Below are 57,671 nucleotides of genomic sequence, written 5' to 3'. Positions count from 1 at the left end.
CATGTACTACAGGAGACGGGAATGATTCCTGATGGATGGCATCCGGGAAGAACTGTGTCTCAAAGCAGGCTCCCTGCCGTCTTCCATACACGGCGCCTTCCTTCCCTTTTTCATCTTCCACGAAATTGGCCGTGTAGAACTGCATCCCCGGCAGATCCGTATACACTTCCATCCCAATCCCGCTCCGGGAAGAACACATACCGGCCACGCGCCGCAGGCCGCTGCCATTCAATACCCAGTTATGGTCATAGCCTCCGCCAAAATTCAGAGCCTCATAATCTTCCCCGATCCGGGCACCGATCAGCTGCCCGGTCCTGAAATCCATAGGCGTCCCTTCCACCGATACGATCTCTCCGGTAGGGATAGACTGCCGGTCCGCCCGGGTATATGCATCTGCATCAATCCATACTTTCTGCTCCAGCACATTTCCTGCTCCGTGTCCGTCAAGATTAAAGTAGCTGTGATTGGTAAAATTAAGGATGGTGTCCTGATCCGGCATGCCATGATAATGGATCCTAAGTACATCGTCATCCGTCAGCTCATATGTAACCCTGATATCCACTGTTCCTGGAAATCCCTGGTCTCCGTCCGGGCTGTGCAGAAGGAAGGTGATGCTTTGCGCCTCTTCTTTCTCCACCTTCCACAGTCTCTGGTTTGTGAAATCCCGTCCGCCATGCAGCGTATTGACACCATTGTCATTTTTCTCCAGCAGGAAGGTCTTTCCACGCAGTGTAAAACTTCCTCCTCTGATCCGGTTGGCGCATCGTCCCACCGTAGCGCCAAAAAAGCAGGTGCCCTTTTCATATCCCGACACGTCCCCGTATCCAAGCACCACATCCCGCATCCTGCCGTCCCGGTCCGGCACCATCATCCGCACAAGCGCCGCCCCATAGTCTGTCACCTGGGCTTTCAGCCCCTGCCTGTTTTCCAGTGAATAAAGCCAGGCGCTTTCTCCTTTTTTCGTCACTCCAAATGCTTCTCTTCTCATCCTGTCCCCTCTTTTCTTTTATTTTCGTATCGGTATTTTGATCGTTACCGTTGTCCCGCTCTCTTCTTTGCTGACAATATTGATGCCATAGTCCATACCATAGATCATTTTAATCCGGTCATCCACATTATTCACACCGATCCCGGTGAAATGCTCTCCCTTGATCTTCTCCTTCTGCTTAAGCGACATCAGCGTTTCTGCATTCATCCCCACGCCGTTATCCTCAATATCAAACCGGAGATACCTCTCCTCCAGCCGTGCAAAAATCTGGATGCAGCCGGTACGTCCCTCCGGAAATCCATGGAAAAATGCATTTTCTACAAAAGGCTGGAGGATCAGTTTGGGAAGCCTTAACTCCATACACTGCACCGGAATATAATATTCCACCTTTACATGATCTCCGTACCGCACCTGATTGATCTTTACATAATTTTCCAGATTCCGGATTTCCTGCTCAACCGTGATAAATTCATCTGTATTGCTGATCGTATTTCTGAGCAGCGAAATAAATGCATCGATCACCTCTGTCGTCTTCTTCGTATCCTGCTGCCAGGCCAGCCATTTTATACTGGCCAGAGTATTATACATATAGTGCGGATTGATCTGCATCTGAAGCGCATGGATCTCTGCGGTGCGTTTCTCTTTCTCTATGGAGACAATCTGTTCAATATACTGATTGATATCACGGATCATCGTGTTATAAGTGCTGGTAAGCTGACGGGCATCTGATAAGAGCGCACACTGCCGGAATCCATTATCGTCATATGTTTCTGCCCGTCTTCCTCCATGCTTTTCATGATACGGGCCACCGCTTCTGACTTTTTCCACGTTTTCCGCCTTGTCGATACTGGAAAAATAAGCTCTCTTCATGGTTCCGATATCCACCTGGCACTTTTCCATCTCGATCAGATAATTGTAGAAAAGATTTTTCGTCAAATTTTTCAGCCGGTACACATCCGCTTTCGCTTCGCACAAAAGAAACGTATATTCCCGGAACATCTCCAGCGCCCTGCCATACTGCCGCCGCATCAGTGCACTGCTGTAGTCTTCAAACGCGAACCGGGTCTCCTCGGCCGTTATCTTTACCTGGCTGCTAAGAAGCATCGCCGTTCCCGGGTAATAAAATTTCATTCCAAGATTCGGACGTATTTCTTTCTGATAACTTTTCCGTATTCCCTGAATCCCGGAAAAGCTGTCTCCTATCACAAAGAATACCCGGTCAAAGATGCTGTTCATTTTATCCGCAAACCCCTGCATATCCCTCAGAACACGCTCTTCATCCCTGACGCGGAAATTGAATACCATGCAGAGGATCTCTTCTTCAATGAGCACTGACAGCATTTCATATTCTGTCTGTCTTTCGAAATATTCCTCCGCCATATCGCTAAACTTCACGATGCGGGGCTTTTGCCCTTCCTGCAAAGCACGCAGATCAATTCCCGCGACCCGGTACAAACTATGTGGAAAAGTATTAACAAACAACACCTCATCCAGTCTATCCCGGTATCCCATCAGAAAGCGTTCCAGCATCACTCGGGGCGACAGCTCCTTCTCCTTGCGCAGTGTAAGCCCGGGGATGTTCCTTGCCGCCTTCTGCAGGGTTTTCAGAAGGATCTCCGGATTGAGTGTGGGCTTCAGTATATAATCTGACGCTCCGTTCAGCAGTGTAGATTTTACATATTCAAATTTGTCATAGCTACTGAGAATGATCAGCTGGATTCCCGGATATTTCTGCTTCAGGATCTGGGAAAATTCAATCCCGTCCAGCACCGGCATGACAATATCCGCAAGCACGATATCCGGCTCCAGCTTTTCAATCAAATCAAGGCCCTCTTGACCGTTGGTGGCCTCACCAACGATCTGAAAGCCTTCTTTTTCCCATTCCAGCATATGCTTCATGCCCTGACGCATGATGAATTCATCATCAATGATCAGAACCTTACAATAATCTTCCATATTACACCTTTTGAATGGTAAATTTTATATTCCGGTCAATATCCGAAGAAAGTCTGTATTCCTCATGCACTGGAGCTCCCCAGCTGTCATCTCCTCCAACTCCCATCTGGCTCTCAAGGATCCGTACCCAGCTGTAGTGAGCTTTCGGCAGTTCTTCCCGGTGCGTGGCCGCCTCCAGCTCGTAAGCACTGCAGGGAAGAACACTGTTTTCAAAAGGAACACCTTCTGTTTCAAAGCGAAGTCCTTGACCGTCCGCGTCTGTTACTTCTACCCAGCGTACATCCATACGGTTTCCGCACTCCTGCGGGAACAGATAAGCAGATAAGTTATCGGCAGCCTGATAGCTGTACACACCAAGCCTTGCCCCTTCCCTGCGGTCCAGATAGTTTTCCTCAGGTCCCCGTCCGTAATACCTTACTCTATCATACCTTGCTTTCAGTTTCATGTCCATACCGAAAGCAGGCATTTCCGGCAGCCCGTCTGTTCCCTTATACAAAGCATGTACGTGGATCTTTCCGTCGCCTGTCACCCGATAGGAAACATAGGCTTTGGTCTGCGGAACCGTTGGAAGCAGATATTCAAACGTAACGCACACCTGGTCTTTTTGCTCCTGTACATCCACATCAGTCAGTTTATAAAACAATCCTGCAGTCATCCACTGAGCAGCGTCAAAGCCGGTCTTTGCTCCTCTGTCATTGTCCGTAAGCGCTCTCCAGAATGTGAGCTTCGGTGTCCTCGTAATGTATTCCACGCCATCATAGCAAAGAGATGCGATCCCGCCCTCCGCCTTAGAGAACATGGCTGTAAATCCTCTTCCTCTGACCCCGATGTTTACATCCCCCCGGATGATCTCCAGCGGGCAGGTCTTTTCTTCTGCCTTGTCTGCTGTCTTCTTCACGTACTGCCCAAAAGATATCTCATGGCCGGCCTTTGCCCACAGAGTGTCATCCTTAAGCCGCAGAGATACTTCATAGATGAATTCACCAGTACCTGGAAGTTCCGGATAGGTCAGGTTCACATAAGCCTCGCTTTCCGGCGCCACATCCGTCTCTGTCTCCGCTTCGTAAAGACACCGGTCCTCCTTTAACAGACGATATGCCAGCACATATCTTCCGGTAGAGACAAACAGGCTGTCATTTATAATCTTTACACCCTTTTCATCCGGCTCCAGCTTGATATCCGCATATAAAGCCTTCACCTCCTGAGCTTTTGGAGATGCCTTCCTGTCCGCATAGACAATGCCGTTTCCGCAGAACTCATAATCTGTGGCTCTTTCATCGTGATCGCCGCCGTAAGTCAGTACCCGCTCTCCCAGCTCATTGACCCGGTACAGAGACTGATCAATATAATCCCAGATAAATCCTCCCTGATAAAGAGGATACTTTTTCTCCAGATCCGTATACAGCTTCATACCGCCTGTGGAATTCCCCATAGAATGCATGTATTCACAGCTGATATATGGCTTTTTCGGATCATTCTCAAGATACTCTTCGATCTCCGCCGGCTTTGCATACATCCGGCTTTCCATGTCACTGATATGGTCGTATTTCCGGTTCCAGAATACCCCTTCATAGTGCACCAGCCGGGAGTCATCCTTCTCGTGAAAATATTCGGACATCGCTTCTATATCTGTTCCCGCATAGGATTCGTTTCCGCAGGACCAGATCAGAACAGACGGGTGGTTCTTATCCCGTTCAAACATAGATGACGCACGGTCCAGGACCGCAGCCTTCCATTCCGGACGATCCCCAGGTACATTCCAGGACGGCTCCACTTCTCCTAATTTCTGCCAGGATCCATGGCTTTCCAGATTGGTCTCGTCGATGAGATAGATTCCGTACTCGTCACAAAGCTCATACCAAAGGGTCTGATTCGGATAATGAGAGGTGCGGACTGCATTTATATTATGCTGCTTCATAAACCGGATATCCCACAGCATATCCTCTCTGGTGATGGCCCGGCCTCTTACCGGATCAAACTCATGCCGGTTCACACCCTTAAACAGAATTCGCTTCCCGTTCAGACACATGATCCTGTCTTTCATCTCAAACCGGCGAAAGCCCACCTTCTGCGGGATAAATTCCAGAATCTGTCCTTCTTCGTTCTTTACATACAGATACAGGCGGTAAAGCCTTGGCTCCTCTGCACTCCACGGCAGAACAGCAAGTCCGGAAGCTTTAAAAAAGACCTCTTCCTTCCCCTCTGCATTTCCGTTCCAGATTTCTTTCTCATCCCCGTCCCGAAGACTTGCCTCAATCGTTACATCGTCTATATCTCCAATAAGCTCTGCCCGGATCTCAAGCGTCCCCTCCTGATAGGAATCCGTAAGACCTGCTTTCACGAAGATATCCCGCACGTGCACTCTGGGAATACTGTAGAGAAATACATCCCGGAAGATTCCGGAAAACCGGAAAAAATCCTGATCCTCCAGCCAGCTTGCACTGCTCCTTTTATATACCTCTACCGCCAGTTTATTTTCTCCCTCCCGCAAAGTCTCTGTCAGCTCAAATTCTGCCGGCGTAAAGCTATCCTCGCTGTAACCGATGAATGTTCCGTTCAGCCACACATAAAAGGCAGTTTCTACCCCCTGGAAAGAGATGAAAGTCCTTTTTCCTTTCATCTGTTCTTCCAGAGTAAAATACTTCACATAACTCCCCACCGGATTATTGCGTTTTGAGACCATGGGCGGACGTAAGAATTCTTCCCCGTCCCAGGGATACATGGTGTTAATATACTGGTTTCGTCCATACCCCTGAGTCTCCAAATGACCCGGCACCTGTATCGTATCAAATCCGCTGCAGTCATAGCTGTCCTCATAAAATCTTTCTACACGCATAGACGGATTTTTTGCATAGGAGAACAGCCAGGAGCCGTTCAGACACTGTCTGAGCGGCCTCTCCTCTGTCTCCTTTTCAAAATAGGTGTGGTCCGAATGTGCCGGGATCCGGTTTACGGCAAAAACCTCCGGATCCTCAAGCCACGAAAGCTTCGCTTCTTTTGCTGTCATATATCTGTTACTCCTCTCTTCCTTTCAAAGCTATCCCTTTACAGAGCCTGTCATTCCTGCCACAAACTGTTTCTGCATCAGGAAGAAGATCAATGCTGTCGGGATTGTCGCGATCACAACCGCCACCATCATCATACCATAATCTGGCGTATAAGAGGAACCCATTGCGGAAAGAATCAGCGGCAGAGTTCTCTTTTCCGGCGACTGCAGTGCGGTCAACGGCCACAGATAATTATTCCAGCTCGTCATGAACGTGGTCACGATGGCCGCCGCATAGCAGGACTTCATGGTCGGCATAAAGATTTTGACTTCATTCGATGAACTTTTTTGGATGTATACACTTTACCACAGCAGACCTTCGAAGCATTAGGACAAAGTTTCTGTGATTTTTCACTTTTTTTAAATATTTTTTACATTCCCTTTTTTCATTTGTACTTTTTTAAGATTTTAGTAAATTTTTACTGTCCTGTCAAAAAAAGCCAGACGCATCTGCGCCTGGCTTTTCATTCTCTAATCAACTATTCATCTACACTATAGTTTGGTGCCTCTTTCGTGATATGAATATCATGCGGATGACTCTCTCTGAGTGCAGCCGCAGAAATCTTGATAAACTGACCCTTCTGCTTCAGATCCTCAATTGTCGGAGCGCCGCAGTAGCCCATACCGGACCGGAGGCCTCCCATCAGCTGGAATACTGTATCTTCCACGGATCCCTTATATGCCACACGGCCTTCCACTCCCTCCGGCACCAGTTTTTTGGCGTCGCTCTGGAAATAGCGGTCTTTGCTTCCGTTTTCCATAGCCGCGATAGAGCCCATGCCGCGGTAAACTTTATATTTTCTTCCCTGGTACAGTTCAAAGGTTCCCGGGCTTTCGTCACATCCGGCAAAAATACTTCCCATCATGCACACGTTTGCACCTGCTGCAATGGCTTTTGTCATATCTCCGGAATACTTAATACCGCCATCCGCAATGATCGGGATTCCGTATTTGTCTGCAACTTCATAGCAATCCATAACTGCAGAAATCTGAGGAACACCGATACCCGCGATAATACGGGTCGTACAGATGGATCCCGGTCCGATTCCCACCTTCACCGCATCTACGCCGGCCTTGATAAGGGCCTCTGTTCCTTCTCCTGTAGCAACATTTCCTGCGATCACCTGCAGATCCGGGAATTTGGATTTTACCATGTCCACTGTCCGCATAACATTAGCGGAATGTCCATGAGCAGAGTCCATAACCACTACATCTACCTTGGCGTTTACCAGTTCCTGGGTACGCTCCAGACAGTTCGCGGTGATACCGATTGCGGCTCCGCAGAGCAGGCGTCCCTGTCCATCCTTTGCTGACAGAGGATATTTGATCTGTTTTTCAATATCCTTGATCGTGATCAGACCTTTCAGGTTAAAGTCCTTATCTACGATCGGCAGCTTTTCTTTTCTTGCTTTTGCAAGGATTTTCTTTGCTTCTTCTAATGTAATGCCTTCCGGAGCTGTAATAAGTCCCTCGGAGGTCATGGATTCTTTAATCTTTTTAGAAAAATCTTCCTCGAACTTCAAATCACGGTTGGTAATGATACCGACCAATTTCCTTCCTTCTGTGATCGGCACACCTGAGATCCTGAATTTTGCCATCAGATTATTGGCATCCTCCAGTGTATTTTCCGGAGACAGGAAAAACGGATCTGTGATTACCCCATTTTCCGATCGCTTTACCTTGTCTACTTCTTCTGCCTGTTCTTCAATGGACATATTCTTGTGAATAATACCGATTCCTCCCTGACGCGCCATAGCAATCGCCATCCGGTGCTCAGTGACTGTATCCATTCCGGCACTCATCATCGGTATATTCAGCTTCACCTTCTTGGTCAGATACGTAGACAGATCCACCTGATTGGGGATCACTTCTGAATAAGCCGGTACTAAAAGAACATCATCAAATGTAATTCCTTCTCCGATAATCTTTCCCATGATTTTTCATCCTCTCTTTCACCATTGCAAAATTGTAATATTTAACAGCTATCATATCGAATCCTGACATGATTTGTCAACTATTTTCTGATGACTTTTCTGGGTGCCAGCACAAAAAAGCCTTCAATAATCGTTTCATTTGGCTCAAATACCACTTTTTTCAGTTCCCCGTGATCCGCTACGACTAATGTGTACAACTTAGCCTGTCCGGTTCCGGAAGAAAAGTCCAGCGTCTTTGCGTTCTGATACTGACGAAGCTCCGGAGCATCTGACGGCGCCAGAAGTTCCATCTCTGAAACATTCATCGAGAACATTCTCTTACGCTTTGCACGGCTCATGATCTTGTCCACGTCAAGATCTCCGTTGACAAACAGATATTCATACTCCACATTCAGCCTGCGGAACATGAATACATCCAGCACAACAGCCAGTATCGGCAGAATGATCCCTAACGGAAACATAAGCACGATAAACACGGCGATGACCGTCAGTACGATCAGCCCCGCTCTGATCGCCATCTCCTTTGCCCCAGACTGTTTTTTTACAAGCTGTTCTGTATAGAAGTCACTCATTTATTTATTCCTCCAAAAAATATATACTGATTGGTATCATTGTAACACATTTCTACACAAAAAGAAAACTCCCCCTAAGGGGAGTTTTCAAAATTTTCACTTTTATCTGTGAGAACCAGACTATGGCTCACAGTGTGAACTGTATTTATCCGGGAATTACATCATTCCCATTCCGCCGCCTGCCGGTGCTGCAGCCGGTACTTCTTCCTTAATATTTGCCACAACAGACTCTGTAGTCAGAAGTGTAGCTGCTACGCTGGTCGCGTTCTGAAGTGCGCTTCTTGTTACCTTTGCAGGATCCAGGATACCGCTCTCTACCATATCTACATACTGCTCTGTCAGTGCGTCGAATCCAATGCCAGGCTCAGACTCGGATACTTTATTAATGATAACAGATCCTTCCAGTCCTGCGTTGGCAGCGATGCGGTACAGCGGAGCTTCCAGCGCTTTCAGGACTACATTTCCGCCTGTCTTTTCATCGCCTTCCATCTCTGCTACCTTCTTAGCCACTTCTTTTGCAGCGTGGATGTAAGCAGATCCGCCTCCTGCGATGATACCTTCTTCAACAGCTGCTCTGGTAGCTGCCAGGGCATCTTCCATACGAAGTTTTGCTTCTTTCATTTCTGTCTCAGTAGCCGCACCTACACGGATCACTGCTACGCCGCCGGCCAGTTTTGCCAGTCTCTCCTGAAGTTTTTCTCTGTCGAAATCAGAAGTGGTCTCTTCAATCTGATTCTTGATCTGAGCCACACGGTCTGCAATAGCTTTCTTGTCGCCAAGTCCGTCTACGATAACAGTGTTTTCTTTCTGTACTTTAACGGATTTTGCACGACCCAGCTGTTCCATTGTTGTATCCTTAAGATCCAGTCCCAGCTCTTCGGAGATCACTTCTCCGCCTGTCAGGATTGCGATATCTTTGAGCATCTCTTTTCTTCTGTCGCCATATCCAGGTGCTTTTACTGCTACTACATTGAAGGTTCCACGCAGTTTGTTTACAATCAGGGTAGTCAGCGCCTCGCCTTCGATATCCTCTGCGATGATCAGAAGTCTTGCTCCGGACTGTACGATCTGCTCCAGCAGCGGAAGGATATCCTGGATGTTGGAGATCTTCTTATCTGTGATCAGGATGTATGGATCTTCCAGGTTTGCTTCCATTTTATCCATATCAGTTGCCATGTATGCAGACACATATCCGCGGTCAAACTGCATACCTTCTACCAGGTCAAGTTCTGTCTTCATGGTCTTGGACTCTTCAATGGTGATAACACCGTCGTTGGAAACTTTTTCCATAGCGTCTGCTACCATCTCGCCTACTTCCTCGTCACTGGCAGAAATTGCTGCAACCTTGGCGATCTGATCTTTGCCGTTTACTTTGCTGGACATCTTAGCGATTGCTTCTACTGCTGTATCTGTCGCTTTCTTCATACCTTTACGAAGGATGATCGGATTTGCGCCTGCTGCCAGGTTCTTCATTCCTTCGTGCACCATAGCCTGTGCCAGTACGGTAGCTGTGGTAGTTCCGTCTCCGGCCACGTCATTTGTCTTGGAAGCAACTTCCTTGATCAGCTGTGCTCCCATGTTCTCAAAAGCATCTTCCAGCTCGATCTCTTTTGCGATCGTTACACCGTCGTTAGTGATCAGCGGTGCTCCAAAGGATTTATCCAGGACAACATTGCGTCCCTTTGGTCCAAGTGTAACTCTTACTGTATCTGCCAGCTGATTAACTCCTGCTTCCAGTGCGCTTCTGGCCTCGGCGCCATATTTAATTTCTTTTGCCATGATCTTACTGCCTCCTAATAAACTAAAATGGTTGATTATTCTACGATTGCCAGGATATCATCCTGCTTTACAATAATGTACTCTTCGTCATCGATCTCAACGGTGGTTCCCGCATATTTGGAGTAAATGACCGTCTGTCCGGCAGACACGTTCATCACTACTTCTTTTCCGTCTACTGTTCCGCCAGGCCCTACAGCAATTACTTCCGCCTGCTGCGGTTTCTCTTTTGACTGTCCGGGGATCACGATCCCGGATTTGGTCGTTTCTTCTGCGATTAACTGTTTCAATACAACTCTGTCGCCTAATGGTACTAGTTTCATAGAATATGCCTCCTTAGATTTAAATCTATTTGTTAGCACTCACTAAAAGAGAGTGCTGAAAAACTCTAGGTATAAAATAGCACTCTCTTTCGGATTTGTCAACACACTTTTATTTAGTTTACAAGATTTTTATAAAATCCATTCTGAATCCGGAATTTGATCACATTCCCTGATTTATTCCAGTAACGCTCCAGCAGCATTCCGGTACAGGCAAGGGTCCCTTTTCCGGTATCAATCTGACATTCATAGATTCCATCCAGAGAAAACGATGAAAGTTTGTTTTCCGTTAATAAGTATATGCATTCCTCCTCCGGACGATACTTTATTACACTGCACGGATGAGAAACCTCATCCAGATATCCGTCTTTTAAAATGACCCGCACCATACGGAGCCTGGCAGAACACTCTTCGTACATAAAGTCCCTCTCCTATTTCTGCATGCGCTCAGCCTTAATATGCTCCAGCTCTGTAAATACATAATCATTGACTACCTTGATGTAAGTTCCTTTCATACCGGAAGAACGGGATTCGATGACACCGGCGCTCTCAAACTTACGGAGCGCATTTACGATCACAGACCTGGTAATTCCCACACGGTCTGCAATCTTGCTGGCTACCAGGATTCCCTCTGTTCCATCCAGCTCATCAAAAATGTGGATGATCGCTTCCAGTTCGGAATATGACAGCGTGCTGATGGCAGACTGGACAATATGCTCTTTCCTGCTTTCTTCCGCATTTTCCTCGTTGACAGACCTTAACATCTCAAGCCCTACCACCGTGGTTCCGTATTCACTCAGGATAATATCATCAATTTCATAAATCTGGTCAATCTTATAGATGAACAGCGTTCCCAGCCGTTCGCCGGCGATATCGATCGGTGTGATGATCGCCTGATACCCCTTCACCACATCAGCGGAGAAGCCTAAGGTCTCCAGATTAACATTTTCCTTCGTAGAAAGGATACTTAAGAGCCTTTCATTCAGCATCCCGTCAATATGCGTTCCTACCTTCTGTTCAATAAGCTCTTCGATCAGCGGCACGCCCTCGCATTTGCTGCAGCCCAGCACCTTCCCCTTCTTACTGATCACAACCACGTTGGAATTCAAAATTTCTGTCAGTACCGCACAAATGTCGTTAAATACGACCTTGCTGGAATTGTTATTGTGCAGTAATTTGTTGATTTTCCTTGTTTTATCTAATAATTGTACACTCATGGCAATCCTCCATCCTTTGAAAGTAATATTATCATACATTATATAAACATTCAACAAATTTTCTAAATATTCTTTACATTTCTCTTATCTTCCACATAACCACAGGTCTCATCACTGCACAGAAGCTTATTTCCCTTCTCTACCATATAGCTTCCGCAGCGCGGACATTTCTTTACCGATGGTTTCTGCCATGACATAAATTCACAGTTCGGGTTATCCTCACAGCCATAATATTTTCTGCCTTTTTTTGTCTTGCGGATCACTACATCTTTACCGCAGACAGGGCAGGGCACACCGATCTTTTCCAGATATGGCTTGGTATTCCGGCACTCCGGAAATCCGGGACAGGCCAGAAATCTTCCGTGAGGGCCATATTTGATCACCATATTCCGACCGCACTGCTCACAGATCACGTCGGTCACTTCATCTTCGATCTTTACCTTTTCCTGCTCTTCTTCCGCTTTCTTCACAGCAGCATCCAGATCCGGATAGAAGTTCTCGATAATAGTTTTCCATCTTACCTTCCCTTCTGCAACACCATCCAGCAGTCCTTCCATATTTGCCGTAAAATTCACATCCACGATGCTGGGGAATGATTGCTTCATGATGTTATTGACTACCTCGCCAATCTCTGTCATATAAAGATTTTTATTTTCCTTCGCCACATATCTTCTGGAAATGATCGTGGTGATCGTCGGCGCATAGGTACTGGGACGTCCGATCCCAAGCTCCTCTAAGGTTTTGACCAGAGCGGCCTCCGTATAGTGAGCCGGCGGCTGTGTAAAGTGCTGTTTCGTCTCAAAGCTTTCTTTGGAAAGTTTTGCATTCTCATCCAGCCCTTTTACCAGCACGTTATTTTCTTCCTTCTCTTCATCGGCTTCTGTATATACACACCGGAATCCTTCAAACGCTATCCTGGATGCGGCTACTGTAAACCGATATTCCCCTGCCGCGATCCTCACGGAGGTAGTCTCATATTTAGCCGGCTGCATCCTGCTTGCCACAAAACGTTTCCATACCAGCTGGTAGAGACGGAACTGGTCTCTGGTCAGGGAATCCTTCATAGCCGCCGGTGTTCTCGTAACATCTGTAGGCCGGATTGCCTCATGAGCATCCTGTACTCCCCTGCCGTCCCTGGCACTGGAAATATCTCTGGAGGCCACATATTCCGGGCCGTAAGTACCGCCGATATATTCCCTCACAGTCTGATCCGCCTCTGCCGATACTCTTGTAGAGTCCGTACGCAGATAGGTGATCAGACCTACTGTTCCATTTCCTTTGATATCAATTCCCTCGTATAGCTGCTGGGCAATCCTCATAGTCTTTGAGGTAGCAAAATTCAGAGCTTTGGATGCCTCCTGCTGCAGAGTACTGGTTGTAAAAGGTACCGGAGCCTTCTTGACCCTTTCGCCTTTGCGGATCTCGTCTACTGTATACTCCGCCCCCTCCAGTTCTTTTAATATCTGCTCCATCTCTTCCCTGGATCCGATGGTCAGTTTTTTATTTCCTTTTCCATAGAATTTGGCTCTGAGGAGCTTTTTCTCCCCTTCCACCTTCAGGTTTGCATCCAGCGTCCAGTATTCCTCCGGAATAAAGGCATTGATCTCTTCTTCCCGGTCGGCAATAATGCGCAGTGCGACTGACTGCACACGCCCCGCGCTTAATCCCCGTTTTACCTTTGCCCACAAAAGCGGGCTGATCCGGTAGCCTACAATCCGATCCAGAACTCTTCTTGCCTGCTGAGCGTCTACCAGATCAGAATCAATCTCTCTTGCATTTTTTAACGACGCCTTGACCGCGCTTTTCGTAATTTCATTAAAACTGATCCGATATGTTTTCTTTTTATCCAGCTTCAGCGCCTGGCTTAAATGCCAGGAAATCGCTTCTCCTTCCCGGTCCGGGTCGGTTGCCAGATATACTTTGTCCGCCTTTTTGACTTCCTTTCTCAATGCCGCCAAAATCTCACCCTTCCCTCGAATCGTGATATACTTTGGCTCAAAGTCATGCTCTACATCGATGCCAAGCTGGCTTTTGGGCAGGTCGCGCACATGGCCGTTGGATGCCATTACAACATAATTGCTCCCCAAAAACTTTTTGATTGTTTTCACCTTTGCCGGTGACTCCACGATTACAAGATAGCGTGCCATATCTTTCCTCCGTTTTATATTTTTCTGCCAGGGCCCTTTTCGGCTCTGACATAATGATTTTTTGATATTTCTCTGGCATATCCCTCAAGTACCAGCGTGATCAGAGCCTCCATGACTCTTCCCGGCTCCAATCCTGTTTCTTCTATAATATAGCTGACGTCCTTTGGAAATAAACCGAGACAACTATACACCATATTTTCGGGACTTTCAAGCATTTTTTTATTCTTGTCAGATTTTTTCATAATGCAGATTCTCTCCATCCCCAGTTCCTCCAAAAGATCCTGCGGCGACAAAAGGATTCCTGCCCCTTGACGGATCAGCTGATGACACCCCTCGCTTAGAGGGCTGTCTGCCGGCCCCGGCAGGGCGTAGACATCTTTGCCTTGTTCCAATGCCTGATCTGCCGTAATGAGCGATCCGCTTTTTCTTTTCGCCTCCATGACCAGAACTACATCTGCAAGCCCGCTGATGATACGGTTCCGTTCCGGAAAATAGGCCGGCAGCGGCGGCTCTCCCGGTATGCGTTCTGACAGGATCCCGCCATTTTTCATGATATCTGTATAAAGGCCAATATGTTCTCTCGGATAGCAGATATCCACACCACAACCCAGCACCCCATAAGTCCTCCCTCCTCCGTTCAGTGCTCCTCTCTGACCGGCGCCGTCGATTCCCCTTGCCATTCCGCTGATTACCGCAATCCCCGCTCCGGCCATTGCCTCACCATACTCCAAAGCCATCTGCTCCCCGTAAGGTGTACATTTTCTTGCTCCTACAATTGCTACCGCCGGCTGATTTTCCGGCGGAAGATCCCCCTTGACAAAAAGCGCAAAAGGCGGATCCTGGATTTGTGTCAATCTTTGGGGATACTCTGGCGCGCCATATGGTATCATCTGTATCCCGGCCATTTCGAGCTTTTTCCACTCCTCTTCCAGCTGCTTTTCTGATTCCGTTTTCCGGCACAGCAGCCGGATCTCCTGTTTTGTCAAAATTCCCAGCCTGTGCAGGTCTTTTTCTTCTATATAATATACGGCTCTGGCACTGCCATATGCGTCCTTCAGCTTTCTTTTTTTCCTGGCCGATAACGGCCTCACTTTCGCCAGCCAGTATTCATACATCATGATTTTGTCTCCTTTTCATCTGCCCCAGTATTTCTTGTCCATAGTCCGGTAGCCTGCCGCCTCTTTCAGATGAGGCGCCTGAATGTGTTCGCTGCCGTCCAGATCTGCGATCGTACGTGCGACTTTTAAGATCTTGTGATAGGTCCGTGCCGTAAGATCCAATGCAAGGAACGCTTTTCGCATTAGCGCTTCCCCCTCTGCATCCAGAGCGCAGTACTGCTCCAGATCTCCGGAGCCCAGCATCGCATTGGACAAAACCCTTGTCCCCGCATACCTTCTGGTCTGAATCTTCCTTGCCCGGCACACCCGTTCCCTGATTTCCTCCGAACTCTCTTCCTTTACCGTCCCCTTCAGATCATCATACGCAATCTTCGGTGCCTCTGTACACAGATCCATCCGATCCAGGAACGGCTGACTCACCCGGCTTAGATATCTCCGTATCTGGCTCGGAGTACAGCTGCATTTCCCCATATCCGGAAAATTTCCACAGGGACAGGGATTCATTGCCGCTGTCAGCATGACGTTCGCCGGAAACCAGTAAGACCCGTGACTTCTGGCAATTATCACCTGCCGCTCTTCCAGCGGCTGACGGAGCATTTCCAGGACTGACTTCTGAAATTCTGTCAGCTCGTCCAAGAATAAAACACCCCCGTGAGCCAGGCTTAATTCTCCTGGAACCGGAACCGCCCCTCCTCCGATCAGGGCAGCCCTTGTCACTGTATGATGGACTTCCCGAAAGGGTCTGCCTGTGATCAGCGGATGCCTTTCATCCACCATACCCCGGATACTGTAAACCGTGGTAATCTCCATACTCTCTTCTTCCGTGGGCGGCGGCAGGATTGTGGGGATCCTCCTTGCGATCATGGACTTCCCGCTGCCCGGCGGACCCACCAGCAAAAGATTATGCCCGCCTGCCGCCGCCACCTCGGCCGCCCGCTTCACAGCCTGTTGCCCTCTTACCTGGGCGAAATCCAAAAGTTCTGTCAGTTCTTCCGCCGCACCGTCAGTTTCTTCTTTTCCCTCCCGGCCTGCTAAAGCTTCTGGTTCCAAAGTATGAGTCAAATACCCCAGAGCTTCCTTCAGGTGAGAAACCCCGATCATACGGATCCCTTCTACCAGATTTCCTTCTGTCCGATTCGCCAGGGGCAGGATGCAAGTATGACATCCCGCATCCCGGGCCTGCTTCACTATGGGAAGGATTCCCGAAACCTTCCGCACATGTCCGCTAAGGCTCAGTTCTCCGATCACCAGCACCCGTTCCAGCTCTTCTTTGGGGATCACACCAAGAGAGGCCAGCACGGCCAGCGCGATCGGCAGGTCATAAGACGCCCCTTTCTTTCTCATCGTCGCCGGAGCCAGATTAACCATGATCTTCTTTGCAGGGAGAACGATATCTGCATTGCGGATCGCAGTGCGCACCCTCTCCGCTGCTTCCTTCACTTCCGATGACAGGTATCCCACCATATGAAACACAGGCAGACCATTACTGATATCTGCCTCTACATGCACAAGCTCCACATGCATCCCCCGGATTCCGGCGGACAGCACAACACTAAACGCCATTTGCACACCCCTTTCTCTTTACCGTCCACATATTATGGGTCTCATATTTTCAGTTATCTTCTCTTGTTTGGAACAACTGGCCGAAACAGCCGTTAGAAAACTCAAAGCTCTGAACAGAGCATCCGATAACACTCCAGCTTTGAATAGGTGACAATATCTTATCGTATCCCTCTTCCCCTGTCAACCGGGGACAGGGGGTTTTTCAAAAAGGGACACCCTGTTTTTCAGATGGGGACGTAGACTTTTGCAAAAAGTCTACGTCCCCATCTGAAAATGTTTCCGAAGCTTTTCGATCGCGCTTTTTTCAATCCTGGAAACGTAAGAACGAGAGATGCCTAACTGTCCGGCGATCTCCCGCTGCGTATATTCTTCTTCGTTATATAACCCATAACGCATTTTCAGCACAGTCCGCTCTCTTGGCGACAGCTCGGATTCTACCTTCTGGTAAAGCCTTCGGATGTCTTCTCCAAGCTCCACCTTGTGGTGTGCGTCTTCCTCTTCTGTTTCAATAATGTCAAAGAGCTGGATCTCATTTCCTTCACGGTCCGTCCCTATAGGTTCATACAAAGAGATATCCCTCGAAGATTTCCGCTTTGAGCGCAGGTACATCAGCACTTCATTTTCGATGCACCTTGCGGCATACGTTCCGAGTCTCACGCACTTATCGGGGTTAAACGTGACTACCGCCTTGATCAGTCCTATGGTTCCGATGGAAAGCAAGTCTTCCGTCTCTTCTTCATAAGTCTGGTACTTTTTCACAATATGGGCTACGAGGCGCAGATTCCGTTCAATCAGTATATGCTTCGCTTCAAGATCACCCTCCGTATATCTCTGCATATATTCTCTTTCTTCGGAGGCTGTGAGGGGTTGGGGAAAAGACTTCAAGAAAAGCACCTCTTGGCGTATTTGATATAATCTATGTCACATTTTCTTTTTTTGTGCTTTTCCATGTAAAATTATCTATACAAAAACCCCGGAAAAAGTTATAGTAAATATATCAATCTTTTTTATCATGGAGCTGTTTTATGAATAAAACCTATCAGCGGATAGCTCTGTGCAGCCTGGTCGTTATTCTGGCAGCACAGCTGAGTGTAAACCTTTTCTTTGCAGATTTTGAAATCTCCGTAGCAGTCACTCTGCTGCCTTTATTTTTGTTTTTGACAACGGATTTCCCCTTGCCTGCAACCACGCTGTGCGCCGCTGCAGGCGTATTTCTGATGCGGCTGTTCCTCTCTTTTCTCCGGTATGGAGATCTGCAGGCGGCGGAACGGCTGTTTCCTGAGATGATTTTTTATATCAGCTACGGACTTCTTTTGTATCTCTGTGACCGGCTCCGTCAAAAAAAGGCGGCGGGCTATCGGATTCTTCTGCCTTTTTTGGTTGGAATCGATTATATTTCCAACCTATTAGAGCTGCTATTCCGAGCCGGCACTGATGCCTTTCATCCATCCACTCAGCTGGGCATCTTCCTGGTAGCCGTCCTCCGGACTCTGGTCATCGCCTGTGTGCTCCTGGTCTTCCGGCAGTACAGGCGGATCCTCCTCCGGAGAGAACATGAAAAACGCTATCAGGAGCTCCTTCTTCTGATCTCCCGTCTGAACGGAGAGGTTTTGTGGATGGACAAAAATACAACTTTAATCGAACAGACTATGAATACCTCCTACCATCTGTATGAACAGTTAAAAAACAGTCCGGCACTGGAAGAGCAGGCACGGTCCGCACTTGCAGTATCCAAGGATATCCATGAGATCAAAAAAGAATATCTGCTGATCATGCGGGGAATTTCTGAGGTTCTGGATCAGGAAGTGAAAAGCGACGGCATGTATCTGGATGAAATCCTGAATGTTCTGAAAAACGCCACGGTCCGCCTTGGCAAAGACTCCGGAAAAGAAGTGTCCATCTCGCTCCATCTTCCACACAGGCTGTATACCGGACAACATTACGCCTGGATGTCCATCTTCCGCAACCTCTTTACCAATGCACTGGAGGCAGAAAAGAGTTCTTACGTACAAATTGAAGTCGTCCAGAAACTTTCCGGAGACAACCGTATTTTCCAGATTACCGACCACGGTCCCGGCATTCCGGAAGAAAACCAGCCGGAAATATTCTGTCCCGGATTTTCTACCAAGATTAATTATGAAACCGGAGAGGTCAGCAGGGGACTCGGCCTTAATCTGGTACATGATCTGATAAAGGACCAGTTCCACGGCACCATTTCCCTGGAGTCCGTCCCCGGAAAAACTACGTTTACAATCACAGTACCAAAGACAACTTTTACGCAGAAAGGATGATACTAATGAAATTTTACCTGCTTGATGATGACAAACATATACGGATGATCTTAAAACAGATCATTACCGACCGGGAGCTCGGAACCGTATGCGGAACCGGCAGTAATGGACACGAAGGACTGGAGGATGTCTTCGAACTAAAACCGGATATTATCATCGTGGACCTTTTGATGCCCGAGATGGACGGGATCACCTTCGTGGAACATGCAAGGACACGGCTGCCGGATACCGCCTTTATTATGCTCTCCCAGGTTTCTTCCAAAGAAATGGTCTCCGCCGCCTATGAAGCAGGGATTGAATTTTTCATCCAGAAGCCCGTCAACAGTATCGAGGTAGAAAACGTTATCCAGAAGGTCCGTCAGAACCTGTCGATGAAACGCACTCTTCAGAAAATGCAGGAGCTTTTCACGGAAGATATCCCCGGAGCTCTGCCCGAAGAACAGGCAGGCTCCGCCGAAACCTCTGCTGACACACAACCTCTGCCTTCCCGAAACGAATCTATGGTCACTTTGCAGACGATTCTCCAGAGACTTGGGATCATCGGTGACATCGGAAGCCGGGATATCATAACTGTGGTAGAATATATGATCCAGAACCATGCAAAAATCAGTGAATTAACACTGAATGAACTGTGCAGCCGTTTCAGCGACTCTCCCAAATCCATGGAACAGAGGATCCGCCGGGCCGCGGCTGCCGGGCTCGTTAACCTGGCTCATTTGGGTCTGGAGGATTATGGCAATGAAATTTTTACAGAATATTCCAATACCCTGTACAATTTTGAACAGGTTCGGCGGGAAATGGATTTTATCCGCGGCAAAAGTGAACGCCACGGAAATGTAAAGATCAAAAATTTCTTAAATGCACTGGTCGTATACAGCGTGCACAAATAGTTCCTTTCAATTGCCAGGAGCATCATCAGTATTTTGTGTATTTTTTACAAAATTCTGATGATGCTCGTTTTTTTATTGTCAATTTTGATACTATTTGAAACTATTTGAAACCTGATATGTATATTTGTTTCATCAATAAATGACAGAGACATATTCAAAAACAGACAAGAAACGGAGGAAACAATCATGATGACTATTTTATCTGGAGTTGGATTACTGCTGGTAGCGCTGGCAGGATTCTCACTGTTCAGCCTGAAAATGCCAAAGGGCCAGCTTGCTATGTCAGGAATGGCAAATGCTGCCGTTGCCACCTTTCTGGTAGAAGCAATCCACAAATACATTACCGGCGATCTTTTAGGAATTGACTTTTTCCGCACGGTAGGCGAAACTTCCGGAAGTCTTAGCGGAGTGGCAGCCGCCATCATGGTACCCCTGAGCATGGGAGCCAATCCGGTCCTTTCCGTGGTTGCCGGCGTTGCGGTCGGATCGTATGGTATTCTTCCCGGATTCATCGCGGGTTATCTGGTAGGAATGCTTTCACCTATCGTTGAAAAGAAACTGCCCGAAGGATTAAATATCATTCTTGGCGCTCTTTTGATCGCACCTTTTGCCCATCTCATTGCCTGGGCATCTGATCCGGTGGTCACTGTTCTCCTGACCCGCATCGGCGGAACCATCACCGCTGCCACCGAACAGTCCCCTATTGTTATGGGCTTCCTTCTTGGCGGTATTATGAAAATGATCTGTACCTCACCGCTAAGCTCTATGGCCCTGACTGCTATGCTGGGACTCTCCGGACTTCCAATGGGAATTGCGGCTATTGCCTGTGTGGGAGGCTCTTTTACGAACGGAATCATCTTTGCAAGACTGAAGCTGGGAAATAAGAGCAATGTGATCGCTGTCATGCTGGAGCCTCTGACCCAGGCGGATATTGTGACTTCCAACCCGATCCCGATCTACTGTTCAAATTTCTTTGGGGGCGGCCTTGCCGGAATTTCTGCTGCTGTTTTCCAGATCATCAACAACGCACCCGGGACAGCATCGCCAATCCCCGGACTTCTGGCACCATTTGCATTTAACCCGCCTCTCCAGGTAGTTCTTGCACTCGCATTTGCCGTTGCAGGCGGAAGCCTGGCGGGCTTTGTCGGAAGCCTGGTATTCAAAGGCCACAAAAAAAGAGCGGCAGAGACTGCTTCTGCGGTGACTGTCGGCGCATAATTCCTATCCTTTTTTATCACACATGCATAAAAATGGCTCTGGATTTTTTGATGATCCAGAGCCATTTACTATTCTTCCGCACGTCTTAAAATATCAAATTTTTCTGCTTTTCCTTCCAGATCCACGTAGAGAACCTGTTTTGAATGAGGTGCGCTTTCCATCTCCTGCCCCTCTTCATCCAGGATCTTCTGAACGGTCACCTGGATATTCTCGCCGTTTGGCTTCATGATCTCTATGGTTTCACCCACAGAAAATTTATTTCTCTGCTCGATCCGGTAAAGGCCGTCCCGCTCTCCTCCGATGATCCCCAGATAAGTATATTCTCTGATATAGGTATTATTATCATAAATCTGGGCTTCCTCGTCCGGCTTTCCGAAATAAAAACCAGTGGTAAACTGCCTGTATGTGCAATTTGAAATCTGATCCAGGTACCAGGGCATGTTGGCCTCATACTTATCCAGATTCTCCAGATAATCATCAATGGCTTTCCGATAGGTCCTGGCAACCGTTGCTACATAGAGTGCCGTCTTCATCCGCCCTTCGATCTTAAAGCTGTCGATTCCCGCGTCGATCATTTCCGGGATATGCCCGATCATACACAGATCCTTAGAGTTAAAGATATATGTCCCTCTCTCATTTTCATAAACAGGCAGATATTCTCCCGGCCTCTTTTCTTCCACCACCGCATATTTCCACCGGCAGGGATGGGTGCAGGCTCCTTGATTGGCGTCTCTTCCGGTAAAATAATTGCTCAGCAGGCATCGTCCCGAGTAAGAAATGCACATCGCTCCGTGGATAAAGCTTTCAATCTCCATCTCTTCCGGGATTCTATCCCGGATCTCCCGGATTTCTTTCAAAGACAGCTCTCTTGCGGACACCACCCGCTTTGCTCCCTGCTTCCACCAGAAAAGATAAGTCCCATAATTAGTATTATTTGCCTGAGTGCTGATATGTCGGTCGATGTCAGGACAAATCTCCTTTGCCATCTCAAAAATGGCTGGATCTGCAATGATCAGCGCATCAGGCTTCAATTCTTTCAATTCTTTCAGATATTCTTCCACTCCCGGAAGGTCATCGTTATGGGCCAGGATATTAACCGTTACATGCACCTTTGCCCCATGCTCGTGGGCAAAAGCAATTCCTTCCCGCATGTCATCCTTCGAGAAATTTTTGGCCTTTGCCCTCAGTCCGAAGGCCTCCCCGCCAATATATACTGCATCTGCCCCAAAGATCACGGCAGTCTTCAATACCTCCAGGCTGCTGGCAGGTATTAACAATTCTGGACGTTTCCGCTCCATGGTACTTATCTCCTCTCTTCGTTCTTCTTCACACTGAGTGCCACACCGTCTCCAAGCGGCAGAATTGAGGTTTCCAGATTCTTATGATGCTTCAGTGTATACAGATACTCCCGCATCCTGCTGTGGATCGTACGGTCCCGCCTCTCCACCGCAAAACGGGACTCAATCAGATTCCCGTCCTGCAGCACATTATCAGACATCAGTACCCCGCCCGGCGCCAGAAGCCTTAAGACCTCCGGCAGATAATGCGGATACTGTCCTTTTGCTGCATCCATAAAAATCAGGTCGTATGGTCCGTCCAGGGATTTCAGCACTTCCATGGCATCTCCCTCTATCAGTGTGATCACATCATCCTTCCCGGCTTTCCGGAAATTTTCCCGGGCAATGGGGATCCTCTTCTCATACTTCTCAATCGTGGTAATATGAGCGCCCTCCGGCATATATTCACTCATCAGAAGCGCAGAAAAGCCCACCGCCGTCCCCACCTCCAGGATCCGCATAGGACGCGTGATCTCCAGCATCACCTTAAGAAAACTCTGTGTTTCCTTACGGATGATCGGCACATAACTTTCCAGCGCCTCCCGCTCAACCTGTTCAAGGAAGGACCTTTCCGGACTCTCCAGCGATTTAAGATATGTCGCAAGTCTGTCATTATTCATCAATCTGGGACACCCCTTTTCGCAATTTGGGACGTACACCTTTTGCAAAGGTGTACGTCCCCTTTCACAGTTTGTTCACATTTACACATCCATGATGATCGGCAGAATCATCGGGCGGCGCTTCGTCCGCTTCCATATGAATTCATTCATCGTATCCCGGATTACCAGCTTTATCTTGCTCCAGTCCGCATTGCGCTGATGCATCAGACAATCCTCCACCGCATCCATCAGCACATGTCTTGCCTCTTCCATCAGTCCCTCAGACTCTCTTACGTATACGAAGCCACGGGAAACGATATCCGGGCCGGCCAGAAGATGGTTGCTCCGTTTTTCCAGTGTCAGCACCACGATCAGGATTCCGTCCTCTGCCAGATGCTGGCGGTCACGCAGTACAATATTTCCCACATCGCCGACTCCCAGTCCATCTACAAGTATTGTCCCTGTATGGACCTTATCCACAACCTTCGCCTCCTGGCTATTTAACTCCAGAACATCTCCGGACTGGAGTATAAATACGTTTTCCTTCGGTATGCCAAGTGTCTGCGCCAGCTCTGCGTTGGCCTTCAAATGCCGGAATTCTCCGTGCACCGGAATTGCATATTTGGGCTTCACCAGGGAATAGATCAGTTTCAGTTCTTCCTGACAGGCATGTCCCGATACATGAACATCCTGGAAGATCACATTTGCTCCCTTTGCAGACAATTCATTGATTACACGGGATACCGACTTTTCGTTCCCCGGGATCGGATTGGAACTTAAGATAACCGTATCTCCCGGCATAATCGTTACTTTCTTATGGATATCCGCCGCCATACGGGACAAAGCTGCCATAGACTCGCCCTGGCTGCCCGTAGTGATCAGCACCGTCTTCTCCGGCGGATAATTCTTCATCTGGTCGATCTCGATCAGCGTCTTATCCGGCACGTTCAGATATCCAAGCTCCTGAGCCACCTGGATGATATTTACCATGCTGCGGCCCTCTACCACCACTTTCCGGTCATATTTACAAGCCGTATTGATAATCTGCTGCACACGGTCCACATTGGACGCAAAAGTAGCAATAATAAGTCTCGTGTTCTGATGTTCCGCAAAAATATGGTCAAAGGTTACTCCTACCGTCCGTTCAGACTGCGTAAAGCCTTTCCGCTCCGCATTGGTGCTGTCGCTCATCAGCGCCAGTACGCCCTTCTTTCCGATTTCAGCGAACCGCTGCAGATCAATCGCATCGCCAAACACCGGCGTATAATCCACCTTAAAGTCACCCGTATGGACCACAATGCCTGCCGGAGAGTAAATGGCAAGCGCGGCCGCATCCTGAATACTGTGGTTGGTTTTAATAAACTCAATCCGGAAATGTCCCAGATTGATAGATTGTCCGTGTCTGACTACTTTTCTTCTGGTACTCCGCAAAAGATTATGCTCCGTAAGCTTCCGCTCAATGATACCCATTGTCAGTTTAGTAGCATAGATCGGAAGATTCATCTCCCGAAGCACATAGGACAGTGCCCCGATGTGGTCCTCATGCCCATGGGTGATCACAAATCCTTTTACTTTTCCGATATTCTCTTTCAAATAAGATACATCCGGGATCACAAGGTCGATGCCAAGCATGTCGTCCTCCGGAAACGCAAGTCCGCAGTCCACGACAATAATACTGTCTTCGTACTCAAAGGCAGTAATGTTCATTCCAATCTTCTCCAGACCTCCCAGCGGAATGATACGCAATTTTCCATTGTTTTCTTTTTTCAAATTTACACCTCCACGTGCTTTTCCGTACTATTTCTGCCTGTTCCGGCATTCCCTGCATTGTCCATAGAACTTTAATTCGTGGTCTAACACGTGGAATCCTGTCTCATCCTCGATCCGACGCTCCAGTTCTTCCAGGAGATCGTCATAAAACGGCAGGACCTTCCCACAGGTCTTACAGATTAAATGGTGGTGATGGTGCTTTCCCTCGCCGAGCCCCGGCTCCCCGATCTCATAGCGCACACATCCGTCGTCCAGATTAATCCGGTCCACTAATTGCATTTCTAATAACAACTGCACTGTTCGGTAAATTGTAGCCAGTCCGATCTCCGGACAGTCCTCTTTTACCAGTTCATAGATATCCTCCGCAGTCATATGCTTATCACGATGATCTGCGAGCACCTCTAATACAAGCAACCTTTGATTGGTCACTTTTAACCCTTTTTCTTTCAGCATTTCTTTGAATTTTTCTTTACTGATAGACATTCGTATATTACCTTTCAATCTCTACGTCTTCCAGAAGTTCTTCAAACACCTTGGACAAGGCCGAAAGCTCCACATCGTCTTCAACGATCTCATAAACGCTCTCTGCCGCGCCAGCCTTTGATGTCTCTTTCAGTATCAGGCATTCCGCCTCATCATCTTCGGAATCAGCCACCAAAATGTAGTTCACTGCATTTACCGTTGTCTGTTCCAGTACGAAAAATTCTGTTTCCTGCATATCGTCAGACATGAACTTAATTTTTTCCATAGATCCATCACACCCCGAACACATCTTCATTCCGGATCTGGTCCAGATATCCCTGCAATATAAAAACAGCCGCAATCTGATCAATATACTTCTTGCGGTCTTCACGTCTTACCTTATTCTCGATCAACGTCCGTTCTGCTTCCACCGTCGTCAGGCGCTCGTCCCACATCACGACCTCAAGGCCGGTCCGTCTTTCAAGCATCCGTCCGAATTCCATAGATTTTTCTGCCCGATCCCCAATATCATTATTCATATGCTTCGGAAGCCCCAGCACGATCCGCTCTGCCTGATATTCTCTGATCAGTTCCTCAATGCGGGCGCAGGTTCTCCTGAGCTTATTCTCATCTTTCCGAGTAATCGTCTCCACGGCCTGGGCGGTGATCCCCAGGGGATCACTGACTGCAACGCCGACGGTCCTGGAGCCATAATCCAATCCTATGATCCTCATAGACATTATCTCCAGCCATTGTGCTCGATATACGTCTTCAGCATCTCTTCCACCAGCTCGTCCCGCTCCATCTTCATGATCAGACTTCTGGCGCCATTATGGCTGGTGATATAAGTCGGATCACCTGACATGATATATCCAACCATCTGGTTCACCGGGTTATATCCCTTTTCACTTAAAGCCTTGTACACAATCTCAAGAATATCTTTTGCCTGAATCTGTGGACCGCTTTCTACCTGAAAAAACTGAGTGCTGCTTAAATCCTTCATATACTCACGTCCTCCAATCATACTTCATCCTTATTCTACATGATAACTTTCCAAAATTCAATGAATTATTTGAAAAGGATTCTCTATTTCTATCTGCACCAGCCGGTTGGCCAGTTTTTTTTCTGTCCTGATTCCTATCTTGACATATTCCCTGGTGTGTCCCACCTGGTAAATTTCTCCATTCCGCCGGATTTCTTCTTCAATCAGCACCTCCTGCGTCGTCCCCAGAAGCCGCTGTTCATAAGCAGCCTGCTTTTTCCGGCTCAGGTCAAGCAGAATATTACTCCGTCTGGTTTTTTCCTCCTCCGGCACCTGATCGGGCATAGCCGCCGCTTTTGTCCCTTCTCTTCGGGAATATTTAAACACATGGGTCTCATAGAAATCCACCTTATCTATAAAATCCCTGGAAGCTTTAAATTCCTCTTCGGTTTCCCCCGGAAATCCTACGATCACATCCGTGGTCAGGGCCGGTTCCAGGAAATATCTCCGCAGGAGCTCGCATTTCTCATAATATTCCTCTGCCGTATACCGCCGGTTCATCCGCTTCAGGGTCTCCGTACAGCCACTCTGCAGCGACAAATGGAAATGCGGGCACATTTTGGGAAGCCCGGCGATCGCTTCAGCAAACTCTTCCGTTATGATCCTGGGTTCCAGTGATCCCAGCCGGATTCTTTTTATTCCAGCCACCTCATGCACGGTCCGGATCAAAGAAAGCAGATCCGTTCCCGTATCAATACCATAAGAGCTCAAATGAATCCCGGTCAGCACGACCTCCTGATATCCGTTCCGGGCCAGTGTTTCCACTTCCCCACGCACACTTTCCATGGAACGGCTCCGTACTCTCCCTCTGGCATAGGGAATGATGCAGTAGGAGCAGAACTGGTTACATCCGTCCTGCACCTTGATATAGGCCCGGGTATGCTCCGCTGTCCGTGAAAGATGAAGATCCTCATACTCCCTGGCATGGCCGATATCCACCAGATCTTTTCTGATCCCTTCCCGGCCTTTTTCATATTCTTCCAGGATATGGACGATCTCTTTTTTCCTGTTATTGCCAATCACAATGTCCACGCAGTCCGCTACTTCCTCCGGCTTTTCCTGCACATAACAGCCGCAGGCCGCCACGATGGCGTCCGGGTTCATCTTCCGGGCGCGGTGCAGCATCTGGCGGGATTTCCGATCCGCCATGTTTGTCACCGTACAGGTATTGATAATATATATATCTGCCTTTTCATGAAAAGGCACGATCTCATAGCCGCTGTCCTCCAGCAGTTCCTGCATGGCCTCCGTCTCATATGCGTTCACCTTGCAGCCCAGGTTGTGCAGTGCAGCTTTTTTCCTCATATTTACGTCCTCTTTTCCAAAATGTTCCTTGACTTTTCGTTTTTATCCTCTTAATATGTAGGTAGGAAAAATGAAAATCAAGGAGGAATCATCGAATGAAAACAGTTAAAATTTCCTTAAATTCTATCGATAAAGTAAAGTCCTTTGTAAATGAGATCACAAAGTTTGATTATGATTTTGATCTGGTATCCGGAAGATATGTCATCGACGCAAAGTCTATCATGGGTATCTTCAGCCTGGATCTTTCCAAACCTATCGACCTGAATATCCACGCAGACAATGCCGCCGATGTGGATACCATCCTCGAGTTACTTACCCCTTATATCTGTGAATAAAAATTACCGGTCAGACCTCTCTTAAGAGGTCTGACCTTTTTATTTTTCTTTTATTCTCCAACCTCTATGATCTCTACGGATTCGACAGCTTCTCGAAGCAGCTGATCGATCTTTTCTGACAGTCTCTCCTCAGAACGACGGATCACCTCCACATTGGGCTTTGTCACCGGATGCTTCGCCACAAAAATGGTGCAGCAGTCTTCAAATGGCTGGATGGAGGTCTCAAAGGTACCGATCTTTTCTGAAATATTCACGATCTCCTGCTTATCATACCCGATCAGCGGGCGGTATACAGGCATGGTGCACACGTCATTGGTCGCCGCCAGGCTCTGCATAGTCTGGCTTGCCACCTGCCCGATACTTTCTCCTGTAATAAGCCCCAGGCAGCCTTCTTCTTTCGCAAAATGTTCTGCAATACGCATCATATAACGGCGCATGATGATCGTCAGCTCATCGTGCGGGCACTTATCATAAATATATAACTGGATATCTGTAAAATTGACTACATGAAGCCGGACCGGACCGGAATACCGGGATACGATCTTTGCCAGATCCACCACCTTCTGCTTTGCCCGCTCGCTGGTGTACGGCGGTGCATGGAAATAGGTAGCGCTAAGGCCCACGCCTCTCTTGGAAATCATATAGCCGGCCACAGGGCTGTCGATTCCGCCGGACAAAAGGAGCATCGCTTTCCCGTTGGTTCCCACCGGCATACCGCCGGCACCCGGGATGATCTGAGAGTACACATAGATTTCATTGCGGATCTCTACATTCACCTGTACATCCGGATGATGCACATCCACACGGATCTCCGGAAACGCATCCAAGATCGCTTCTCCCAGATCCCTGCTGATCTCCATGGAATTTTTCGGGTAGGACTTCTTCGCCCGTCTGGACTCTACCTTAAATGTGATATTCTTATCCGGATAAAGTTCATCCATATAAGCTACCACGTCTTCTTTCAGTTTCTCAAAGCCCTGATCTTCCATCCGGACCACCGGACAGATCCCTACCAGGCCGAACACTCTTTTTAAGTGCTCCACCACTTCCTCATAATCATAATCGCCTTCGCAGTCCACATAGATCCGGGCCTGGGACTTGTGAACCACAAATTCTCCGTCCACATCCCGGAGTGAACGGCGCACCTGGCGCACCAGCGCATCCTCAAACAGATACCGGTTTTTTCCCTTAATCCCAATCTCTCCGTATTTTAATAAAAATGTATGAAATCTCATCTGTACAGATCTCCTTCGTTCTTTTTCCTATCTTCTGGTATATCTTCGAAGCATCGGTACTATATTATATAGTGTCTGAAGCGTCTCGTCAATCTCTTCTGCCGTGGTAAACTCTGACATACTGAACCGGAGTGTGGCGTCCAGGAATTCCTGACCAGCTCCGATTCCTCTCAGCACTCCGCTGATCTGCGGATGGTTAGAGGCACAGGCAGATCCGCTTGATACATAGATGCCCTTGTCTTCCAACGCATGAAGGAGCACCTCGCTTCGGATACCGGCAAATCCCACGCTCACGATGTGGGGCGCCGACGTCTCATCGTACAGGCCATGGATGGTCGTTTCCGGAATCCTCTGTACGCCCTCGATAAACCGCTGCTTTAATGCCCGCATACGATTTACCTTTTCGTCCAGATCCTGGTAGATCATCTGGGCCGCCAGCCCAAGTCCCGCAATCCCCGGCACGTTTTCTGTCCCGGAACGGATATTTTTCTGCTGCTCACCGCCAAATACGATAGGCTGAATCTTCACATGTCCGCCAATATAAAGAGCCCCGATCCCCTTTGGTCCGTGAATCTTATGCCCGCTTAAGGACAACAGATCAACTTTCAGCCGTTTCGGATAAATCCGGTACTTTCCGAAGCCCTGTACGGCGTCCACGTGGAATAAGATTTCCTTATTGTATGCTTTCACAAGACTGGCCGCTTCCTGTACCGGCTGGACAGATCCAACTTCATTATTTACATACATCATGGACACCAGAATGGTTTCCTCACAGAGCGCTTCTTTTAACGCCTGCAGGCTTGCCCTTCCATAGCGGTCCACCGGAAGGAACGTCACACGAAACCCTTCATCCTCCAGATAATGCATGGTATTTAAGATTGCCGGATGTTCGATGGATGTTGTGATCAGGTGCTTTCCCCGCCGCATATTTGCCCGGGCCGCACCGATCAGGGCCAGGTTGTCACTTTCTGTGCCGCCTGATGTAAAAAAGATCTCCTTTTCTTCCACCTTCAAAAGCTTTGCCAGCCGTTCCTTTGCTTCCTTCACATATTTCTCCGCCTCTACACCCTTCCGGTGCATAGAGGAGGGATTCCCGTAATCCTGGCACATCACCTTACGCACCAGGTCTCCTACCTGCGGATAAGCCATGGTCGTCGCCGAATTGTCCAGATATATTTCTTTCATACTTTCACTTCCTGCTCAAATTTCTTCTCATTACCAGAGTATGTTCCTATGACTCCAAATGGTACATCAGGACCGACAGCACCGCCAGTCCCGCCGTCTCTGTCCGGAGGATCCTTCTCCCAAGAGTCAGGGCCTTTGCACCGCTTGCTAAAGCCAGGTCCACCTCTTCTCTTTCAAAACCGCCTTCCGGACCGATGAAGATGCCCACCGACTGCCCGGGCCGGATCGCTTCTATCACAGAGCGGGTGTACTCCATGCCTTCCGCCAGTTCATATGGGATCAGACAGACATCCAGCTCCCCGGCAAGTTCCAGCGCCGAAGGAAACGGCATCACGTCCGATACTTTCGGGATATAGCCTCTCCCGGCCTGCTTTGCCGCGCTCTCTGCGATCTGCTGCCACCGCTGTACTTTTTTTGCCGCCTTTTTATCGTCCAGCTTCACCACGCAGCGCTTTGTCTCCACCGGGATCACCTGACAGACGCCCAGCTCCACTGCTTTCTGTACGATCAGTTCCATCTTGTCCTGCTTTGGCAATCCCTGAAAAAGATAGATCTTCGACGGAAGCTCTGTATCCACATCCCCGGCTTCCAGGATCTCAAGGACAGCCCTCCCGGCAGGGTATTCCTTTACCGCACACCGGTACTGCCGGTTATCCCCGTCGCTTACCATCACTTCTTCCCCGGTTTTAAGCCGGAGTACATTTTTCATATGGTTGACGTCCGAACCCTCAATATAGATTTCCTGTTCCCCCACCTGACCGGGAGTTACAAAAAAACGCTGCATAGTTTTCTCCTTCTTGGTTATCTGGGCTTTCTGGCTGTCACGCTGGCCCATTCTCCCTGGTGGTGGATCTCCAGGACTTCCATCCCGGCAGCCTTTACTGCTTCCGCCACAAGTTCTTCTTTTCCTTCAATGATACCGCTGGTGATATAAATACCGCCCTTTTTCAGGTGATGTACGATCACCGGCGTAAGCGGCACCAGCACGTCCGCCAGGATATTGGCTGCCACGATGTCATAGGCTTCATAGCCAGCCTTCTCCTGTACCTCTTTTGTATCAATAATGTTTCCGATCATGACCTCGTATTGGTCTTCGGAAATTCCATTGGCTTTCATATTTTCATGGGTAGCGTCAATGGCACAGGGATCCAGATCTGTTCCTACCGAATACTTCGCTCCGAACTTTAACGCCAGCATTCCCAGGATGCCGCTTCCGCAGCCCACATCCAGGATTTTCGTATCCCGGGTCACATATTTTTTAAGCTCCCGGATGCAAAGCTGTGTCGTCTCATGCATCCCTGTCCCGAATGCGGTCCCCGGATCGATATGGATCACCAGCTTGCTTTTATCCTTTTCCTCCACCTGCTCCCAGGAGGGGATTACCAGAATATCATCGATATAGAACTGGTGGAAATACTGCTTCCAGTTATTTACCCAGTCCACGTCCTCTGTCTGGGATTCCTCTATGGTGCACTCTCCCACGTTCACGTAGGCGCGCATCTCCTCCAGTTCTTTTTGTACCTTTCCCAGCATTTCTGCCGGATCCTCTTCTTCCTCCAGGTAAAACGTCAGAAATGCCGTACCATCATCCTCCGGCATCTGGGGCAGGATGTCCACAAACATCTGCTCCTTGTCCTGGCTGGTAAGAGGCACTTTGTCCTCTATCTCTACTCCCTGGATCCCCAGGTCCATCAGCATACTGCTGACAATATCTTCTGCCTCTGTCGTCGTTTTCAGGCGAAACTTATTCCATTTCATCGGATGAAACCCTCCTTATAAAATTCCCAGATGCTCCAGCAGGATCTTCACCCCGATCAGGATCAGGATGACGCCCCCGAAAAGCTCTGCTTTTGACTTAAATCTTGTCCCGAATATATGTCCTATTTTAACACCTGCCACCGACAAAGTAAACGTGATCACACCGATAAAACAGACAGCCGGAACGATATTGACCTTAAGAAAGGCAAAGGTCACGCCCACGGCAAGAGCATCAATGCTGGTGGCCACAGCAAGAGCCAGCATCCCCCGGACATCCAGAGAACCGCTTGTGGTCTCACATTCCTCAGGGCCACAGGCCTCCCGTATCATATTGCCGCCGATGATGGAAAGCAGGACAAATGCGATCCAGTGATCCACCGAAGTAATCACATTCCGGAACTGCACTCCCAGAAAATATCCGATAAGCGGCATCAAAGCCTGAAATCCTCCGAAATAGATTCCCACGATCCCTGCCTTAAGAGGCGTACACTGCTTCATGGCAAGGCCCTTACAGACGGACACCGCAAAAGCGTCCATCGAAAGTCCCACTGCAATCAGAAAAAGCTCAATCCATCCCATTTTCTTACACTCCCTGGCTCCACTCTTTTTCCCGGAATCCCACCAGGACTTTATCCCCAGTCACCAGGATCGGCCGCTTTACCAGCATCCCGTCTGTCGCAAGAAGATCATATTGCTCTTCCTCCGTCATTTCCGGAAGCTTATCCTTCAGCTTCATTTCTTTATAGAGATTGCCGCTGGTGTTGAAAAAGCGCTTCAATGGGAGCCCGCTTTTCTGGTGCCACTCTTTTAACTCCTCTTTGGTAGGATTCTGAAGTTTAATGTCTCGTTTTTCAAACTCCAGCCCCTGGTCCTGAAGCCACTTTTCTGCTTTCTTACAGGTCGTACATTTCGGATAACACACAAATAACATCTCTTTTCCTCGCTTTCGTTGCTTTGTTAAAATACTGTTAAAGTCTCCCCTGATCCATTCCATCTGCTTTTTTCATGACATAAAATAGAGACAGATTTTTGCAGAGGAGGTATTTTTATGGATACAAACATTGGTTTACTGATACTTATGATCATCGGCGGAGGTGCCGGCGTGATCACCAGCCTCTACCTTCTTATCAGCTTTCCCGCGGTCATCATCTGGAAAATATACCGGAAGCTCCGCTATGGATATAAATTAACTCAATAGTCCGCTTAGATCCTCAAGGATTTCCTGCTGCTGCCCATCGGACAGCAGTTTTTTATTATATCGGTAATAGAGGTCGCAGTCATTTTCCTTTAAAAACCGGATACTGGCAGCACTGGTATTCAACTCCGTGACAAATACCACCATTTCCTGACTGTCTCCGAAGGCTTCCTCCATAAAACGGAAGCCATTGTTCAGCGCTTCCAGCGTCTCTTCCGTCACAGCTTCCAGCATCTTTGTCTCCCCGGCAAATTCCTCCCGCACTCTCGCAAACCCGGCACTGCCTTCAAGATGCTCCGCCCGGACTAACAGAAGATAGTCCCTGAACCTGCCTAAAACCTCCTGCCACATTTTATCCTCATCCTTGTTCAACAGCTCGGCTCTGCGAAGCTTTTCATAGTCTGACTCAGCTTTCCCGGCCACCTCTTCCAGCCGGCAGCTTTCCTTATATTGCTTCAGGTAATCATAAAGAAGCTCCGTAAAGCTTTCTTTCTGTCCCCAGGATAAAAATCTGTCGTTCAGCTGGCTAAGAAGAAGGCTTACCACACTGAGCCTCTCGTCAAAGGCCGCATAATTAAGCTTTTCCAGCGTCTCTTTTTCCCATTTCCCTTCCAGGATCCCGTCAAAGCCGTAATCCTTCCGGTACTTTTTGTATAACTCCAGGTAGACGGCAAAATCTTTTGCAATCTTCCAGTGCTGGATGTACTGATGTACAACCTCCTGATCCGCCTGTTTTCCAAGCGCTTCATAGGACTTCAGAAGCCAGGACAGGTCCTCCCAGCCTCTGGCCGTGGCAAATTCTTTTCCGTCCACTGTCGTCTCCATGCGGTAGAAAAAATCCCTGCGGATTTCCAGATATGCAAGAATGGCAGGATGGATCCGGACCTGTCCGGCATATTCTTTCCACACCTCATAATTTTCTTCTACATCAATTTTCTTGATCCGGTCCAGGGTCACCACGTCAAATTCCCGGACAGATCTGTTATACTCCGGAGGGTTGCCTGCTGCCACGATCACCCAGCCTTCCGGCAGCTTCTGGTTTCCAAAAGTCTTACACTGCAAAAACTGCAGCATTGTTGGCGCCAGTGTTTCGGATACACAATTGATCTCATCAATGAACAGGATCCCCTCCCTAAGACCGGTCTCCTCCATTTTGTCGTACACCGAAGCAATGATCTCGCTCATGGTATACTCTGTTACCGAAACCTTCCTGCCCTCGTACTCTTTCTCCCGGATAAACGGCAGCCCTACCGCACTCTGTCTGGTGTGATGGGTGATCGTATAAGAGACCAGACCGATCCCGCACTCTCTGGCAGCCTGCTCCATGATCTGTGTTTTCCCGATCCCCGGCGGCCCCATCAGCAGGATGGGACGCTGGCGGACATGGGGCATCACATAATTACCTGCCGCATCCTTTTTCAGATAGGCTTCAATGGAGTCCTTGATCTCCTGTTTCGCCCGTTTAATATGCATAATCTTCTTCCTCCAGTATCAGTTTCATCGCCCAGGAGGGAACCTGGGTATCCTCATAATCTTCTTTCATAAATACAAACGCTGTCTCATAGGGCGGTTTTTTCGCAGGGTAGATTCCTTTGCCGTCAGTAAAGTACAAAAGCCCTTTTAAGTTTGAAAACACATGCTCTCTCATCAGCTCCTCCACATAGATAAAGGCCGGTCTGAAATCTGTACCGCCCTCCCCCTTCAGTGTCAGATTCTCCATGTAATCTTTCAGCTCCTCCTCGCAGGTAATCTTCTGATCTGTCTGTACCTGGTCATCGCATTGGATCACATGAATATTGATCTTGCGGAAAAAGCTTTCATTTTCACTGAGTACCCCATAGGTTTCCTCCAGGAAATGCCGCACCAGTTCTCCGGAACAAGACATAGAAGTATCGATCACGATAACAAACTCCTCGATCTTCTGTGTCTCTTTCCATTCCTGCGGCTCAATAAGCGGCATATTTCCATACAGCGACAGCCCATAGCAGTAAAAGGAATAGTCAAATGCATCCTCGTCAATCTTCAGTTCTTCCCGCAGAACCGAAAACTTCCGGAGAAACTGGCGGTAGTCATAACGCGCCCGGTTCTCTACCCGCAGCTGTCCCAGAAAATGTCCGGCCTGTTCTGAAGCTTCTTTGGAAAAGGTCTCCATATCAGTCTCCGTCTGCTCACTGATCTTCCTCCACTGATTCTCAATCTGCTCCTGCTTCTTTCTGTCCTCATCCTCCGGCCAGTAACTGTGGTCATCCAGGCGGAATTCCTGCCTGAGACGAAGGATTTCCGTTTCCGAAAGTTCCCACTCCCGCAGGCTTTTGTAAATCCGCTCTGCCGTCAGCACCGGATGCCTGGCATTAAGCTTCCGATAAGTTTCTCTCCTTAGAAAGGAACGGCTCTTTTGTACTGCCCTGTGCTTCAGCCCGTCAATGATGGATTCTACCGCAATATCACAGGACAGCCAGTAAATCTCCTCATCCTTCCCCTTCCTTCGGATCATATGGCGGAAAATTCCATGCAGGACCTCATGAAGATAGAGGCGCTGCACCAGAACCGGATCCCTTTGGTATATCCTTCCCAACCCTTCCGGACAATAGTAAAGGACCAGTCCGTCCGTACCCATTATTTCCGCATCCGGATCTGGCACAAAAAACAGACTGCAGAGTGCCACGTCCAAAAAACGCATCTTCAGATACAATGCACTTCGTGATGCCTTTAGAATCTTTTCTCCTACTGCTGCAAGCTGCTCCTCCCGCCGCTGCGCACCCTGGTCTGTCATCTGACCGTTCACTTTATATTTTTCCATTCTATAACTCAAACCTCTGCTTTTTTTCTCTTGGGAAAAGACGGCGCTTTTCCTCCATCAGGAAACTGAAAAGCTCTGTTTCTCCCCTTGCAGCCGCTTTTTCCAAAGCATACTCCATTGCTTCGCCCGTCCAGTACGGCTGTCTTAAAAGGAACCGAATTCCCTCGCTGTCATCCGCTTCAAAAAGCACATCCGCGCCATCCTTCAGATGCTCCTTCATATATCCTTCATAAGCTGCTCTTGCACTTTCTGAGAGTCCAAACGGAAACCGAAGCCGGTTCAGGGAAAGCTCTGCCGTGACAGCAGGCGCCTCTTCTGCCTCCGCCCGGAAAAAAATCTCGTCATATTTCTTATAATCGAGCTTCCGGTCATAAAAGCACTGCCTGTAATATCCGCCTGCCCCATGATGGTGAGTCACCAGGATCCTGGCCGGCGTATTTTCCACTGCCTCTTCGTAGTGCTCCGGAAACAGGATCCTTACCTCCTGCTCTTTCCCGTCCAAATGATAAAAAAGCCGGGCCTTAATTCCAAACCGGATTTCATCCAGGATAGACTTCAAACAGCTTTTTTCACCTTCCATAAGCTCCATCTCTACCTGTCGGACCTGGCATCCGCTTAAAGCACCTCCGCCAATCTCCGGAAGACTGTCACTTAAGATCAGTTTCCCCAGCTCTTTGCATCGATAGAACGCATAGCGCTCCACCTCCCGCAGATACAGCGGAAGCCACACCATGGTAATCTTTGTTCTTGCAAACGCATATGCGCCGATCCCGGTCACCGGCTCCCCCTCTATCTCGTCAGGCAGGATCAGCTCTTCATCTTCTCCGCTGTATCCGGTCAGATAAATCCCCTGTTCCCTTTTCTCCCATGCCACTCCCTGGCTGAGCTCACTTTGTCGCTTTTCCCACATGAGGCTAATAGTATCCTTTCCACAGATTCAGATACATGTGCAGATTAGTCTCCCAGTAAAGAGAAAGCGTCTCCTTAAGGCTCTGCCCTTCCGGCTCTTTTGCCCGGACCATAACATAGGTAAGCCCGGCCCGCCTTGCATAATGGTCTGCCTTTCTCAGATGCCAGCCGCTGGTCACCACGGCACAGTCAGAAAATCCACAGTTCTTCATCACTCTTGCTGCATTTTTCAGGTTGCGGTAGGTGCAGTCCGCCTCTTTTTCTTCCACAATATATTGCTCCGGAACACCAAGCTCCATTGCATACCGCTTCATAACCTCTGCTTCCACGTAGGCATTCTTCACCGCACCGCCAGACATCAGGAGATATTCTACCCGGCGGGCTTTCCACAGCTCCGCCGCCTTCTCTACCCGGCATTTCATGACCCGGGACGGGCTTCCGCCTTCTTCCGCATGATAGCCGCATACCACGGCGCAGTCATAGGTATCCTGCTCCCACCGCTTTTTAGGCCCCGGGAACAGAATCTTGAATATCAGAAGATTAACCCCGAGAAAGCCAAGGATCAGTCCTACGCATCCCAGGATCCATTCTTTGATTCGTTTCATAAATGCTCCTCTCTTTTAACCATAATAGTAGCTCCGTTTATTTTACCCTTTTACAGTCAAGATTGCAACCCGAAGGCCATATACATAGAAAAAATAACAACTGGAGTTTTTATGTCCATTTCCAAAAAACTGTTGAAGGCTACGGTGCTCCTTCTCTTTTTTTCTCTATGCTTCCTAGGCGGCAGGACAGTCTCCTGGCTCCTTTCTACCCAGGAAGAAGCCGCCGCTTCTTCCTCTCTCCTTTTCTCTTCAGAAAACTGGGGACTAAGCTACCCTGAAGAAGGCAAGCTTCCCACCGGCAACGCCTCCATTGAAGAACTGGCGGCTCATCATGCCTACTATGCCAAAAACACAGAAGAAAAGGTTCTGTATCTTACCTTTGACTGCGGATATGAGAATGGTTTTACAGCTGCGATCCTTGACACTCTGAAAGAGAAAAAGGTGCCTGCCGCTTTTTTCGTTACCGGTGATTTTCTGGATGCCGCTCCGGACATGATCAAACGAATGACAAAAGAAGGCCACATCGTGGGGAACCACACAGAACACCATCCGGATATGTCTGCGATCTCATCTCTGTCGGCATTCCAGCAGGAGCTTTCCGCCGTAGAAGCATCCTATGCCAAGATCACAGGCGAATCTCTGCCAGCCTACTACCGGCCTCCGCAGGGAAAATATAGTCCGGAAAATCTGAAACAGGCCGACGAACTGGGATACGCCACCATTTTCTGGAGCCTGGCCTATGTGGACTGGAATCAGGATGACCAGCCCACCAAAGAAGAAGCCTTTGAGAAGCTTCTCGGCCGCATCCATCCTGGCGCTGTCGTCCTTCTCCACTCTACCTCCGAGGCCAATGCCTCCTATCTGGGAGAACTGCTGGATCAGTGGAAGGCTCTGGGCTATCGCTTCGGAACGCTCGATGAGTTGACCGGGCAGGATCTCTCTTCTGATGATCCAAAGGCCGATCCCGGCGGCTCCGCCGATGTATGACCTTTCTAAAATAACATGACCCGGCAGGTGTAACCAGCCTGCCGGGTCGTTTATAGGGCGATTTGTTTTTTATTCCACTGTTACAGATTTGGCCAGATTCCTCGGCTTATCCACGTCACAGCCCCGCCCGATGGATATATAATAAGCAAACAGCTGCAGCGGGATGATCGCCAGCGAATTGGTAAAATATTTGTTCGTCTCCGGGATATAGATCACATAGTCCGCCGCCCGTTCTACTTCTGTGTTTCCTTCCACTGTTACCGCCATCACAAAAGCTCCTCTGGTGCGGACCTCTACCATGTTGCTGATCATTTTCTTGTACAGGTTCTCCTGCGTCAGCACTGCCGCTACCAGAGTTCCTTCCTCGATCAGGGATATGGTGCCGTGCTTAAGCTCTCCGGCTGCGTATGCCTCGGAATGAATATAGGAAATTTCCTTCAGCTTCAGGGAGCCTTCCATGGAAATGGCGTGATCCACGCCCCTGCCAATGAAGAACACATCTTTTGCAGCCAGATAACGGTTTGCAAATCTCTGGATATTTTCCTGGTTATTTAGAAGCATCTCCACCTGTGCCGGCAGCGCCTCCATGTCGTTCAGCATTTCCGCCAGCCCCTCGTCGCTAAGCTCCCCTCTCACATGGGCAAATTTCATAGCCAGAAGATAAAGGGCAATCAGCTGTGCAGAATATGCCTTTGTCGTTGCCACCGCGATCTCCGGGCCTGCCCAGGTATACATGACGTTATCTGCCTCTCTGGCAATGGAGCTTCCCACTACATTGACTATGCCAAGTACTCTGGCTCCCCGCTTCTTGGATTCTCTGAGGGCTGCCAGAGTATCCGCCGTCTCGCCGGACTGGCTGATCACGATCACCAGGGTCCCGTCATCCAGGATCGGATCCCTGTAGCGGAATTCTGAAGCCAGATCCACATCCACCTGGATCCTTGCCAGACCTTCAAAAATGTATTTGCTGGTATGTCCGGCATGGGCTGCCGAACCACAGGCAACTACCATGATCTTCCGGATCTTCCGGATCTCTTCGTTGCTCATCCCAAGCTCCTCGATTACGATCTGTCCGTCCCGGATCCTCGGAGAAAAGGTATCTGTAATTGCTTTTGGCTGCTCGTACATTTCCTTTAACATGAAATGCTCATATCCGCCTTTTTCTGCCGCATTTACATCCCAGTCAATATGAACAGCTTTCTTTTCGATAGGCTCCTCGTCTACAGTAAAGAAATCCATTCCCTCTGCTGTCATGCGGACAATCTCTTCATTTTCGATGAATACCACGTCCCGGGTATATCTTAAAACTGCCGGTACATCCGACGCCAGTATACTTCCTCCGTCGGTATGTCCTACGATCAGCGGGCTGTCCTTACGGACCGCATACAATTCCTCCGGATGATCCTTGAAGATAATTCCCAGCGCATAGGATCCTTCCATCCGGTGCATGATCTTTGTCACCGCCTCCAGCGGATTCCCTTTATAGTAATAGTCCAGGAGGTGGGCAATCACCTCTGTATCCGTCTCTGATACAAACTGATATCCATGCTTTTCCAGCTTCTTTTTCAGCTTCAGATAGTTTTCAATGATCCCATTATGCACTACCACAATACTTCTGTCTTCATTTGTCTGAGGATGTGCGTTAATGTCTGATGGCGACCCGTGGGTTGCCCAGCGTGTATGGCCGATCCCCAGAGTCCCCGGAAGACTTTCTCCTCCATGTGTCAGCTCGCTTAATACCTTAAGCCGTCCTTTCGATTTTACAAGTTCTATTTCTTCACCGTTGTAAACTGCTATACCTGCCGAATCATATCCGCGGTATTCCAGCTTGGAAAGTCCGTCCAGAAGGATCGGCGCTGCCTGCATATTTCCGATATAACCTACAATTCCACACATAGTCTGATGCTCCTTATGATTGTTTTTATTTGCACAAATTGCTGATTTTTTTGCACTATCAAACCATATTGTATCAGATTGCAGAGCATCTGTAAAGAAAAAGAGGATGTCACAAAGACATCCTCTCTGATGAATCGTCCCGATTCACTCTATTAATCCAAGTCAATAAAGTCTACCTTAAAGGTATCATCCGGTTCCATATGGCTTCTTTTTTTCTTGGGCTGTCTGCTGAGCAGTTCATCCAGATCGTCGATCATTTCATCTGCTTCATCCTCTTCATACTCATCAAACTCGTCCTCGTCTAAATCTTCCATCTCCATGGTACCGTAATCATCAAATTCCTCTTCTTCGTAATCCTCGAAATCGTCAAAATCGTCCTCATCAAGGTCGATCTGCGCCGTCTGCGCCGGCTTTCTTACTGCCGGACCGCCCTTCGGGCCTCCCTTGACTGCAGCAGTTTTTTTCTTTCCTTTAGAAGACTTGGATGCTTCCTCTTCATCCAGGTCAATGCCATACTCATCGTAGAGATCGTCAAGCTCCAGATCACGATGGCGCAGCTTCACCGCCGTTACGATCAGCACGATCAGAAGGATCAGGAATACTACCGCCGCAATGATCACGATGATATCCAGGAAATTGCTGATAAAATCAAGGATCCTGCCCCAAAGTCCGCCTGCGGAAGAGCCGCTTTCCTCTTCGGAAGAAGCTGCTGTATTCTCCACATACCGCTGGTAAGTCCCATCCACGGTATCATATTGATATAAGCCTTTCTGCCCGTCTGCATTCAGTGCATAGACAACATAGTAATCTGCGTTATCTGTATTCTGCCAGGCCGGAAATTCTTTACCGTTCAGGGTCAGTGTAGTCTCCTGATACGCACTTGGAAGACTGACGCTTCCGTCATCCTGCAAAAGGACGATGTATCGGTCCTGAGAAAGTTCTACCTGTTCAAAAGGTGAAAACGTTCCATTTTCACTATCATACAAAAAGAAATCTGACTCTCCGCTGTCGGCAGCTGTCAAATAGAAAGCAGTCTGTCCGCTGGCCTCCTGTGTAACAACTTCACAGGATGTTCCTTCATACTGTGTTTCGCCCTTTGTAAAACCAGTCGGGATCAGTGCCTCTGAAAAACCGCCTGTGATCGTATACTGCACCCCGTTTACTTCCACTTGCGATCCGTTTCCAGAGGATTCCGTGGAAGACGTACCATCCTCCTCTGTAATCAGCGATGGATCGCCGGGGCCGATCGTCACCGCCGAGCTTCCATTCGTAATATCCAGGGCAACTCCAGTCGCATCTGTTCCCGAAGACTGGGACACCTGGATGTTCGTCGTTCCCTCTGCTAATGCCTGAAAGGTCAGTGCAAAAGACGCCTCTGTGGCACTCCCTCCGTTTCCGGAGATCGTAACGGTACCGTCACCGCCTGTAGCGCTGTCGCCACTGACGAACCTGAGCTTACTGGAATCATAAGTAAGCGTCGCCTCCAGCGAATCCATCAGCACCGGTGCTGTAAATTTCGCAGTCACCTCTACTTCCGCTCCCACCGTCGTTGAGGGATCTGTAAACCGAAGTTCCGCTGAAGCCGCATGTGTCACCAACGATATGCATGGGACGAACAAACACACTATCGCAAGGGCCGCAAGGGCTTTTTTAATTCTTCTCATGTGCTTTACCTCATTTTCTTATTTATAATAATTACATTTATTGCTTTTATCCCACCGGTGCAGTGCCGTCTCCTGTACCGCTTCCGTCGCCTGTTCCGGTTCCGCCGCCTGTGTCTGTACCACTTCCGCTGCCTGTTCCATCTCCGCCTGTTCCGGTTCCGCCGCCTGTATCCGTACCAGTTCCGCCTCCTGTACCAGTTCCGCCGGTCCAGTCAGTTCCGCCTCCTGTACCAGTTCCGCCGGTCCAGTCAGTTCCGCCAGAATTTGTTCCCGAACCACTCTCTCTGCCTCCAGAAGTACCAGTTCCTAAGCCTGTAGTACCGCTGTTTGTATTATAATCGTAAGTTTCCTCTTCTTCTTCTGTATAATTTTCTTCTGTTGCACGATCCGCTGCACGGGTATTAATCCCACTCTCAATTCCTTGCACTGTACTGGATACTGTATATCCGTCATTGCCAAACAGAAATTGGTGTAAATCTTGTACACTCTGGGTCAAAGAATTAGGAATTACAACACTTCCCACTTCATTTAAAGTGTCTGTTGTATTATCCTCCGGAAAACCAATAGTTTCTCCTATTTTGTAATCTGCAATATCTTTTAAATATCCAAGCATTTCTGTTAGTGTAAAATTTGTAGATATCTGTGGGAAAACATCATCAGCAATTTTGTTAAGTTCTGATATTCCCATTGTCTTTGCTTTATCTGCAATCATCATCAGAATCGTTCTCTGTCTGGCCGAACGTAAAAAATCCCCTCCCGCCGTATATCGAATTCTCGAATAAGACACAGCCTGTACACCATTTAAATGATAGGTTCCAGCCTCTTGCGGATCAATTCTTTCGTAATCTTTTCCAGTTACCTTAGAAGTTTCCACACAATAATTGTTCATATGGCCAACTTCTTCTGCTGTCATAGTTACATCCAATCCCCCAAGAGCATCTATAACATCTACCAGTGCATTAAAATTCACAGTCACATACTTTTCAATATTCATATCCAAATTTCTGTTCAGCATAGATACCGCCTCTTCCGGGCCCCCAAACGCATAAGCGGCATTTGCTTTATTGTAACTTCCGTCTTCTAATTCTAAAAGCGTATCGCGGAACACTGAGACAAGCTTCACCTCTTTTGTCTCTCTGTTCAGGCTGGCAATCATGATGGTGTCGCTTCGATTTCCCTTTCCCAAGTCATTTTCTCTGGAGTCCAATCCGAACAGTGCTACATTGACATATCCAGTTTCGTGCTCCACTTCATCTGAAATATTCAAGTTTTCCGCATTTAATTCCGTCGTTTCGATCTTACTTAATTTGCTTGCCAAAATCACCGTGCCGATTGCTAAAACTCCCAGTAATGTCGAACTTAAAATGACTGCAATCTTTTTTCCTAATGACCAGGAAGCGAATCCTCTCTTTTTTCTTCGCCCTCTTCTATATCGGCGTCTTGTTGCCATGGCCTTTATCCTTTCCTTTGTGTCATATTTTCATGAAATAGTACGTTTTACATAATACCTTATTTTTTTTGAAAATTCAACATTTCTACGCATTTTTCGTAACTTGAAGAAGTGTCATAAGCCAGTTCCTCAATGAATATTTCTGGTATACTTCCTGAGGAAGATCTTCGTATTCCTTTGTAAAAAAAACGCTCGTACCGTCAATCTCCCCCTGGAATACTAAAATATTGCTTTCCCGATAGAAATCATAATTTTTAACATCTATATTTGTAGTAATCAGCTTCCGCTTCGCCCCCAGACATTCCATCGTACGGATTGTCAGTCCTCGCTGACCAGCCTGAGGTGCATCCAAAATGCATTTCGATTCTTCAAATATTTTTGCTGACACACTGCCCGGAAGCTTCTCCTTCTGGAATTCTGAAAACCGAGCACTGTGGTATTCCTTTGCAAACAATTTGTGATAAAAATATTTCAGATTCGATGGCATATAATGATAGACAAACTGTCTTGGCATCAGCCCTTTCAACGCTTCCGACATTTGGTTAATGCTCTTATATTTCTGCGGATGAGCCGTGCCGATATAAGAACAGTCATATTTCCACTTCCGTCTTTTTGAATGTTCACCTATTTTTTCATATTGCCTGTTATAGAAAAGTGGAAGAAACGTGTAAATTTCATTTTCTTTGCAGTCTACAGGGTCAAAAGAATAGATTCTGTCGAAAAAAGGATGTATCTTCTTCACATAAGGGAGATTTTCTTCTGAATCCCACTGATATAATATAAACTCTGCCTTTTGCTGAATCTCCCTGATCTTTTTCACCATATCCGTCGAAAAGGCAAAGGTCATTCCCGCAACCACAAAAACAAAGTCATATTTCCTAGCGCAGATCTTCGGGAGGATATCTCTTAAGAAGGCTTTTTTCATAGATCCCAGAATCAATTTCTTATTTACCCGTCCCAAAGCCTTAGAGAAGCTGGAGTTGCTGTAAGTATCACAGATATAATCTGCCTCATAACCCATGTCACATAGCTCATCCAGAATATCTTTATAGTAGTCAAAAAAGACAGGAGCTATCAGCAATATTTTTTTTTGCCCCATTACTCTTCCGACTCCTCTTCATCTTCTGGCTCCGGATAGATTCCTGTAATATACGCAATATTATCGCTGATACTGGTCAAATTCTCTGTTGGCGTATATTCTTCATCTGGAAACAGGAATTCATGAAGTTGGATCACATTGTTTTCCAGTCCTACTGGCACTACATAGGATCCAGAATATCCCGGAACCGATTCTGGCGTTGCAGCATCAATCGGAAATCCTTGTGTATCACCCAGACTATAATCAAATACTCCCACTGCCATCTGCAGGATTTCACTGGCAGACAAGCTTGTAGAAACCTCTGGCAAAACTTCATCAATAATCTCATTGATCTTTACGATTCCTGCATCTTTTGCCTTCTCCGCAACTTTTTCAATCAAAAGCCGCTGGCGCTCTGTCCTGGTAAAATCTCCACCCGACGTATACCGGATTCTCGCATAGGACACCGCCTGCACGCCGTTCAGGTGATAGGTGCCTGCTTCTTCGGGTTCAATCCTTTCATAATCCTTTCCCGTAACCTCGGACGTCTCCACACAATAATTATTCATATGGACGACCTCCTCATAAGTCAGGTCCATATCTACCCCACCCAGCAGGTCAACCACATCCGCCAGCGCAAGGAAATTTACACTGACATAGTCTTGGATATCAAGGTCGAGGTTGCGGTTCAGCATAGATACTGCCTCTTCCGGGCCACCCTGGGCATAGGCCACATTTGCCTTATCATAATGTTGCCCTTCCTGCTCCAGCATCGTATCCCGGTATACAGAAACCAGCTTTACTTCTTTTGTCTCATTGTTCATGCTTGCAATGATGATCGTGTCACTTCGGGCAGGTCCGCCATCCTCCCCGGCTTCTCCTCTGCTGTCGTTCCCAAAAAGGGCAATGTTCGTATAGCCTTCCTGTGTCCAGCCGTTATTATCAACATTTAATGTGACATGATTTAGCTTCCCCAGTTTGAAGATTGCATATGCCGCCACACATAAAACTGCAAGGATAATAATTTCCAGCACAAGAACCATGATTCTTCTGCGTCTTCTTTTCCGCAGCCGTTTTTTTCTCTCTTCTTTTGTAAGCCTTGCCGCTTTTCTACTTCTTTTCTTTGCCATATCTTCCCCTTTGATTATCAGTAGGCGTTCTTATTAATAAATCCTTTGATAAACGTCAGAATGATAATTTTCATATCCAGCCCCAGGGTCCAGTTTTCAATATAATATAAATCATATTCAATCCGTTTATAAATAGAAGTATCTCCCCGATATCCATTCACCTGAGCCCACCCGGTGATCCCGGGCCGAACCTGATGTTTGATCATGTATCTTGGAATTTCTTCCTTAAACTTCTCCACAAACTGTGGACGCTCCGGTCGTGGCCCTACCAGGCTCATATTCCCTTTCAGAACATTAAAAAGCTGGGGAAGTTCATCAATACTGGTTTTCCTGATAAACTTTCCCACCGGTGTAACCCTGGGATCATTCTGTGTCGTCCACTCGCCTTTTTCTGTCTCTTCACTCTGTACCACCATGGAACGGAACTTATACATTCGGAAAGGACGGTTGTGAAGCCCTACCCGTTCCTGCACAAAAATCAGTGACCCAGGAGCCGTAACTTTGATCGCAATAGCCGTGATCAGCATGACCGGCGAAAAGATAATGATCGCTACAAAGGCGCCAAAGATGTCCACCACCCGCTTCAGCCACCGGTTCAGCGGGTCATTTAACGGTACTCTCCGTATATTGATAACCGGCATCCCTTGTATATCTTCCGTATAAGCTCTGCTTGGTATCACTTTATTGTAGTCCGGCACAAATTTGGTGTGGACGCCGGATTTTTCACACATTTTTACAATACGTTCGAGTTTATGATATTCTGCCAGACCCAGAGTAATGATGATCTCATCCAGCCTGTTCTGTGGCAGTACGATTTCCAAATTGTCAATCCGTCCAAGAACCTTGATCCCCTTGTATTCCGTTGCCCTTGGCACGTTGTCCGCAAGGATGCCCCGTATATTGTATCCCCATTCCGGGTTCTGGTGAACACGGTCGATATACTCTTCCGCCGCCCGGCTATAACCAATCAGCAATATATGCTTCTGATTATATCCTTTGCTACGCATTTTTCTGAGCGCATAACGGATCAGATTTCGCGACAAAACCTCCAAAAACACGTTTAGCACATAAAAAATGAAGATCATTAACCGCGAGAAATCTGACTGATGGCGAAAATACAAAATCAATATAAAAGCCAAAAGCCCGATGCTGTTAGCCTGAAGGACATTCCAGGCCTCTAATCTTCTTCCGCGCATCCGCCTTGGCACATATAACTGAAAAATATAATATAATAACAGATACCCCGGCAAAATAAATATCAAGGCAGACATATATGCCCGCAAAGACAAAAACCAGGGATCTAATTCAAAAATCCCGCTTTTAAAACGCAGATACCACGCCAGCACGTAGGATATCACAATAATAATCCCATCAATCACTACCTGCAGACGGTTTAAAAGCGGTTGATTTTCACGTATCAAAACTTCATCAACTCCGAAATCATTTCGTAATACTTTTGTAACATACTCAATTAATCATACATTATTTTACACAGATGCGCAAGGAAAACGAGTCATTCTGCATTATTTTTAAGATAATAATAAGTTTTTCACAAAAACAGTCGAAGTATGTTGATCCATAATTCTATCTGTATTTTCAGATAATTCCCAAAATTCTTCTTTTGATACCGGACTCTTTTCTCTTTTTTCATCAATGCCGGTGCTTCTGCAAGACCTTTCAGATAAGATTTCCCCATACCTTTTTTCAGGAAAAACAGGAATTTTATCAAAAACCCTGCCAGTAAAAAGGGAATGTTAATCAGGACCTGAAGAGGAGGCATATTTTTGTAGATCAGATATACGTTATTCCTCGCAGACAAGTGTACCTTAAAATCATTATGCCTGGAACCGCTGGACGCACTCCCTACATGGATGATCCTGGCCTTTGGCTCATAGGCATTCCGGCAGCCGAATATTTTCGCCCGATATCCGATATCCACATCCTCCAGGTAAGCAAAATGCGTCTCGTCAAAGTCTCCGATCTCATCGATCACACTCTTCCTGTAAATCGCCGCCCCTCCGCAGGCACAAAATGTATCCGTTCTCTTCCGGTACCCTTCAGAAGATTTGTCTTTCCCCCGTGCATATGCCCACCCAAGGGCGTTATAAAAAGTTCCTGCGCTGTCGATCTTTGTCCGGTCCTGATATTGGATCATCTTTGCTTCCACGGAAAAGATCTTCTCGTCTGATTCCATTTCCGCAACCAGGAAATCGATGGCATGCCTGCACACAAGCGTGTCGTTGTTCAAAAGAAATACATAGGGCGTCTTGGCCTTGCTGATCCCCACGTTGACGGCATGGCAGAAACCATAATTCCGGTCAAGCATGACACAGGTGACATCGGGAAAATTCTCTTGTATCTCTTCCATGCTTCCATCGCCCGATGCATTGTCCACAATGATCATATCCAGTTCCTGCTCTGTATTTTCGTAAACGCTTTCCACGCAGGGTTTCAGATATTTTTTCCCTTTATAATTTGGTATTACGACTGTAACCTTCTTCATTTCTTTCGTCTAATTTCCTTTCAGGGAATAATCCCATCTTTTCAGGCTTAAGTTGACATTATACATGGGATCACCGTTTTTCAGGATGTCGATCCATCTGCAGCGCATAAATTCGATCTCGCTCTGGAATCTTCGGATCTTTTCTTTCGTATCCTCCGCTCCGCGGCTCTTCGACTCATAATGGTACAGTTCCACGTACGGATCATATACGACCAGGTAACCGGCCTTCCTTACCTTCAGGCACAGGTCCACATCATTGAACGCCACCTTCAGTTTTTCTTCAAAGCCCTCTACCTGCTGAAAAACCTCTCTTTTTATCATCATACATGCCGCTGTGACAGCGCTCAGATCCTGCTGGATCACTGCCTTATGCATATATCCTGTATAGCCTCTTTTCAGGCCGACGAACATATTTCCTGCGATGCCGCCGATCCCCACGACGATCCCGGCATGCTGGACCGTGTCGTCCGGATAATACAGCTTTGCACCAACGATCCCTACTTCTTTCCTTTGGCAGTTTGCCAGCATCTCTCCCAGCCAGTCGCCATGGATCACTTCAATATCATTGTTCAGGAACAGAAGATACTCTCCGGACGCATGTCTTACGCCAAAATTATTGATAGCGGAATAATTAAATTCCCCGTCCCAGTATACGACCTTGACGTTTTCTCCTGCGATCTCCTTATAATAGGAGAACGTCGCCTCTTCTTCGCTGTTATTTTCAATCACGATAATCTCATAATTCGGATATTCTGTCTTCTGTTTTATGGAATTGATGCAGGCCGCCAGTGTATCTGCCTGGTCTTTGTTGGGGATCAGGATCGATACAAAGGGTTCGTCTTTCAGCGAGTATTTCACACGGTAAAAGCCCAAGTCCTTTGTATGGGACACTTCTCCCTTTTCGCCACATCTTTCCAGATGCTCTTCAATTGCTCTTTTTCCGGCATCATAGGCATACATCTTGCTGAGAGGATTATCCGCCGTAGATGCCTTATGGACACGCCAATGATACAAGATCCTTGGGATGTGTACAATATTCCTGGCCTTTTCTGCACACCGCAATACCAGGTCATAATCCTGGGCTCCGTTAAATTCTCCCCGGAAAGCGCCCACCTGCAGGATCAAATCTTTTGCTGCGACGACAAAGTGACAGAAATAATTGTTGGCTCTTAACAGGTCAAGGTTAAAATCCGGCTTGAAATGGGGTGAAAAATACTCTGCCGCATCTGAAGAAATCTTATCCTCATCCGTATAGAGCATGTCCACTCCGTCCTTTTCATTCACCGCCTTGACCACCTCATACAGGGCGTCCGGAGCCAACAGGTCGTCATGGTCTAGGAATCCGATATACTCGCCCTCTGCGATCTTCAGTGCAGCATTTGTGTTTTGGGCGATCCCTTCGTTTTCCGGCACATCCGTCACTTTGATCCGCGGATCCCCCGCGCACTTTTCTCTCAGCAGGGCGGCAACCTCCTGGTTCGCCGGGTTTGCATTGGCAATGCAGAGTTCCCAGTTTGCATAGGTCTGCTCCTGGACAGACCCGATCATATCTCTTAAAAATTTTTCCGGTGTATTATACACAGGGACAAGGATACTGACCAGTGGAGTCTTTTCGAATTTTTCCTTTCTCTGCCGCTCCAGCTCTTTTTCTGAGGCACAGTGCTTCAGATACCATTCCTGGTAGTCAATTTCATCCTTCTGAAACCGTTCCGACAGCTTCACCCAAAAACCTTTGGCTCCATAATGACGGAAATAAAGTATCCCCTTCTTGATATTGTAAGGGGATACTTTTTTCAGCATATTTACATAGTCGATCTTATTCTTCATGAATTAATCCTCACCTTTAACCTCTATTCCATTGAGATTCTCTATGCCTTTCATTTTTTTCCATCTTTTCCGCATCTTTTTGTACATTTTCTGCGGGAGATATTTCTTGAGATAGCATTTCATCCTGAATTTTATGACAGCCTTAAACGATCCGCGGAGCGCAAACACCTGATTCATCAGGGCAACCATCTGGTCATAGTAAGGGCCAATCCCGCTATTCACCAGAACCTGATTGTAGCCTCTGACATAATATCTCAGGTTGTTGTACTCGATCGCTGCAAATTTATCTGTCATCCCAATCGCCGGGTAATATCCTGACTGCTGGGCGATAAACGGATAGATCCTCTCGATCGCGTGCAGCAGCGTACCGTCAATCTTATTCGGTTCCTCCGGGAAATCTTCATATTCCCAGTTTCTGTCGTACAAAGGCTTCATCGCCGCCGGCCGGAACCAGAACATCGTCCCCAGCGGAGCAACTGGCGGAGACATCACGTTCATCGGAACCGTCAGGCCAAGCTCTTTTGCCAGCTTTTTCGTCACGTTATAATTCGGGCCCCACTCAAAGCCGATCGTTGTAAAAAACGTACTGTGGTTCGGCTCCGGAGGCGACAGGATCCCAAGCCTCGGGTTATTGATAAATGTATTGATCACATTCGCCACATACGCTTTGTTTGACAATACATTTTCAAAACATTTATAGGCAAATGATGCGCCAATCGTTCCCGGTTTCACCTGAGCCGTCTTTTTATCGTGGGCAAAGCAGACGATATCGTAATCCATGATCACATCCTTCACTCCTACCAGAAGGCTGCTCACATCCCTGCCACGGTTCTGTATCACACGTACTTCCAGCTTCCGGCAGGGCAGCTTCGAAAATACCTTCTCGATCGCCGCTTTTTTTGCCTCCGTGTCTGTCGTAAGATAAATATCCGCTTCCGGCGGCATTGCCGAAACATAGTGATAAGACTCTTCTAACAGATCTTCGAAAAACAGATGCATGACTAATGCGATTTTATGCTCCGAAACCTGGGTCTTAAATGTTTCTTCGTTAAACTGATTTGTCGGAAGTATATACGCAAGATTCAGGTTCTTTACAATGTCATACTGATGGTAGTTCCGAAGGATCGTATCCCAGATCAGATCCACGTCATAATCCGTCTCATATCTGAGATAGTCAAACAGTTCGCTGGTCTGTTCACCAGCCGTATTCTTCAGGAAATCATCTTCCATGTGGAAGAAACTGCGCTTTTTAAAGATCGGGCATCTTCTCTCTGCGATCAGTTTTTTCGGGCACATCATCAACGGATATCCGCTGTATGACCTTAAATCTTCACATTCAACAGAAACTGCCCAACGATACCCTTTGTCAGCAAACCGCTTTGTAAAAATGGACTCATGCTTCCCGACTGCCTGTGCATAATCCTCGATCATAGGCATGTTCTCCCAATATTCCTGGAAATCACTGCTGGAGACCAGGCTCCTTCTGCAGGCGATCCAGTGGGACTGGATATGATCCGGCAGATATCCATAAGGGGAGTAACCAAAAGGATCTCCTTTTATTTTAAAATATTCGGTCAGTCCCCAGAAATCCAGATCCTGCCCGTCCATTTTTTCGAAAGTTTCACTAAAGGAATACACAGGACCCATGATCGTGTTGTTCAGCATGATCACTTCGTCGTAGGTCTTCAGTTTTTCCCAGCCATAGCTTTCGAGCGCTGTTTTATAAGCCCAGACATCAAACCCTTTGTTTTCACGAACCAATACGTGTCCGTACTTCTCCAGCTGTTCTTTTCCATCCGGAGTCAGCTTTCCGTTGCAGACAATAAATATTTCACTGACATTCTTTTTCAGGTCGTCCAGAAAATATGGGACATATCTGTCTACAATGCCTCTCTTGTCATAGAAAAAATAAATAGCCAGCCTGTTCGCATTTTCACTATTGATTATCATTCCCTGTCTCCTTCGTAAAACCTATTTTCTTTCAATCATTCCGCTTCGCCGTAACGTTCACATACTCTCTCAACCGCATCATCCATCAGCATTTCACCGTGGCTCAGCAAAATTGCACGGCTGCAGACTTCCTTCACCTGATCCATACTGTGGGATACAAACAGCAGCGTCGTTCCCTGCTCCAGCATCTCCTGTATCCTGTGATGGCATTTTGCCTGGAACTGCCAGTCTCCTACAGAAAGGATCTCATCTACGATCAGGATGTCCGGCGTATAGATCGTCGCGACTGCAAATCCCAATCTTGCGATCATACCGGAAGAGAAGTTTTTAATCGGCACGTCCATAAACATCTTCAGTTCAGAAAAGTCGATGATGCGCTCCATATTTTCTTCCAACATTTCCTTGGGATATCCCAGGAGCGCTCCATTCAGGAAAACATTTTCCTTCGCAGTCAGATCCATGTCGAATCCTGCGCCCAGCTCTATCATGGGGGCAACCGTACCGCGCACTGTAACGCTGCCTTTTGTCGGCTTCAGCACCCCTGCGATCGTCTTCAGCAGGGTACTTTTCCCTGAACCGTTTTTTCCCACAAGACCGACGGCTTCTCCTTTTCCAACCTGAAAAGAGATATTTTTCAAAGCCCAGAATTCATCGTATGAAATCTGCCCTTTCAGTTTTTTTATTAAAAATTCCTTTAAGCTGTCAACATTTTCTCTGTATAGTCGAAACATCATCGAGACATCATTGACTTCTACAATTGAATTGCTCACGCTTTTCCTCCCTACACCTTCAAAATAAATTTATCCTGCTGTTTGTAAAACGTCCATAACCCCAATGCCATCACGATGATGCACGGAACGATACACATCAGCTGAAGTCTTGCGTCAGGCACTTGCCCATACATGATCACTTCCCTCAGCATCTGTACAATACAGGTCAGCGGATTGTGTGTTACGATCGTCCTTACCCATCCCGGGAGCATTTCCACCGGATAAAATATCGGGGTTAGATACATCCAGGCTGTGGTCAGCACGCTGTACAGGTGCTGCAGATCCCGGAACGTAACGACAAGCGCTGACAACAAAAGCCCCATCCCCAACGAGAACAGGAACACATAGAACACCGGGAAAACAAGCAGGATCACCGTCCACGAGAGGGACGTCCCGGTAGCAACGATTACGATCAGCAACGCGATGAAGGATGTCAAAAGGTTTACAAAACAAGAGCACACTTTTGACATCGGGAACAGATATTTCGGCACATATACCTTCTTTATTAACGCCGCATTCCCCAAAATAGAACTCATGGCAACAGTACTTGCCTCATTAAAAAAGTTAAAGATCACCTGGCCGCACATTAAGTAAACAGGAAAGTTCTCAATATTCGCCCGAAACACATGGGAAAATACGATCGACATAATGATCATCATGCCTAACGGGTTCAAGACTGACCAGAGCATTCCAAGAAACGACCTTCTATATTTCGTCTTCACGTCTCTTCTGACAAGTTCTTTCAGTAGCTCCTTATATGCCAGGAAATTATGTATATAAGTCGACACCTCTTTACCTCCCAAATCTACCATCTTCGCGACTAGGCTTTCTTAAAGTCCTTGATGCCTGTCCATTTCTGGTCCTTTTCAGAGATGATCAGCTCCATTCCCTCAGGGATCGGCCATTCCACGCCGATATCCGGATCATTCCATGCAAGCCCGCCTTCATCGTTCGGATGATAGAAATCTGTACACTTATATGCAAATTCCGCCGAATCAGACAACACAAGAAAACCATGCGCAAAATTCTTAGGGATGAAGAACTGCTTCTTATTTTCTGCAGACAAGATGACTCCATGCCACTGCCCATAGGTCTTCGACCCTTCTCTCAGGTCAACTGCAACGTCAAACACCTCGCCGCTTACTACCCTAACCAGCTTATCCTGGGGATAATTAATCTGAAAATGGAGCCCGCGGAGAACTCCTTTTTTGGAGCTGGACTGATTGTCCTGTACGAATTCCATATCAATCCCTGCAGCCTTATAATCATTATAATTATAAGTTTCCATAAAATAGCCTCTCTCGTCTCCAAAAACGGCTGGCGTAATAATTTTTAGTCCTTCAATCTCACAAGTCTCCACTTGAATCTTTCCCATTTTTATTTCTCCTTATTCAATCAAAAATATTTTACAATCCTTCTGCTACTTCGATCAGATATTTTCCGTAATTTGTCTTCAGCAGTGGCTGAGCCAACTCGATCAGCTGTTCTTTTGTGATAAATCCCCGCTTATACGCAATTTCTTCAATACAAGAAATATATAACCCTTGTCTCTTCTGGAAAGCGGCAACAAAATCCGCCGCATCAAGCAGTGCATCATGATTTCCAGTATCAAGCCATGCAAATCCACGCCCCATCGTCTCCACATAAAGGTCTCCTCTGTCCAAATAAGCATTATTTACACTGGTGATCTCAATCTCGCCTCTGGCAGACGGCTTTACGTTTTTAGCTATTTCCACAACATCATGATCATAAAAATACAGCCCTGGCACTGCATAGTTGGACTTGGGATGTTCCGGCTTTTCTTCGATGGAAATAGCCTTTCCGTTCTCATCAAACTCAACAACCCCATACTCCCGTGGATCTCTTACATAATATCCAAAAATCGTGGCACCTTTCTGCTGCTCTACCCGCTCTACCGCAGTCCGCAGTGTTCTGGAAAAGCTCTGACCATAAAATATGTTATCTCCAAGAACCAGTGCTACATTGTCATCCCCTATAAATTCTTCACCGATAATAAAGGCATCCGCCAGCCCCCTTGGGCTATCCTGTACCGCATAGGACATCTTCAGCCCCAGGCTTTCTCCTGTGCCGAAAAGTTCCTGGAATACCGGCAGATCTCTCGGGGTTGAGATAATCAGAATTTCCCGTATCCCCGCCAGCATCAGCGTCGATAACGGATAATAGATCATGGGCTTATCATACACCGGCATGATCTGCTTCGACACCACCTTCGTCAACGGATACAATCTGGTCCCAGAACCACCTGCTAAAATAATACCTTTCATGGCAACCTCCTGTTTATAAAAATCCATGCACATATTTCTTTATCCGAATAATTGTAACACATTCTTAATATGTCCGCAATATTTTATTCTTTTATTCATTCATATCTTGATTTTTCTCATAACTATATAACTCCCTCTTTCGTAATACTAGACAGAAACACCTATCAAGTGTTAATATGACTTAAAAATAATCTATCATAAGGAGAATCAAGTGGCAAACATGAATAAAGTAATAAAACATGTAGTATCTATATCCTTTTTACTATGTATTTTCTTCTTTACACACTCTACCGTACTAGCAGAAGAATCATCTTTAGAAGACACTTCACAAATTAATTTCCCTTCATATATGCGTGAAGGTGCTGCTGCAGAACTCGGAACAAATCCCCAAACACAGGATGATCGTAAAATCGTTTCAGTGTTAGGAGATAGTATCGGAACATATGAAGGATATACTCCTTGGAACATATTCTATTACTACTATTGTTCTCAGTATATGGATGTTTCCGAAACATGGTGGATGCACTATATTGAAGCCAACAACATGAAACTGGGCGTAAATGAGTCTTTAGGAGGATCAAAAGTTGCCTGGTGGGAAGAAGACCCCAGCGGCTATAACAGCAAACAATGTATGGCCGCAGAAGAAAGAATTGAGCGACTAGATGATAATGGGACTCCTGACATAATTTTATTCTTTGGTGGTACTAATGACATCGCCAGTACCGTATTAGGTGAATTTCTTCCTGGAGAAAATATCGGTGATATATCCACCTTCAAATCTGCATATCAAACTGCGCTGGTCCGTCTCAAAACACACTACCCATCAGCTCAGATTATTTGCCTGACACCCTATTACCGAGATATCAGTTCCTGGAGCGATACTACGAATGAAGATGTAGATCTCTATGCCAATAGTATTATTGAAATATGTCAGTATTATGGTATTCAGTATGTTGATTTGAGATATGCTGATATAGATGAGCGGGAAGATATGTGTAAATCGGATTATCTTCATGTAAACGAAAAGGGACATCATAAAATATGGCACATGCTTCAATACAACCAACCCGCGTTTGTCTCTAAAGGAATTAATATACTTCAAAATGATAAAAATATCGTGCGTGCTGAATATCAAGTCTATGGAGCCTCAGAAAACACGGAATACCAATGGCAAGTATATGACTGTAATGCAAACTCCTGGATTTTATGTACCGATTGGAGTAACAATAGTGTATTTTCATATGAACCTGAAAAAAGCGGTACTTATTGGTTATATTGTACCGCCAAAAACGCTCTGGGCGAGACGGTATCTGGCGTGACTGGCATTTCAGTCGTACTACAACCAATTGTAATAGATGGAGTTTGCTGGCTTTACCAAGAAACAGAAATCCAGATAGGCGTCGCATATTCAGCTTCTAGTTCCTCATCTCTAGTTCGATGGCAGTCTTATAATCTAGATACGAAAAAATGGAATATTATCAGTGATTGGAATACTGGAAACTGGAGTTCTTGGAAACCCACAAAAGGAAATTACTGGCTTCACGTAGAGGTCAAAGATGACAAAGGAAAGATTGTCTCTCATACTATCAATTTTGCCGTTAGCAGGAACTATCCTGTATATATTAACGGAAAATATCAAGGACCAAATCCTTATGGAGCCGGCTGGCTTATTGGGGTGAGTTCTAATATAAATCCCAAACAAAACTATCAGTATGAACTTCTAATATTGGATTGCAACAAATATGTATCAGGAGACCCTAATCCCTGGATATATGGAACAGGGTTGCAAAAACTATCATCAGGAACAGTCTTCTGGACCACTTGGAATCCTCCTCACAACGGCTACTATTGGACTTATTTTCGAATATATGATGAGCATGATATTTTAGTTGAAGATCAATGTTATGGAACACTTTTTTAAATTTTAAGCAATGTAAAAGTAAGCGCCAAATATTAATGCGGTCAGATACAAAATTACCCCAGCCCTTTGCGAGTTGGAGTAATTCACTATAATTCACATGCGATTTTTGATAGATTGGAGTTTTTCACTCCAAGGTGCCAGCTCTGCCAGCTGTTCATCGGTCATATCTTTACTTGGCCGGTGCTCCAGCAGAAATTTAAGATATCCATAAATATTCAGCCCATGTGCTTTTGCCATCTCAACCATTGTGTAGACTGCCGCACTGGCATTCGCTCCGTCAATGGAATTACTGAACAGCCAGTTCTTCCGCCCTACTGCAAATGGACGGATCGCATTCTCGCTGAGATTATTGGTAAAGCTGCACCGCCCGTCTTCCAGATAGGTCTCCGCTGTATCACGCCGGTTAAGAACATAATTAATGGCTTTATCCATCCGCGTATTCCGGACGGGCTTCTGCTGATCCAGCCACGACCAGAAAGCCTCCAGAACGGGTTTTTCCTTCTCGAGACGCAGCTGCTTCCGCTTTTCATAATCACCGGGATACTTTTTGTTAATGGAGTCCTCAATGGCGAACAACCGGCTGCAGTACTGGACGCCCTGCACTGCCGGCTGGCTGTAGTCATACTGTTTTCCTTTG

The 57,671-nt window shown here is 47.2% G+C and carries 53 protein-coding genes (1 of these 53 running past the window's edge); 7 read left to right on the top strand and 46 right to left on the bottom strand.

The window, feature by feature from the left end; genetic code table 11:
- The 14 genes from BKD12_RS13140 to sigK all read right to left on the bottom strand — a co-directional run.
- A protein-coding gene (locus BKD12_RS13140; protein ID WP_070089802.1) for an aldose epimerase family protein crosses the window boundary here: on the bottom strand, positions 1-988 show its 5' portion. The gene continues 53 nt to the left of window position 1, outside the view; the window shows 988 of its 1,041 coding nt (coding positions 1-988); the start codon lies at positions 986-988; its stop codon lies off the left edge, out of view.
- An 18-nt stretch (positions 989-1,006) separates the two neighbouring features.
- Entirely contained in the window at positions 1,007-2,944 is a 1,938-nt protein-coding gene (locus BKD12_RS13135) for a response regulator (protein WP_070089801.1), read from the bottom strand.
- Between the two features lies 1 nt (position 2,945).
- Complete coding sequence (locus BKD12_RS13130) at positions 2,946-5,951, bottom strand: beta-galactosidase, LacZ type (protein WP_070089800.1); 3,006 nt, start codon at positions 5,949-5,951, stop codon at positions 2,946-2,948.
- A 30-nt stretch (positions 5,952-5,981) separates the two neighbouring features.
- Positions 5,982-6,248: an ABC transporter permease family protein gene (locus tag BKD12_RS13125; protein ID WP_070089799.1), complete on the bottom strand. Its 267-nt coding sequence runs from the start codon at positions 6,246-6,248 to the stop codon at positions 5,982-5,984.
- A 221-nt stretch (positions 6,249-6,469) separates the two neighbouring features.
- On the bottom strand, positions 6,470-7,924 hold the full coding sequence (guaB, locus tag BKD12_RS13120) for an IMP dehydrogenase (RefSeq protein WP_070089798.1): 1,455 nt from the start codon (positions 7,922-7,924) through the stop codon (positions 6,470-6,472).
- Between the two features lie 80 nt (positions 7,925-8,004).
- Positions 8,005-8,496 (bottom strand): DUF6106 family protein, encoded by a 492-nt coding sequence (locus BKD12_RS13115; RefSeq protein ID WP_070089797.1) that lies wholly within the window; start codon positions 8,494-8,496, stop codon positions 8,005-8,007.
- A 156-nt stretch (positions 8,497-8,652) separates the two neighbouring features.
- Positions 8,653-10,275: a chaperonin GroEL gene (groL, locus tag BKD12_RS13110; RefSeq protein WP_070089796.1), complete on the bottom strand. Its 1,623-nt coding sequence runs from the start codon at positions 10,273-10,275 to the stop codon at positions 8,653-8,655.
- Positions 10,276-10,310: 35 nt separating this feature from the next.
- On the bottom strand, positions 10,311-10,595 hold the full coding sequence (locus BKD12_RS13105; protein ID WP_070089795.1) for a co-chaperone GroES: 285 nt from the start codon (positions 10,593-10,595) through the stop codon (positions 10,311-10,313).
- A gap of 113 nt (positions 10,596-10,708) precedes the next feature.
- Complete coding sequence (locus tag BKD12_RS13100) at positions 10,709-11,011, bottom strand: hypothetical protein (RefSeq protein ID WP_070089794.1); 303 nt, start codon at positions 11,009-11,011, stop codon at positions 10,709-10,711.
- A gap of 12 nt (positions 11,012-11,023) precedes the next feature.
- A complete protein-coding gene (codY, locus tag BKD12_RS13095) occupies positions 11,024-11,809 on the bottom strand; it encodes a GTP-sensing pleiotropic transcriptional regulator CodY (protein ID WP_070089793.1) in 786 nt (261 codons plus the stop codon).
- Positions 11,810-11,871: 62 nt separating this feature from the next.
- Complete coding sequence (topA, locus tag BKD12_RS13090) at positions 11,872-13,956, bottom strand: type I DNA topoisomerase (protein ID WP_070089792.1); 2,085 nt, start codon at positions 13,954-13,956, stop codon at positions 11,872-11,874.
- A 14-nt stretch (positions 13,957-13,970) separates the two neighbouring features.
- A complete protein-coding gene (gene dprA / locus BKD12_RS13085; protein ID WP_070089791.1) occupies positions 13,971-15,074 on the bottom strand; it encodes a DNA-processing protein DprA in 1,104 nt (367 codons plus the stop codon).
- 15 nt (positions 15,075-15,089) lie between these two features.
- Entirely contained in the window at positions 15,090-16,637 is a 1,548-nt protein-coding gene (locus tag BKD12_RS13080; RefSeq protein ID WP_070089790.1) for a YifB family Mg chelatase-like AAA ATPase, read from the bottom strand.
- A gap of 255 nt (positions 16,638-16,892) precedes the next feature.
- Positions 16,893-17,474 carry an RNA polymerase sporulation sigma factor SigK gene (sigK, locus tag BKD12_RS13075; protein WP_242872774.1) on the bottom strand — a complete coding sequence of 194 codons (582 nt, stop codon included), beginning with the start codon at positions 17,472-17,474 and terminating at the stop codon, positions 16,893-16,895.
- Between the two features lie 188 nt (positions 17,475-17,662).
- On the opposite strand from sigK, the gene BKD12_RS13070 reads away from it, so the two are divergent.
- From BKD12_RS13070 to BKD12_RS13060, 3 genes are all read left to right on the top strand, one after another.
- Positions 17,663-18,928 (top strand): sensor histidine kinase, encoded by a 1,266-nt coding sequence (locus tag BKD12_RS13070; protein WP_070089788.1) that lies wholly within the window; start codon positions 17,663-17,665, stop codon positions 18,926-18,928.
- 5 nt (positions 18,929-18,933) lie between these two features.
- Positions 18,934-19,818: a response regulator gene (locus tag BKD12_RS13065; RefSeq protein ID WP_070089787.1), complete on the top strand. Its 885-nt coding sequence runs from the start codon at positions 18,934-18,936 to the stop codon at positions 19,816-19,818.
- 189 nt (positions 19,819-20,007) lie between these two features.
- Entirely contained in the window at positions 20,008-21,036 is a 1,029-nt protein-coding gene (locus BKD12_RS13060) for a PTS sugar transporter subunit IIC (protein ID WP_242872775.1), read from the top strand.
- Positions 21,037-21,104: 68 nt separating this feature from the next.
- Here the strand turns inward: BKD12_RS13060 and BKD12_RS13055 are convergent, their stop codons facing one another.
- From BKD12_RS13055 to mtaB, 8 genes are all read right to left on the bottom strand, one after another.
- On the bottom strand, positions 21,105-22,334 hold the full coding sequence (locus BKD12_RS13055) for a peptidase U32 family protein (RefSeq protein ID WP_070089785.1): 1,230 nt from the start codon (positions 22,332-22,334) through the stop codon (positions 21,105-21,107).
- A 5-nt stretch (positions 22,335-22,339) separates the two neighbouring features.
- Positions 22,340-22,993 carry an O-methyltransferase gene (locus BKD12_RS13050; protein ID WP_330385611.1) on the bottom strand — a complete coding sequence of 218 codons (654 nt, stop codon included), beginning with the start codon at positions 22,991-22,993 and terminating at the stop codon, positions 22,340-22,342.
- Positions 22,994-23,074: 81 nt separating this feature from the next.
- The gene (locus tag BKD12_RS13045; protein WP_070089783.1) at positions 23,075-24,742 is read right to left on the bottom strand and encodes a ribonuclease J; all 1,668 of its coding nucleotides are present in this window, start codon (positions 24,740-24,742) and stop codon (positions 23,075-23,077) included.
- A gap of 27 nt (positions 24,743-24,769) precedes the next feature.
- Complete coding sequence (locus BKD12_RS13040; RefSeq protein ID WP_070089782.1) at positions 24,770-25,225, bottom strand: Fur family transcriptional regulator; 456 nt, start codon at positions 25,223-25,225, stop codon at positions 24,770-24,772.
- Between the two features lie 7 nt (positions 25,226-25,232).
- On the bottom strand, positions 25,233-25,490 hold the full coding sequence (locus tag BKD12_RS13035; RefSeq protein WP_070089781.1) for a DUF1292 domain-containing protein: 258 nt from the start codon (positions 25,488-25,490) through the stop codon (positions 25,233-25,235).
- Positions 25,491-25,497: 7 nt separating this feature from the next.
- On the bottom strand, positions 25,498-25,938 hold the full coding sequence (gene ruvX, locus BKD12_RS13030) for a Holliday junction resolvase RuvX (protein WP_070089780.1): 441 nt from the start codon (positions 25,936-25,938) through the stop codon (positions 25,498-25,500).
- Between the two features lie 5 nt (positions 25,939-25,943).
- Positions 25,944-26,207 carry an IreB family regulatory phosphoprotein gene (locus BKD12_RS13025; RefSeq protein WP_070089779.1) on the bottom strand — a complete coding sequence of 88 codons (264 nt, stop codon included), beginning with the start codon at positions 26,205-26,207 and terminating at the stop codon, positions 25,944-25,946.
- 57 nt (positions 26,208-26,264) lie between these two features.
- Positions 26,265-27,551, bottom strand: a complete 1,287-nt coding sequence (gene mtaB / locus BKD12_RS13020; protein ID WP_070089778.1) for a tRNA (N(6)-L-threonylcarbamoyladenosine(37)-C(2))-methylthiotransferase MtaB — start codon at positions 27,549-27,551, stop codon at positions 26,265-26,267.
- A 95-nt stretch (positions 27,552-27,646) separates the two neighbouring features.
- On the opposite strand from mtaB, the gene BKD12_RS13015 reads away from it, so the two are divergent.
- Positions 27,647-27,886, top strand: a complete 240-nt coding sequence (locus BKD12_RS13015) for an HPr family phosphocarrier protein (protein WP_070089777.1) — start codon at positions 27,647-27,649, stop codon at positions 27,884-27,886.
- Between the two features lie 50 nt (positions 27,887-27,936).
- Here the strand turns inward: BKD12_RS13015 and thiI are convergent, their stop codons facing one another.
- The 6 genes from thiI to BKD12_RS12985 are packed head-to-tail and all read right to left on the bottom strand — an operon-like array spanning position 27,937 to position 32,995.
- On the bottom strand, positions 27,937-29,121 hold the full coding sequence (gene thiI, locus BKD12_RS13010) for a tRNA uracil 4-sulfurtransferase ThiI (protein WP_070089776.1): 1,185 nt from the start codon (positions 29,119-29,121) through the stop codon (positions 27,937-27,939).
- Positions 29,122-29,148: 27 nt separating this feature from the next.
- Positions 29,149-30,306: a cysteine desulfurase family protein gene (locus tag BKD12_RS13005; RefSeq protein WP_070089775.1), complete on the bottom strand. Its 1,158-nt coding sequence runs from the start codon at positions 30,304-30,306 to the stop codon at positions 29,149-29,151.
- Positions 30,307-30,352: 46 nt separating this feature from the next.
- Complete coding sequence (locus tag BKD12_RS13000) at positions 30,353-31,090, bottom strand: 16S rRNA (uracil(1498)-N(3))-methyltransferase (RefSeq protein WP_070089774.1); 738 nt, start codon at positions 31,088-31,090, stop codon at positions 30,353-30,355.
- Positions 31,091-31,107: 17 nt separating this feature from the next.
- Complete coding sequence (gene prmA, locus BKD12_RS12995; protein WP_070089773.1) at positions 31,108-32,064, bottom strand: 50S ribosomal protein L11 methyltransferase; 957 nt, start codon at positions 32,062-32,064, stop codon at positions 31,108-31,110.
- 15 nt (positions 32,065-32,079) lie between these two features.
- Entirely contained in the window at positions 32,080-32,643 is a 564-nt protein-coding gene (locus BKD12_RS12990; RefSeq protein WP_070089772.1) for a manganese efflux pump MntP, read from the bottom strand.
- 4 nt (positions 32,644-32,647) lie between these two features.
- Positions 32,648-32,995, bottom strand: a complete 348-nt coding sequence (locus BKD12_RS12985) for an arsenate reductase family protein (protein ID WP_070089890.1) — start codon at positions 32,993-32,995, stop codon at positions 32,648-32,650.
- A gap of 117 nt (positions 32,996-33,112) precedes the next feature.
- Between BKD12_RS12985 and BKD12_RS17005 the strand changes: the two genes are divergently transcribed.
- Positions 33,113-33,262, top strand: a complete 150-nt coding sequence (locus BKD12_RS17005) for a hypothetical protein (RefSeq protein WP_176730972.1) — start codon at positions 33,113-33,115, stop codon at positions 33,260-33,262.
- Here the strand turns inward: BKD12_RS17005 and BKD12_RS12980 are convergent.
- Genes BKD12_RS12980 through BKD12_RS12965 form a run of 4 tightly spaced genes read right to left on the bottom strand, consistent with a single transcriptional unit; the run spans position 33,251 to position 37,573 of the window.
- On the bottom strand, positions 33,251-34,732 hold the full coding sequence (locus BKD12_RS12980) for an AAA family ATPase (RefSeq protein ID WP_070089771.1): 1,482 nt from the start codon (positions 34,730-34,732) through the stop codon (positions 33,251-33,253). The genes BKD12_RS17005 and BKD12_RS12980 overlap by 12 nt on opposite strands.
- On the bottom strand, positions 34,722-36,059 hold the full coding sequence (locus BKD12_RS12975; RefSeq protein ID WP_070089770.1) for a vWA domain-containing protein: 1,338 nt from the start codon (positions 36,057-36,059) through the stop codon (positions 34,722-34,724). Before BKD12_RS12975 ends, BKD12_RS12980 begins: the two co-directional genes overlap by 11 nt.
- A 1-nt stretch (position 36,060) precedes the next feature.
- On the bottom strand, positions 36,061-36,933 hold the full coding sequence (locus BKD12_RS12970) for a leucine-rich repeat protein (protein ID WP_242872773.1): 873 nt from the start codon (positions 36,931-36,933) through the stop codon (positions 36,061-36,063).
- A 40-nt stretch (positions 36,934-36,973) separates the two neighbouring features.
- Complete coding sequence (locus BKD12_RS12965) at positions 36,974-37,573, bottom strand: YdcF family protein (protein WP_070089768.1); 600 nt, start codon at positions 37,571-37,573, stop codon at positions 36,974-36,976.
- A 111-nt stretch (positions 37,574-37,684) separates the two neighbouring features.
- Here BKD12_RS12965 and BKD12_RS12960 point away from each other — a divergent pair, with 111 nt between their 5' ends.
- Positions 37,685-38,560: a polysaccharide deacetylase family protein gene (locus BKD12_RS12960; protein ID WP_070089767.1), complete on the top strand. Its 876-nt coding sequence runs from the start codon at positions 37,685-37,687 to the stop codon at positions 38,558-38,560.
- Between the two features lie 69 nt (positions 38,561-38,629).
- Here BKD12_RS12960 and glmS read toward each other — a convergent pair whose 3' ends face one another.
- The 13 genes from glmS to rfbA form a co-directional block, all read right to left on the bottom strand.
- Positions 38,630-40,456, bottom strand: coding sequence for a glutamine--fructose-6-phosphate transaminase (isomerizing) (gene glmS, locus BKD12_RS12955; RefSeq protein ID WP_070089766.1), 1,827 nt, complete (start codon positions 40,454-40,456; stop codon positions 38,630-38,632).
- Between the two features lie 152 nt (positions 40,457-40,608).
- Complete coding sequence (locus BKD12_RS12950; protein WP_070089765.1) at positions 40,609-42,120, bottom strand: cohesin domain-containing protein; 1,512 nt, start codon at positions 42,118-42,120, stop codon at positions 40,609-40,611.
- A gap of 46 nt (positions 42,121-42,166) precedes the next feature.
- Positions 42,167-43,570: an LCP family protein gene (locus tag BKD12_RS12945; RefSeq protein ID WP_070089764.1), complete on the bottom strand. Its 1,404-nt coding sequence runs from the start codon at positions 43,568-43,570 to the stop codon at positions 42,167-42,169.
- An 85-nt stretch (positions 43,571-43,655) separates the two neighbouring features.
- Entirely contained in the window at positions 43,656-44,669 is a 1,014-nt protein-coding gene (locus tag BKD12_RS12940) for a WaaS/CpsH family glycosyltransferase (RefSeq protein ID WP_070089763.1), read from the bottom strand.
- Positions 44,669-45,778: an LCP family protein gene (locus tag BKD12_RS12935; RefSeq protein ID WP_070089762.1), complete on the bottom strand. Its 1,110-nt coding sequence runs from the start codon at positions 45,776-45,778 to the stop codon at positions 44,669-44,671. Before BKD12_RS12935 ends, BKD12_RS12940 begins: the two co-directional genes overlap by 1 nt.
- Positions 45,779-45,795: 17 nt before the next feature.
- Positions 45,796-47,199, bottom strand: coding sequence for an undecaprenyl-phosphate glucose phosphotransferase (locus BKD12_RS12930; RefSeq protein ID WP_070089761.1), 1,404 nt, complete (start codon positions 47,197-47,199; stop codon positions 45,796-45,798).
- A gap of 128 nt (positions 47,200-47,327) precedes the next feature.
- Positions 47,328-48,281: a glycosyltransferase family 2 protein gene (locus BKD12_RS12925; RefSeq protein ID WP_070089760.1), complete on the bottom strand. Its 954-nt coding sequence runs from the start codon at positions 48,279-48,281 to the stop codon at positions 47,328-47,330.
- Positions 48,282-48,290: 9 nt separating this feature from the next.
- Positions 48,291-50,108 (bottom strand): glycosyltransferase family 2 protein, encoded by a 1,818-nt coding sequence (locus tag BKD12_RS12920; RefSeq protein WP_070089759.1) that lies wholly within the window; start codon positions 50,106-50,108, stop codon positions 48,291-48,293.
- Between the two features lie 3 nt (positions 50,109-50,111).
- Positions 50,112-52,058 (bottom strand): rhamnan synthesis F family protein, encoded by a 1,947-nt coding sequence (locus tag BKD12_RS12915; protein ID WP_070089758.1) that lies wholly within the window; start codon positions 52,056-52,058, stop codon positions 50,112-50,114.
- A gap of 35 nt (positions 52,059-52,093) precedes the next feature.
- A complete protein-coding gene (locus BKD12_RS12910; RefSeq protein ID WP_242872772.1) occupies positions 52,094-52,828 on the bottom strand; it encodes an ABC transporter ATP-binding protein in 735 nt (244 codons plus the stop codon).
- Positions 52,829-52,839: 11 nt separating this feature from the next.
- Entirely contained in the window at positions 52,840-53,616 is a 777-nt protein-coding gene (locus tag BKD12_RS12905) for an ABC transporter permease (protein WP_070089757.1), read from the bottom strand.
- Positions 53,617-53,648: 32 nt separating this feature from the next.
- Entirely contained in the window at positions 53,649-54,203 is a 555-nt protein-coding gene (gene rfbC / locus BKD12_RS12900; protein WP_070089756.1) for a dTDP-4-dehydrorhamnose 3,5-epimerase, read from the bottom strand.
- A gap of 31 nt (positions 54,204-54,234) precedes the next feature.
- On the bottom strand, positions 54,235-55,113 hold the full coding sequence (gene rfbA / locus BKD12_RS12895) for a glucose-1-phosphate thymidylyltransferase RfbA (protein WP_070089888.1): 879 nt from the start codon (positions 55,111-55,113) through the stop codon (positions 54,235-54,237).
- A gap of 220 nt (positions 55,114-55,333) precedes the next feature.
- Between rfbA and BKD12_RS12890 the strand changes: the two genes are divergently transcribed.
- Complete coding sequence (locus BKD12_RS12890) at positions 55,334-57,034, top strand: SGNH/GDSL hydrolase family protein (protein ID WP_070089755.1); 1,701 nt, start codon at positions 55,334-55,336, stop codon at positions 57,032-57,034.
- Positions 57,035-57,127: 93 nt separating this feature from the next.
- On the opposite strand, the gene BKD12_RS12885 is transcribed toward BKD12_RS12890, so the two are convergent.
- On the bottom strand, positions 57,128-57,671 hold a 544-nt coding region (locus BKD12_RS12885; protein ID WP_141736951.1), incomplete at its 5' end, for an IS66 family transposase.

This window comes from Merdimonas faecis, from assembly GCF_001754075.1.
Classification (GTDB): domain Bacteria; phylum Bacillota; class Clostridia; order Lachnospirales; family Lachnospiraceae; genus Merdimonas; species Merdimonas faecis.
This window is presented reverse-complemented; position numbering and strand designations above follow the sequence as displayed.

Excerpts from the sequence above, each read along its gene's own strand:
- BKD12_RS12925 (WP_070089760.1), bottom strand. The coding sequence starts at position 48,281 with ATGAAGAAGGTTACAGTCGTAATACCAAATTATAAAGGGAAAAAATAT.
- BKD12_RS13135 (WP_070089801.1), bottom strand. The coding sequence starts at position 2,944 with ATGGAAGATTATTGTAAGGTTCTGATCATTGATGATGAATTCATCATG.
- sigK (WP_242872774.1), bottom strand. The coding sequence starts at position 17,474 with ATGCAGAGATATACGGAGGGTGATCTTGAAGCGAAGCATATACTGATT.
- prmA (WP_070089773.1), bottom strand. The coding sequence starts at position 32,064 with ATGAAATGGAATAAGTTTCGCCTGAAAACGACGACAGAGGCAGAAGAT.
- groL (WP_070089796.1), bottom strand. The coding sequence starts at position 10,275 with ATGGCAAAAGAAATTAAATATGGCGCCGAGGCCAGAAGCGCACTGGAA.
- BKD12_RS17005 (WP_176730972.1), top strand. The coding sequence starts at position 33,113 with ATGGATACAAACATTGGTTTACTGATACTTATGATCATCGGCGGAGGT.
- BKD12_RS12915 (WP_070089758.1), bottom strand. The coding sequence starts at position 52,058 with ATGATAATCAATAGTGAAAATGCGAACAGGCTGGCTATTTATTTTTTC.
- BKD12_RS12940 (WP_070089763.1), bottom strand. The coding sequence starts at position 44,669 with ATGGGGCAAAAAAAAATATTGCTGATAGCTCCTGTCTTTTTTGACTAC.
- BKD12_RS12950 (WP_070089765.1), bottom strand. The coding sequence starts at position 42,120 with ATGAGAAGAATTAAAAAAGCCCTTGCGGCCCTTGCGATAGTGTGTTTG.
- BKD12_RS13080 (WP_070089790.1), bottom strand. The coding sequence starts at position 16,637 with ATGGCGTTTAGTGTTGTGCTGTCCGCCGGAATCCGGGGGATGCATGTG.
- BKD12_RS12935 (WP_070089762.1), bottom strand. The coding sequence starts at position 45,778 with ATGGCAAAGAAAAGAAGTAGAAAAGCGGCAAGGCTTACAAAAGAAGAG.
- BKD12_RS13040 (WP_070089782.1), bottom strand. The coding sequence starts at position 25,225 with ATGTCTATCAGTAAAGAAAAATTCAAAGAAATGCTGAAAGAAAAAGGG.
- dprA (WP_070089791.1), bottom strand. The coding sequence starts at position 15,074 with ATGATGTATGAATACTGGCTGGCGAAAGTGAGGCCGTTATCGGCCAGG.
- BKD12_RS13055 (WP_070089785.1), bottom strand. The coding sequence starts at position 22,334 with ATGGAGCGGAAACGTCCAGAATTGTTAATACCTGCCAGCAGCCTGGAG.
- topA (WP_070089792.1), bottom strand. The coding sequence starts at position 13,956 with ATGGCACGCTATCTTGTAATCGTGGAGTCACCGGCAAAGGTGAAAACA.
- BKD12_RS13025 (WP_070089779.1), bottom strand. The coding sequence starts at position 26,207 with ATGAAGGATTTAAGCAGCACTCAGTTTTTTCAGGTAGAAAGCGGTCCA.
- BKD12_RS13035 (WP_070089781.1), bottom strand. The coding sequence starts at position 25,490 with ATGGAAAAAATTAAGTTCATGTCTGACGATATGCAGGAAACAGAATTT.
- BKD12_RS12965 (WP_070089768.1), bottom strand. The coding sequence starts at position 37,573 with ATGAAACGAATCAAAGAATGGATCCTGGGATGCGTAGGACTGATCCTT.
- BKD12_RS12990 (WP_070089772.1), bottom strand. The coding sequence starts at position 32,643 with ATGGGATGGATTGAGCTTTTTCTGATTGCAGTGGGACTTTCGATGGAC.
- BKD12_RS13130 (WP_070089800.1), bottom strand. The coding sequence starts at position 5,951 with ATGACAGCAAAAGAAGCGAAGCTTTCGTGGCTTGAGGATCCGGAGGTT.
- BKD12_RS12960 (WP_070089767.1), top strand. The coding sequence starts at position 37,685 with ATGTCCATTTCCAAAAAACTGTTGAAGGCTACGGTGCTCCTTCTCTTT.
- BKD12_RS13000 (WP_070089774.1), bottom strand. The coding sequence starts at position 31,090 with ATGCAGCGTTTTTTTGTAACTCCCGGTCAGGTGGGGGAACAGGAAATC.
- BKD12_RS13065 (WP_070089787.1), top strand. The coding sequence starts at position 18,934 with ATGAAATTTTACCTGCTTGATGATGACAAACATATACGGATGATCTTA.
- BKD12_RS13125 (WP_070089799.1), bottom strand. The coding sequence starts at position 6,248 with ATGCCGACCATGAAGTCCTGCTATGCGGCGGCCATCGTGACCACGTTC.
- BKD12_RS12975 (WP_070089770.1), bottom strand. The coding sequence starts at position 36,059 with ATGGAAAAATATAAAGTGAACGGTCAGATGACAGACCAGGGTGCGCAG.
- rfbC (WP_070089756.1), bottom strand. The coding sequence starts at position 54,203 with ATGGGAAAGATTCAAGTGGAGACTTGTGAGATTGAAGGACTAAAAATT.
- BKD12_RS12945 (WP_070089764.1), bottom strand. The coding sequence starts at position 43,570 with ATGGCAACAAGACGCCGATATAGAAGAGGGCGAAGAAAAAAGAGAGGA.
- BKD12_RS13005 (WP_070089775.1), bottom strand. The coding sequence starts at position 30,306 with ATGAAAGAAATATATCTGGACAATTCGGCGACGACCATGGCTTATCCG.
- guaB (WP_070089798.1), bottom strand. The coding sequence starts at position 7,924 with ATGGGAAAGATTATCGGAGAAGGAATTACATTTGATGATGTTCTTTTA.
- BKD12_RS13105 (WP_070089795.1), bottom strand. The coding sequence starts at position 10,595 with ATGAAACTAGTACCATTAGGCGACAGAGTTGTATTGAAACAGTTAATC.
- BKD12_RS12890 (WP_070089755.1), top strand. The coding sequence starts at position 55,334 with ATGAATAAAGTAATAAAACATGTAGTATCTATATCCTTTTTACTATGT.
- BKD12_RS12920 (WP_070089759.1), bottom strand. The coding sequence starts at position 50,108 with ATGAAGAATAAGATCGACTATGTAAATATGCTGAAAAAAGTATCCCCT.
- glmS (WP_070089766.1), bottom strand. The coding sequence starts at position 40,456 with ATGTGTGGAATTGTAGGTTATATCGGAAATATGCAGGCAGCGCCGATC.
- BKD12_RS13050 (WP_330385611.1), bottom strand. The coding sequence starts at position 22,993 with ATGAATAATGACAGACTTGCGACATATCTTAAATCGCTGGAGAGTCCG.
- thiI (WP_070089776.1), bottom strand. The coding sequence starts at position 29,121 with ATGAGATTTCATACATTTTTATTAAAATACGGAGAGATTGGGATTAAG.
- BKD12_RS12980 (WP_070089771.1), bottom strand. The coding sequence starts at position 34,732 with ATGCATATTAAACGGGCGAAACAGGAGATCAAGGACTCCATTGAAGCC.
- BKD12_RS12985 (WP_070089890.1), bottom strand. The coding sequence starts at position 32,995 with ATGTTATTTGTGTGTTATCCGAAATGTACGACCTGTAAGAAAGCAGAA.
- BKD12_RS13100 (WP_070089794.1), bottom strand. The coding sequence starts at position 11,011 with ATGTACGAAGAGTGTTCTGCCAGGCTCCGTATGGTGCGGGTCATTTTA.
- ruvX (WP_070089780.1), bottom strand. The coding sequence starts at position 25,938 with ATGAGGATCATAGGATTGGATTATGGCTCCAGGACCGTCGGCGTTGCA.
- BKD12_RS13060 (WP_242872775.1), top strand. The coding sequence starts at position 20,008 with ATGACTATTTTATCTGGAGTTGGATTACTGCTGGTAGCGCTGGCAGGA.
- rfbA (WP_070089888.1), bottom strand. The coding sequence starts at position 55,113 with ATGAAAGGTATTATTTTAGCAGGTGGTTCTGGGACCAGATTGTATCCG.
- BKD12_RS13115 (WP_070089797.1), bottom strand. The coding sequence starts at position 8,496 with ATGAGTGACTTCTATACAGAACAGCTTGTAAAAAAACAGTCTGGGGCA.
- mtaB (WP_070089778.1), bottom strand. The coding sequence starts at position 27,551 with ATGAGGAAAAAAGCTGCACTGCACAACCTGGGCTGCAAGGTGAACGCA.
- BKD12_RS13070 (WP_070089788.1), top strand. The coding sequence starts at position 17,663 with ATGAATAAAACCTATCAGCGGATAGCTCTGTGCAGCCTGGTCGTTATT.
- codY (WP_070089793.1), bottom strand. The coding sequence starts at position 11,809 with ATGAGTGTACAATTATTAGATAAAACAAGGAAAATCAACAAATTACTG.
- BKD12_RS13015 (WP_070089777.1), top strand. The coding sequence starts at position 27,647 with ATGAAAACAGTTAAAATTTCCTTAAATTCTATCGATAAAGTAAAGTCC.